The 55,627-nt window shown below is 67.9% G+C and carries 51 protein-coding genes and 4 pseudogenes (2 of these 55 cut by a window edge); 31 read left to right on the top strand and 24 right to left on the bottom strand.

The window, feature by feature from the left end; genetic code table 11:
* The 3 genes from ACGFZW_RS00575 to ACGFZW_RS00565 all read right to left on the bottom strand — a co-directional run.
* Nucleotides 1–1,414, bottom strand: partial view of a PucR family transcriptional regulator gene (locus ACGFZW_RS00575; protein ID WP_393890773.1) — the 5' portion only. 230 nt of this gene lie to the left of the window's left edge; the window shows 1,414 of its 1,644 coding nt (coding positions 1–1,414); it begins with the start codon at nt 1,412–1,414; its stop codon lies beyond the left edge, outside the window.
* A 438-nt stretch (nt 1,415–1,852) separates the two neighbouring features.
* Nucleotides 1,853–2,110 (bottom strand): hypothetical protein, encoded by a 258-nt coding sequence (locus ACGFZW_RS00570; RefSeq protein WP_393890772.1) that lies wholly within the window; start codon nt 2,108–2,110, stop codon nt 1,853–1,855.
* Nucleotides 2,107–4,059: an MFS transporter gene (locus tag ACGFZW_RS00565; RefSeq protein WP_393890771.1), complete on the bottom strand. Its 1,953-nt coding sequence runs from the start codon at nt 4,057–4,059 to the stop codon at nt 2,107–2,109. Before ACGFZW_RS00565 ends, ACGFZW_RS00570 begins: the two co-directional genes overlap by 4 nt.
* A gap of 1,244 nt (nt 4,060–5,303) precedes the next feature.
* Here ACGFZW_RS00565 and dnaK point away from each other — a divergent pair.
* The 11 genes from dnaK to ACGFZW_RS00510 all read left to right on the top strand — a co-directional run bounded on the left by dnaK (nt 5,304) and on the right by ACGFZW_RS00510 (nt 16,681).
* Nucleotides 5,304–7,196, top strand: a complete 1,893-nt coding sequence (gene dnaK / locus ACGFZW_RS00560; RefSeq protein ID WP_393891267.1) for a molecular chaperone DnaK — start codon at nt 5,304–5,306, stop codon at nt 7,194–7,196.
* A gap of 8 nt (nt 7,197–7,204) precedes the next feature.
* On the top strand, nt 7,205–7,768 hold the full coding sequence (locus ACGFZW_RS00555; RefSeq protein ID WP_393890770.1) for a nucleotide exchange factor GrpE: 564 nt from the start codon (nt 7,205–7,207) through the stop codon (nt 7,766–7,768).
* A 5-nt stretch (nt 7,769–7,773) separates the two neighbouring features.
* Nucleotides 7,774–8,697 carry a DnaJ C-terminal domain-containing protein gene (locus tag ACGFZW_RS00550; protein ID WP_393890769.1) on the top strand — a complete coding sequence of 308 codons (924 nt, stop codon included), beginning with the start codon at nt 7,774–7,776 and terminating at the stop codon, nt 8,695–8,697.
* Nucleotides 8,694–9,047 (top strand): chaperone modulator CbpM, encoded by a 354-nt coding sequence (locus ACGFZW_RS00545; RefSeq protein ID WP_393890768.1) that lies wholly within the window; start codon nt 8,694–8,696, stop codon nt 9,045–9,047. The genes ACGFZW_RS00550 and ACGFZW_RS00545 overlap by 4 nt, the downstream gene beginning before the upstream one ends.
* Nucleotides 9,038–11,674, top strand: a complete 2,637-nt coding sequence (clpB, locus tag ACGFZW_RS00540) for an ATP-dependent chaperone ClpB (protein WP_393890767.1) — start codon at nt 9,038–9,040, stop codon at nt 11,672–11,674. Before ACGFZW_RS00545 ends, clpB begins: the two co-directional genes overlap by 10 nt.
* A 5-nt stretch (nt 11,675–11,679) precedes the next feature.
* Nucleotides 11,680–12,135, top strand: coding sequence for a thioredoxin (gene trxA / locus ACGFZW_RS00535; protein ID WP_393891266.1), 456 nt, complete (start codon nt 11,680–11,682; stop codon nt 12,133–12,135).
* Nucleotides 12,132–12,395: a UBP-type zinc finger domain-containing protein gene (locus tag ACGFZW_RS00530; protein ID WP_393890766.1), complete on the top strand. Its 264-nt coding sequence runs from the start codon at nt 12,132–12,134 to the stop codon at nt 12,393–12,395. The genes trxA and ACGFZW_RS00530 overlap by 4 nt, the downstream gene beginning before the upstream one ends.
* On the top strand, nt 12,396–14,111 hold the full coding sequence (locus ACGFZW_RS00525) for an FAD-dependent oxidoreductase (protein ID WP_393890765.1): 1,716 nt from the start codon (nt 12,396–12,398) through the stop codon (nt 14,109–14,111).
* Between the two features lie 340 nt (nt 14,112–14,451).
* Nucleotides 14,452–14,691 carry a hypothetical protein gene (locus tag ACGFZW_RS00520; RefSeq protein ID WP_393890764.1) on the top strand — a complete coding sequence of 80 codons (240 nt, stop codon included), beginning with the start codon at nt 14,452–14,454 and terminating at the stop codon, nt 14,689–14,691.
* A 535-nt stretch (nt 14,692–15,226) separates the two neighbouring features.
* Entirely contained in the window at nt 15,227–15,706 is a 480-nt protein-coding gene (locus ACGFZW_RS00515; protein ID WP_393890763.1) for a hypothetical protein, read from the top strand.
* A gap of 279 nt (nt 15,707–15,985) precedes the next feature.
* A complete protein-coding gene (locus ACGFZW_RS00510; protein WP_393890762.1) occupies nt 15,986–16,681 on the top strand; it encodes a DUF4232 domain-containing protein in 696 nt (231 codons plus the stop codon).
* Between the two features lie 290 nt (nt 16,682–16,971).
* Here the strand turns inward: ACGFZW_RS00510 and ACGFZW_RS00505 are convergent, their stop codons facing one another.
* Nucleotides 16,972–17,988 (bottom strand): helix-turn-helix transcriptional regulator, encoded by a 1,017-nt coding sequence (locus ACGFZW_RS00505; RefSeq protein ID WP_393890761.1) that lies wholly within the window; start codon nt 17,986–17,988, stop codon nt 16,972–16,974.
* 95 nt (nt 17,989–18,083) lie between these two features.
* On the opposite strand from ACGFZW_RS00505, the gene ACGFZW_RS00500 reads away from it, so the two are divergent.
* From ACGFZW_RS00500 to ACGFZW_RS00490, 3 genes and pseudogenes are all read left to right on the top strand, one after another.
* Nucleotides 18,084–19,373 carry an FAD-dependent oxidoreductase gene (locus tag ACGFZW_RS00500; protein WP_393890760.1) on the top strand — a complete coding sequence of 430 codons (1,290 nt, stop codon included), beginning with the start codon at nt 18,084–18,086 and terminating at the stop codon, nt 19,371–19,373.
* A gap of 471 nt (nt 19,374–19,844) precedes the next feature.
* A pseudogene (locus tag ACGFZW_RS00495) lies at nt 19,845–20,025 on the top strand (transposase); the annotation flags it as partial.
* A gap of 613 nt (nt 20,026–20,638) precedes the next feature.
* Nucleotides 20,639–20,812, top strand: coding sequence for a CsbD family protein (locus tag ACGFZW_RS00490; protein ID WP_393890759.1), 174 nt, complete (start codon nt 20,639–20,641; stop codon nt 20,810–20,812).
* Between the two features lie 377 nt (nt 20,813–21,189).
* Here the strand turns inward: ACGFZW_RS00490 and ACGFZW_RS00485 are convergent, their stop codons facing one another.
* Nucleotides 21,190–21,951 carry a hypothetical protein gene (locus ACGFZW_RS00485; RefSeq protein WP_393890758.1) on the bottom strand — a complete coding sequence of 254 codons (762 nt, stop codon included), beginning with the start codon at nt 21,949–21,951 and terminating at the stop codon, nt 21,190–21,192.
* Nucleotides 21,948–22,745 (bottom strand): hypothetical protein, encoded by a 798-nt coding sequence (locus tag ACGFZW_RS00480; protein WP_393890757.1) that lies wholly within the window; start codon nt 22,743–22,745, stop codon nt 21,948–21,950. The genes ACGFZW_RS00485 and ACGFZW_RS00480 overlap by 4 nt, the downstream gene beginning before the upstream one ends.
* A 652-nt stretch (nt 22,746–23,397) precedes the next feature.
* Here ACGFZW_RS00480 and ACGFZW_RS00475 point away from each other — a divergent pair.
* Nucleotides 23,398–23,934, top strand: a complete 537-nt coding sequence (locus ACGFZW_RS00475; RefSeq protein ID WP_393890756.1) for a GNAT family N-acetyltransferase — start codon at nt 23,398–23,400, stop codon at nt 23,932–23,934.
* Here ACGFZW_RS00475 and ACGFZW_RS00470 read toward each other — a convergent pair.
* Nucleotides 23,880–24,472 (bottom strand): annotated as a pseudogene (locus ACGFZW_RS00470) (ATP-binding protein); the annotation flags it as partial. The gene ACGFZW_RS00475 and the pseudogene ACGFZW_RS00470 sit on opposite strands and share 55 nt — an antisense overlap.
* The gene (locus ACGFZW_RS00465) at nt 24,471–25,367 is read right to left on the bottom strand and encodes a LysR family transcriptional regulator (RefSeq protein ID WP_393891265.1); all 897 of its coding nucleotides are present in this window, start codon (nt 25,365–25,367) and stop codon (nt 24,471–24,473) included. The gene ACGFZW_RS00465 and the pseudogene ACGFZW_RS00470, both read right to left, overlap by 2 nt.
* A gap of 153 nt (nt 25,368–25,520) precedes the next feature.
* Here ACGFZW_RS00465 and ACGFZW_RS00460 point away from each other — a divergent pair, with 153 nt between their 5' ends.
* The gene (locus tag ACGFZW_RS00460; protein WP_393890755.1) at nt 25,521–26,639 is read left to right on the top strand and encodes a PrpF domain-containing protein; all 1,119 of its coding nucleotides are present in this window, start codon (nt 25,521–25,523) and stop codon (nt 26,637–26,639) included.
* On the top strand, nt 26,636–28,069 hold the full coding sequence (gene dctA / locus ACGFZW_RS00455) for a C4-dicarboxylate transporter DctA (RefSeq protein WP_393890754.1): 1,434 nt from the start codon (nt 26,636–26,638) through the stop codon (nt 28,067–28,069). Before ACGFZW_RS00460 ends, dctA begins: the two co-directional genes overlap by 4 nt.
* Here dctA and ACGFZW_RS00450 read toward each other — a convergent pair.
* Nucleotides 28,045–28,362, bottom strand: a complete 318-nt coding sequence (locus ACGFZW_RS00450) for a DUF6207 family protein (protein WP_393891264.1) — start codon at nt 28,360–28,362, stop codon at nt 28,045–28,047. The two genes, dctA and ACGFZW_RS00450, sit on opposite strands and share 25 nt — an antisense overlap.
* Before the next feature lie 50 nt (nt 28,363–28,412).
* On the opposite strand from ACGFZW_RS00450, the pseudogene ACGFZW_RS00445 reads away from it, so the two are divergent.
* Nucleotides 28,413–28,601, top strand: a pseudogene (locus ACGFZW_RS00445) (DUF397 domain-containing protein); the annotation flags it as partial.
* A gap of 673 nt (nt 28,602–29,274) precedes the next feature.
* Here ACGFZW_RS00445 and sufU read toward each other — a convergent pair.
* From sufU to ACGFZW_RS00430, 3 genes are read right to left on the bottom strand one after another with little or no spacing between them, the layout of a single operon-like run.
* Entirely contained in the window at nt 29,275–29,712 is a 438-nt protein-coding gene (gene sufU / locus ACGFZW_RS00440; protein ID WP_393890753.1) for a Fe-S cluster assembly sulfur transfer protein SufU, read from the bottom strand.
* Nucleotides 29,703–31,043: a cysteine desulfurase gene (locus ACGFZW_RS00435; protein ID WP_393890752.1), complete on the bottom strand. Its 1,341-nt coding sequence runs from the start codon at nt 31,041–31,043 to the stop codon at nt 29,703–29,705. Before ACGFZW_RS00435 ends, sufU begins: the two co-directional genes overlap by 10 nt.
* Nucleotides 31,040–31,915: a hypothetical protein gene (locus ACGFZW_RS00430; RefSeq protein WP_393890751.1), complete on the bottom strand. Its 876-nt coding sequence runs from the start codon at nt 31,913–31,915 to the stop codon at nt 31,040–31,042. Before ACGFZW_RS00430 ends, ACGFZW_RS00435 begins: the two co-directional genes overlap by 4 nt.
* Before the next feature lie 254 nt (nt 31,916–32,169).
* On the opposite strand from ACGFZW_RS00430, the gene ACGFZW_RS00425 reads away from it, so the two are divergent.
* Nucleotides 32,170–32,781, top strand: coding sequence for an HD family hydrolase (locus ACGFZW_RS00425; RefSeq protein WP_393890750.1), 612 nt, complete (start codon nt 32,170–32,172; stop codon nt 32,779–32,781).
* A 754-nt stretch (nt 32,782–33,535) separates the two neighbouring features.
* Entirely contained in the window at nt 33,536–34,003 is a 468-nt protein-coding gene (locus tag ACGFZW_RS00420) for a hypothetical protein (protein ID WP_393890749.1), read from the top strand.
* Between the two features lie 14 nt (nt 34,004–34,017).
* On the opposite strand, the gene ACGFZW_RS00415 is transcribed toward ACGFZW_RS00420, so the two are convergent.
* On the bottom strand, nt 34,018–34,521 hold the full coding sequence (locus tag ACGFZW_RS00415; RefSeq protein WP_393890748.1) for an SRPBCC family protein: 504 nt from the start codon (nt 34,519–34,521) through the stop codon (nt 34,018–34,020).
* Nucleotides 34,522–35,026: 505 nt separating this feature from the next.
* Here ACGFZW_RS00415 and ACGFZW_RS00410 point away from each other — a divergent pair.
* The 3 genes from ACGFZW_RS00410 (at nt 35,027) to ACGFZW_RS00400 (ending at nt 37,497) form a co-directional block, all read left to right on the top strand.
* Entirely contained in the window at nt 35,027–35,227 is a 201-nt protein-coding gene (locus ACGFZW_RS00410) for a 3-keto-5-aminohexanoate cleavage protein (RefSeq protein WP_393890747.1), read from the top strand.
* 513 nt (nt 35,228–35,740) lie between these two features.
* Nucleotides 35,741–36,577: a GNAT family N-acetyltransferase gene (locus ACGFZW_RS00405; RefSeq protein ID WP_393890746.1), complete on the top strand. Its 837-nt coding sequence runs from the start codon at nt 35,741–35,743 to the stop codon at nt 36,575–36,577.
* A gap of 425 nt (nt 36,578–37,002) precedes the next feature.
* The gene (locus tag ACGFZW_RS00400; RefSeq protein WP_393890745.1) at nt 37,003–37,497 is read left to right on the top strand and encodes a GNAT family N-acetyltransferase; all 495 of its coding nucleotides are present in this window, start codon (nt 37,003–37,005) and stop codon (nt 37,495–37,497) included.
* Nucleotides 37,498–37,834: 337 nt separating this feature from the next.
* Here the strand turns inward: ACGFZW_RS00400 and ACGFZW_RS00395 are convergent, their stop codons facing one another.
* A complete protein-coding gene (locus tag ACGFZW_RS00395) occupies nt 37,835–38,206 on the bottom strand; it encodes a hypothetical protein (RefSeq protein ID WP_393890744.1) in 372 nt (123 codons plus the stop codon).
* A gap of 697 nt (nt 38,207–38,903) precedes the next feature.
* Nucleotides 38,904–39,200, bottom strand: coding sequence for an SDR family NAD(P)-dependent oxidoreductase (locus ACGFZW_RS00390; protein ID WP_393891263.1), 297 nt, complete (start codon nt 39,198–39,200; stop codon nt 38,904–38,906).
* 185 nt (nt 39,201–39,385) lie between these two features.
* On the opposite strand from ACGFZW_RS00390, the gene ACGFZW_RS00385 reads away from it, so the two are divergent.
* Nucleotides 39,386–39,793: an MmpS family transport accessory protein gene (locus tag ACGFZW_RS00385; protein WP_393890743.1), complete on the top strand. Its 408-nt coding sequence runs from the start codon at nt 39,386–39,388 to the stop codon at nt 39,791–39,793.
* Nucleotides 39,794–39,871: 78 nt separating this feature from the next.
* Here the strand turns inward: ACGFZW_RS00385 and ACGFZW_RS00380 are convergent, their stop codons facing one another.
* Nucleotides 39,872–40,078, bottom strand: coding sequence for a hypothetical protein (locus tag ACGFZW_RS00380; RefSeq protein ID WP_393890742.1), 207 nt, complete (start codon nt 40,076–40,078; stop codon nt 39,872–39,874).
* Nucleotides 40,079–40,313: 235 nt separating this feature from the next.
* Between ACGFZW_RS00380 and ACGFZW_RS00375 the strand changes: the two genes are divergently transcribed.
* Nucleotides 40,314–40,526, top strand: a complete 213-nt coding sequence (locus ACGFZW_RS00375; protein WP_393890741.1) for a hypothetical protein — start codon at nt 40,314–40,316, stop codon at nt 40,524–40,526.
* Between the two features lie 23 nt (nt 40,527–40,549).
* Here the strand turns inward: ACGFZW_RS00375 and ACGFZW_RS00370 are convergent, their stop codons facing one another.
* Nucleotides 40,550–41,767 (bottom strand): phosphatidylserine/phosphatidylglycerophosphate/cardiolipin synthase family protein, encoded by a 1,218-nt coding sequence (locus tag ACGFZW_RS00370; protein WP_393890740.1) that lies wholly within the window; start codon nt 41,765–41,767, stop codon nt 40,550–40,552.
* A 708-nt stretch (nt 41,768–42,475) separates the two neighbouring features.
* Here ACGFZW_RS00370 and ACGFZW_RS00365 point away from each other — a divergent pair.
* From ACGFZW_RS00365 to ACGFZW_RS00345, 5 genes are all read left to right on the top strand, one after another.
* Nucleotides 42,476–42,823 (top strand): PRC-barrel domain-containing protein, encoded by a 348-nt coding sequence (locus ACGFZW_RS00365; RefSeq protein WP_393890739.1) that lies wholly within the window; start codon nt 42,476–42,478, stop codon nt 42,821–42,823.
* Nucleotides 42,824–43,331: 508 nt separating this feature from the next.
* Nucleotides 43,332–43,592, top strand: coding sequence for a hypothetical protein (locus ACGFZW_RS00360; protein WP_393890738.1), 261 nt, complete (start codon nt 43,332–43,334; stop codon nt 43,590–43,592).
* A gap of 727 nt (nt 43,593–44,319) precedes the next feature.
* Nucleotides 44,320–46,722 carry an ATP-binding protein gene (locus ACGFZW_RS00355; RefSeq protein ID WP_393890737.1) on the top strand — a complete coding sequence of 801 codons (2,403 nt, stop codon included), beginning with the start codon at nt 44,320–44,322 and terminating at the stop codon, nt 46,720–46,722.
* A gap of 272 nt (nt 46,723–46,994) precedes the next feature.
* A complete protein-coding gene (locus ACGFZW_RS00350) occupies nt 46,995–47,750 on the top strand; it encodes a dioxygenase (protein ID WP_393890736.1) in 756 nt (251 codons plus the stop codon).
* An 80-nt stretch (nt 47,751–47,830) separates the two neighbouring features.
* Nucleotides 47,831–49,009 (top strand): hypothetical protein, encoded by a 1,179-nt coding sequence (locus ACGFZW_RS00345; protein WP_393890735.1) that lies wholly within the window; start codon nt 47,831–47,833, stop codon nt 49,007–49,009.
* Nucleotides 49,010–49,279: 270 nt separating this feature from the next.
* On the opposite strand, the gene ACGFZW_RS00340 is transcribed toward ACGFZW_RS00345, so the two are convergent.
* From ACGFZW_RS00340 to ACGFZW_RS00310, 7 genes are all read right to left on the bottom strand, one after another.
* Nucleotides 49,280–50,902 carry a peptide MFS transporter gene (locus ACGFZW_RS00340; protein WP_393890734.1) on the bottom strand — a complete coding sequence of 541 codons (1,623 nt, stop codon included), beginning with the start codon at nt 50,900–50,902 and terminating at the stop codon, nt 49,280–49,282.
* Nucleotides 50,903–51,218: 316 nt separating this feature from the next.
* A complete protein-coding gene (locus tag ACGFZW_RS00335) occupies nt 51,219–52,109 on the bottom strand; it encodes an SDR family oxidoreductase (RefSeq protein ID WP_393890733.1) in 891 nt (296 codons plus the stop codon).
* Nucleotides 52,110–52,228: 119 nt separating this feature from the next.
* Complete coding sequence (locus tag ACGFZW_RS00330; protein ID WP_393890732.1) at nt 52,229–52,831, bottom strand: flavodoxin family protein; 603 nt, start codon at nt 52,829–52,831, stop codon at nt 52,229–52,231.
* Between the two features lie 72 nt (nt 52,832–52,903).
* Nucleotides 52,904–54,088 (bottom strand): zinc-dependent alcohol dehydrogenase, encoded by a 1,185-nt coding sequence (locus tag ACGFZW_RS00325; protein ID WP_393890731.1) that lies wholly within the window; start codon nt 54,086–54,088, stop codon nt 52,904–52,906.
* A 153-nt stretch (nt 54,089–54,241) separates the two neighbouring features.
* Nucleotides 54,242–54,469, bottom strand: coding sequence for a DUF5133 domain-containing protein (locus ACGFZW_RS00320; RefSeq protein WP_393890730.1), 228 nt, complete (start codon nt 54,467–54,469; stop codon nt 54,242–54,244).
* Between the two features lie 192 nt (nt 54,470–54,661).
* Nucleotides 54,662–55,036, bottom strand: coding sequence for an alpha/beta hydrolase (locus ACGFZW_RS00315; protein ID WP_393890729.1), 375 nt, complete (start codon nt 55,034–55,036; stop codon nt 54,662–54,664).
* Nucleotides 54,976–55,374: an alpha/beta hydrolase fold domain-containing protein gene (locus tag ACGFZW_RS00310; protein WP_393891262.1), complete on the bottom strand. Its 399-nt coding sequence runs from the start codon at nt 55,372–55,374 to the stop codon at nt 54,976–54,978. Before ACGFZW_RS00310 ends, ACGFZW_RS00315 begins: the two co-directional genes overlap by 61 nt.
* Nucleotides 55,375–55,518: 144 nt before the next feature.
* Between ACGFZW_RS00310 and ACGFZW_RS00305 the strand changes: the two are divergent.
* Nucleotides 55,519–55,627: pseudogene (locus ACGFZW_RS00305) on the top strand (hypothetical protein) (it continues 582 nt past the right edge of the window).

Here is a 55,627-nt window from a genome sequence, read left to right as displayed (position 1 = left end):
AGTCGAGGAGCGGAGCCAGCCAATCGCGGACGAACTGATCCACCTCCTGGCCCTCCCCGTTCTTGGCGAGGATGCGGTAGAGCCCCAGTTGAGCGAATGAGGTGGCGCCGTACGGGGGCTGGGAGCGCAGGCGGACCCGCAGGGCCTGGATGGACTGATCGAAGGACCGGGGAAGGTCATCCGTGCCCTCGCACTGGCCGCCGATGCCCACTGCGCCCCGGTGAGACTCCAGCTCGTCGGCGACGGCCTCGTACAGTGCGGCGCCATTGGGCTCCCCCTTTGTGACCAGGACGGCCATCTCCGAGCGTCGGGCGAGCAGCGACCGCAGTCCCAGGCTCTGGGCGGCACGGCCGACCGCCATCATGAACCGGTCGTCGGGAGTCGGGTCCTGCCACTGGACGACCGCCACATGGTGCGGGCCGTGCAGATCGTGGCCCACGGCTTCCGCCCGCGAGTAGACAGCGTCGCCGCCCGGGCCGTTGGGGTCCCCGATGAGGTCGTCTACTAGCTCGCGTCGCAGACGAAGTTCGACTTCCGCCACGTGACGACGGTGGGCCAGCTCAAGAGCAAGCGCAGTACACGCGTGTTCGAGCACGAACTCCTCGGCCGGTCCTGCTGTGGATGCGGGGTCGATGAGGGCGATCGTTCCGAGGACCTCGCCGTGGTGCTGGGCCAGTGCGACGAGCTGGTTCCTGTCGCGGACGGGGCTCAGCTCCCGCACCGCCCTGTGGAGGAGCTGTTCCCGCTGAAGGGGCGCAGGCTTGCAGTCTGCCTCGTCCTGGCCTGGCCCCGCCTGGGCCAGCACGTTCCCGAAGGGATCCGCTACGCATGTCGGGAGTCCGGTCAGGTCATTCACCGCGTTGGCGATGCCCTCCACCCCCTCACCGATCACGCTCGAGCGGGTGAGGACCTCATGGACGGTGCGTTGCCACTCCAGTTCCGCCACGAGTGCGGTGAGGCGCTCATTGGTGGCTTCCCGCTCTTCGCTGGCCTTGGCGAGCTGCCAGGTGCGTTCACGTTCGCGGCGGCGCGAGGCGGCGTTGTCGAGGGCAGCTCCGATGGGCTGGGCGAGTGCGTAGATGAGGAAGCGTTCGTCGTCGGACAAGGGGCTCTCCGCGCTGACAACGAGGTAGCCCACCAGGCCGCCGTCGCACCGCAGTGCGGTTGCCCACCCCCATACGTCCTCGGGGAATTGGATGGGGCCGTCCTTGCCGCCGAGCTTGCTGAGTTGCTCCTCGGCTGCGGGTACTTCCAGCGGAACACGGCTGCTGCGGGTCTCCAGAGAGGGGACGGCCTCGAGGTGGAAGCGCCCGTTCTGGAGGCGATAGCAGGCTTCCGGGCGGCAGGGACCGAGTCGTGGCACGGCGGCCATGGCCAGTCGAAGGATCTCGCCCTCTCCCCGGCCCTCGAACATGACTACGGCCAATGCGTACAAGCCGTGGAGGTGTGCCAGCTGCTCCCGGCCCCATGACGCCGGAGCCGGCGCTTGGCCCTGGGCGGGGGGTGCTTCGCCGCTCGCACGAGCGCTTCGGTGGGCTTCACTGTCCCCACTCTGCATGGATCAAGCGTACCGTTGATCACGTTTCAGCGCGTTGTTCATAGGGTGCCGGTAATGCAGGGCTCTGTCGCTGTTGCCAGTGCTGTGGTCGGTGATCTTGATGTGCCGTGGTCTGGAGGCCTCAGCCTTGGGAATCGTGACGGTGAGTGCGCCTCGGACATGTGGGCCTCGACGTCATCGGTGTTCACCTTGTCCGGCAGCCTGACCTGGTCCTCGAAGCGACCGATGCGACGGGCGCCTCGTCGCAGGAGGCCCCGGCCTGTGCGTTCCTTGATCTCGCCGGACACAAGCGAATTACTGTCCGACGGCATCGGCCTCCACATCCTTGCTCTTGGCGCCGGACAGTTCCACTTCCACTCGGTAGGCGTTGTCGGTCTCGGTGAGGTCGGCCAGCGGCGTCCAGGCGGTCTCACTGACCGGGACAGCGCCACCGTCTCTGGTCTCGAGTAGTCCGTCCGTCTGGTTGATCAGTTCGTCGAACTCCGCCAGGGGGTTTCCGCCCATCGGGCAGGCCGGTCCGCTCATGCGTGCCCGCCTCGCGGGCGTGGTCATCGCTGTTCGTCTCCATCGTCATGCCTGCTGGTGGTGTCATTCCTGTCCCTTGTCGGGGGTGTCTGAGTGCGCACCCTGGCGGGAGCCCGGTAGGTATCGCCCGGCATATGTTCGGCGCGTGACTCACCGACTGCTGCGCGCAGAGCCTTGCGGAAGCGGCCGGGCCCCCAGGAGCGTCCTCTGACCGCCCGCTCGAGGTCCGCGCCCCTGGTCGGCCCGTGCTCGTCGAGGGCCTGCTCCACCTCGCCGATCTCGCGGTCGAGGGACTGGTCCGCGATGGCTGCGTTGCGGCTTGCGGTACTGGCGGTACCGACCATGCCGGGCGAGTAGAACGAGCTGTCCTTGCCGGGCCCGGGGAGGTAGCGCCACATGCCCGCTCGCTCGCGATCCCGCAGGAGGGAGTTGCGCCGCGCGATGCGCTGATCGCGTTCGTGGTCGGCCTGTCTGCTCGCGCCGGGTCGCGCCGCCTCGTAGGGGGAGGGCCTGTTGAGGTGATCTGCCTCGGCTTCCTCTGCGGTGAGCGGCTTCGCGATGTTTTCGAGGGATTGCTGCTCGGCTCGGACACCGAAGAACACTTCCGCGATTCCGCCGAGGAACATGGCGCCTGCCCCGATCAGGAAGCCGAGGGCCACCAGGTCCATGTTGCCGCTGTGGATGAAATTGCCGAACAGCAGGGGGCCCGTGACGCCGCCGACTGCCGTGCCGACGGCAAAGAAGAGGGATATGGACAGCGCGCGGGTCTCCATCGGGAAGACCTCGCTTACCGTCAGGTACGCCGAACTGGCTCCCGCGGAGGCCACGAAGAAGGTCACGGCGACCAGCGCGAAGAAGCCCGGCGCTCCCAGAGAGCCGTTGATCAGCAGAATCGCCAGCACGACGGCCACGGCTGCCGATCCGATGTAGGTGCCGGTAATCATCGGCTTCCGGCCGACCGTGTCGAACATACGGCCCAGGAGCAGTGGTCCCAGGAAGTTGGCGACGGCGAAGATGGCCAGGTAGTACGGCACCGAGCCTGACGAGACGCTGAAGTAGCCGCTCAGCATCGTTCCAAGGTCGAATACGATCGCGTTGTAGAGGAATGCCTGTCCGACAAACAGGGCCAGTCCCAGGATCGCCCGGCGCGGGTACCGCTGGAACGCGGTCCGTGCGATCTCCGTGAAGGGGATGGCGTCACGCTGGCGGATGGTGATGGCCCCGCCGGGCTCAGGCAGCGGCTGCTCGATCTCCTCCTGCACCTCGGCCTCGATCCTGTCGACAATGCGTTCCGCCTCCTCCTCACGCCCGTGGATGAACAGCCACCGTGGACTCTCCGGAACATGCCGGCGCACCAGCATGATCCCCAGGCCGAGGAAGCCGCCGACGCCGAAGGCCAGCCGCCAGCCCAGGTTCGCGTCGAAGAGGCTGGTGCTGAGGAAGGCCAGCGCGGCGAGGCTGCCGATCGCGGCGCCGACCCAGTAACTGCCATTGATCGCCAGGTCCACTTGGCCGCGGTTCCGGGCAGGGATCAGCTCGTCGATGGCCGAATTGATCGCGGCGTACTCGCCCCCGATGCCCATACCGGTGATGAACCGGACCAGGAAGAAGTACCAGGGTTCGTGGGAGAACGCGGTCGCGACCGTGGCCGCGATATAGAGCCCCAGCGTCACCATGAAGAGTTTCTTCCGCCCGAAGCGGTCCGTGAGTCGGCCGAAGAGCAGAGCGCCGATACATGCGCCCGCCACGTAGATCGCAGCGGCGGTTCCGATGTTTGCACTGGTGAGGGAGATGCCGCTGCCCGGCTCGGTCATGCGGGAGGCAACGGCTCCCACGATGGTGACCTCGAGCCCGTCGAGTATCCAGACGGTGCCGAGGCCGATCACGATTCTCCAGTGGAAGCGCGACCACGGCATCCGGTCGAGACGCGCCGGAATCCGAGTGGTGATGGTGCGCTGTTCCGTCGTCGTCGTCATGAGTCCAACCTCCTTCGCGCACAGCGGCGGTTGAGCAGGGACGTGCCGGACGGGAGGGCCGGGACATACGGCCTTGAACATGCCGGAGCCATCGCTTGCCGGTCGGGAGCGCGCAGTCCCGGATAGACTGGGGCGCCATGCTGCGCTGCCGCCTTCTCGGACACCGCTTTCGCTTCTTGAGCGAGGATGACACCTTGCGTTGGCAGTGCGTTCGTCGCTGCGGAGCGGAAGGCGCCAAACGCTATGCGTCCGCGGAAGATGCGCAGCGCTATGCTCGCGCGTTCGACCGCGAGGATCTTGACGATCTCGGTCGCCGGGCCCCGCTCGTGGGGCTCTTCCCTCTGCGGCTGTTCCGAGCCCTCCGCAAGCGCCGCGAGCGAACTGCCGGGCGGGGACGCTGAATCGTTCTGCGCTGGGGGGCCAGCTCGGAGAGTCTGATCGGATTCGAGGTGGGCTGTCGTTGACCGGGTACGGTGAGTGCGTGGCTGTCCCGGGCGTTCCGGTCCATGAGCATGGCCTCACCCCGCGTGCTGATCGACCGCTGGCAGAAGCGGTTTCAATTTCAGTGAGATGACGGCCTTTTCACATTTTAGGCATCTCGAGGGGTTGCAACAGCCCCCAGAAGCTGGAATTTCCATCAGCCCGCAGGCGAGGGCTCGGTAAGGCCGATCGGGTCGTCAGTTCCCGGGGCCGTGTCCCTGCACCCCCAGGGGGAGAAGGGGACAAATCTTGGCTCTGCAGGGGGCAGGCGTCGCAGCGCACGTGGTTGCAATCCTGTCGAGAGTGCGCTGCCTCGATCGGGTCGGCCGGCACCGTGACGGCCACGCTCCCCGCGCCCTTCGTGGGCGCGCGGGTGCGGGTGTTGGTGTCGTCCTGGTCAGGTGGCGTGCGCTAGTTCGACCTCGTCCCACCTGAGGGCGCGGCGCGGCGAGGCGAGGCCGCTTTCGAGAAGGCGGATTCGTGGACTTGTGTCCCCAGGTGGACCCGGGGCGCAGAATTTCGACCCCACGGGAGCAGGCGCCGGGGGCATCCCACGGACGACGCTGAGTTGGACGGTATGTGCACGCCAGGCCGACGCTCTTTCTGTGCGGGAGCGAAGGAGAACCGGTGATCGCTCAGCATCGCCGAAATTTTCGCGGCACGCGCCTCAGAGCGCCGTACTGGTAGCGGAGCCACCGCCTGACAAAGAATCGGTGCTGCCGGGCAGCGGAAATCGCGACGGCGGCCAGGCGAAGGAGTTTCTGATGGGAAGGGCAGTCGGAATCGACCTCGGTACCACCAATTCGGTGATCGCGGCCTGGGAGGGCGGCGAACCCACGGTGATGCCGAACGCCGAGGGGACCCGCACAACGCCGTCGGTCGTGGCGTTCACCGACGTCGGTGAACGGCTGGTGGGCCAGTTGGCCCGTCGCCAGGCGATCCTTAATCCCAAAGGCACCATCTACTCGGCCAAACGGTTCATCGGCCGGCACTACGACGAGATCTCCGACGAGGCCAAGGCGGTGGCCTATGACGTTGTGGAGGGGGAGGGCGGCGTTGCGCGGTTCAAGGTCGGGGACAAGCTGCACTCGCCCGAGGAGATCAGTGCGCAGATTCTGCGCAAGCTGGCCGACGACGCGGGGAAACAGCTGGGGGAGCGGGTCACGGAGGCGGTCATCACCGTTCCCGCCTACTTCAATGATGCCCAGCGCACGGCGACCAAGGACGCAGGCCGCATCGCGGGGCTCGAAGTGCTCCGCATCATCAACGAGCCGACCGCGGCGGCGCTGGCCTACGGGATGGACAAGAAGGGGCACGAGACCGTACTCGTGTTCGACCTCGGGGGCGGCACGTTCGACGTGAGCATCCTGGACGTCGGTGACGGTGTGGTTGAGGTGCGCTCCACCGCGGGTGACAGTCACCTCGGTGGTGACGACTTCGACCGGCGCCTCGTCGACCACCTGGCCGACACCTTCCAGCAGGAGAACGGAATCGACCTGCGCAAGGATCCGCAAGCGCTCCAGCGCCTCTTCGAGGCAGCGGAAAAGGCCAAGGTGGAGTTGAGCTCGGTGACTCAGACCCAGGTCAGCCTGCCGTTCATCACAGCCGACGCCTCCGGTCCCAAGCATCTGACGGTTTCCGTCATGCGGTCCACGTTCGAGCAGATCACCGCCGACCTCGTCGAACGGTCCATGGACCCGGTGAAGCAGGCCATGGAGGACGCCAAGGTCAGCAAGAACGACATCGACGAGGTCATCCTGGTCGGCGGCTCGACGCGCATCCCGGCTGTGCAGGCCATGGTGCGCAAGCTGACAGGGGGCAAGGACCCCAACATGAGCGTCAATCCGGACGAGGTTGTGGCCATGGGCGCCGCAATCCAGTCCGGGGTGCTCAAGGGTGAGGTCAAGGACGTTCTGCTTCTTGACGTGACGCCATTGTCGCTGGGCGTGGAGACCCGGGGCGGCCTGATGACGAAGCTCATCGAGCGCAACACGACCATCCCGGTCCGCCGCAGCGAAACCTTCACCACGGCTACGGACAACCAACCCGCTGTCGACGTCGTCGTCCTCCAGGGTGAGAGGGAGAGCGCTGCGGACAACCGTGTGCTCGGGCGTTTCCAGCTCACCGACATCAGGCCTGCGCCGCGCGGAGAACCGCAGGTTGAGGTTACGTTCGATATCGACGCGAACGGCATCCTGCATGTCACCGCACGGGACAAGGACACCGGCAAGGAGCAGGGCATCACCATCAGCGAGGGCTCGAATCTCGACTCGGGTGAGGTCGAGCGGATGGTGGCTGAGGCCGAGGCCAATCGCTCTGAGGACCAGGCGTTGCGCGAGGCGGTTGACGCCCGCAACGAGTTGGACGCGGCTGCCTATCAGATCGAACGTCGATTGGAGGATCTGGGCGACGCCGCCCCGGCTCATGAGAAGGCCCGGGCCGAAATGCTGGTCGCCGAGGCACGCGAGGCGGTCAAGGACGAAGCGGGGCCGGACAAGACCCGGCCGCTGACCTCCGAACTCCTGCAGATCCATTCCGGGCTGGCGGCGCACCAGGCGAGTGCGGAAACGGCTGCGGGCGCCGCGGAAGCCTCAGAGGCTCCTCCGGGAGGCTCTGAGGACGAAGACGTCATCGACGCTGAGTTCGACAAGAGCTGAGGCGGCCCATGTCCACGCACGACAGGGAGCCGGAGCCTGGGCCCGGTGGCCAATCGCTGGACCCCACGCCCCAGGGCGCCGAGACGAAGATACCCACCGAGCAGGAGCAGCCCCAGCCGGCGGATGCCAAGGACGAGCACGCGGCGGCCTTGGACGAGCTCCAGGACCGCTGGCGCCGGGCTCTTGCCGACATCGACAATCTGCGCAAGCGGCACGCCAGGGAGCTTGAGCGGGAACGGGCAGACGAGCGCGCTCGTACCGCCGCCGCGCTGCTTCCCGTAGTCGACAATCTTGAACTCGCGTTGGCTCACGCCGGGTCCGACCCCGGGGCTATCGTCGACGGGGTCAAGGCGGTACATGAACAGGCCGTCGACGCTCTGCGGCGGTTGGGCTTCGAACGGCACGCCGAGACCGGAGTGCCGTTCGACCCGGCCAATCACGAGGTGGTCGGAGTGGCGGAGGCTCCCGATGCGGAGCCCGGAACGGTGGTGCAGGTGATTCGTCCCGGCTACGGGGACGGGGGACACCAGCTGCGGCCGGCTGCGGTCACCGTCGGCAAGCGGCAGGAGTGACCACGATGGCACGGGACTTCTATGAGGTGCTGGGAGTGTCGCGGGACGCGGACGAGGAAGAGATCCAGCAGGCATATCGCAACCTGGCCCGTAAGCATCACCCCGATGTGAACAAGGCACCGGAGGCCGAGGAACGCTTCAAAGAACTCAACGAGGCGTACAGCGTGCTCTCGGACCCCAAGACCCGTGCGCGCTACGACCGCTTCGGTGAGGACTTCCGCCAGATCCCCGAGGACTACGACGAGCGGGTGGGCGCCGGGGTCGGTGCCGGCTTCGGGGGCGAGGGCGGGCCGAGAGTTCGGTACGTCCGGGGCGGCGGCTTCGGGGGTGGAGCCGACTTCGAGGACCTCTTCGGCGGACTCTTCGGCGCCGGCGGAGTTCGGGGCCCTGTACCCGGAGCCGACCAGGAGGCCGAACTTCCCCTCACTGTCGAGGATGCCTACCGCGGAGGCCACCGCAGCATCACTCTGGCCGGCCCCGACGGACAGCGCAGCTACGACGTCAACGTCCCGCGCGGCGTGGTCGACGGGCAACGCATCCGTCTGGCGGGGCAGGGCGGTCAGGGCGGCGGCGACGGCCGGTCCGGCGACCTGTACCTGCGTGTACGGGTCCAGCCACACCCTCAGTTCCGGCTGGAGGGCCGCGACATCCACGTCCGCCTGCCGGTCACCCCTTGGGAGGCGGCGCTCGGCGCAACCGTCCCCGTTCCCACTCCCGGCGGCACCGCCAAGGTCACCGTCCCCGAAAGCTCCTCCAGCGGACGACGGCTCCGGCTGCGCGGCGAGGGGATGCCCAACCCCCGGGGCAAGGACGGGGATCTCTATGCCGAGGTCCGCATCATGGTCCCGCCCAAGCTCACCGACCGCGAGCGTGAACTGTTCGAGGACCTCGCTGCCACCTCTTCCTTCGACCCGAGGACGCCCCGATGAGCACCCCGCAAGCCTCAGCAACCTCGCATACCACGTACGTCCGATACGCCCTGGTACCCGTCCCCACACTGGGACTGGACGCCGTCGCCCGCCGTTGCGGGCTCCACCCCGAACTCGTCCGCCGGTTCGTCGCCCTCGGCCTGGTCGACGCCAAACGCGACGCATCCGGGCAGCTGGTTTTTCAGCCGTCCGCCCCCGCGAAACTCGCCCGTGTCCAGCGGCTACGGGCCGGACTCAACCTCAATTACGCCTCCATCGGCCTGGTGCTCGACCTGCTCGACCGCATCAGCCTGCTGGAATCCACAATCCGGCGCAGCGGGGCGAGGAGCGATGACGTGTCATGGATATGAACCGCCTGACCCAGAAGTCCCAGGAAGCACTTCAGGAGGCCCAGGGCACAGCCGTACGCCTCGGGCAGACGGAAGTCGACGGCGAGCATCTGCTGATGGCTCTCATCGACCAGGAGGAGGGGCTGGTACCGCGGTTGCTCGAGCACGCCGGTGCCGACACCCCGGCCCTGCGCAGCGCGCTGGAGGCCGAGTTGGCCCGCAAGCCCAAGGTGACGGGGCCTGGAGCCACACCCGGACAGGTCTTCGTCACCCAGCGGCTGGCGCAGCTGCTGGACACCGCCGAGCAGGAGGCGAAGCGACTCAAGGATGAGTACGTATCGGTCGAACACCTCGTCCTCGCCCTGGTCGGCGAGGGGTCGGCTACCGCCGCTGGACGCGTCCTCAAGGAGCACGGCGTCACAAAGGATGCATTCCTCTCCGCTCTCACCCGGGTCCGCGGCAACCAGCGCGTCACCTCAGCCAACCCCGAGGTGGCCTACGAGGCCCTGGAGAAGTACGGCCGTGACCTCGTGGCCGAAGCCCGGGACGGCAAAGTCGACCCCGTTATCGGCCGCGACGCCGAAACCCGCCGGGTCACCCAGATCCTCAGCCGCAAGACGAAGAACAATCCGGTGCTCATCGGCGATCCGGGCGTCGGCAAGACCGCCATCGTCGAAGGTCTCGCGCAGCGCATCGTGCGGGGCGACGTGCCCGAAGGGCTGCGCGACAAGACGGTCTTCGCCCTCGACATGGGCTCGCTCGTCGCCGGAGCGAAGTACCGCGGGGAATTCGAGGAACGCCTCAAGGCCGTGCTCAGTGAGGTCAAGGCCGGCGGAGGCAAGATCCTGCTTTTCATCGACGAACTCCACACCGTCATCGGAGCCGGAGCCACCGAGGGCGCCATGGACGCCGGCAACATGCTCAAGCCCATGCTCGCCCGTGGCGAACTGCACATGATCGGCGCCACCACGCTCCAGGAGTACCGCAAGTACATCGAGGCGGACGCTGCGTTGGAGCGCCGCTTCCAGCAGGTCATGGTGGACGAGCCGACGGTCGAGGACACCGTCTCGATCCTGCGCGGCCTGCGGGAACGCCTGGAGGTCTTCCACGGCGTCAAGATCCAGGACACCGCCCTTGTCGCAGCCACAACCCTCAGCCACCGCTACATCACCGACCGCTTCCTACCCGACAAGGCCATCGACCTTGTCGACGAGGCGTGCGCACGGCTGCGCACCGAGATCGACTCCATGCCCGCCAAGCTGGACGAGATCACCCGCCGTGTCACCCGGCTCGAGATCGAGGAAGCGGCCCTCTCCCAGGAGAGCGACCCCGCCAGTAGGACCCGGCTCGAGGAGCTGCGCCGTGAACTCGCTGATCTGCGCGCCGAGGCCGACGCCATGCACGCACAGTGGGAATCCGAACGCCAAGGCATCCGCCGTGTCCAGGACCTGCGCCAGGAACTGGAACAGGTCCGCCACGAAGCCGAGGAAGCCGAGCGCACCTACGACCTCAACCGTGCCGCCGAACTGCGGTATGGCAAGCTCCAGGAGCTGGAGCGCCGACTCACCGCCGAAGAGGACCAACTCGCGTCCAAGGCCGGAGAGCGGCTGCTGCACCAGGTCGTGACCGAGGACGAGATCGCCGAGATCGTCGCATCCTGGACGGGAATCCCCGTCGCCCGCCTTCAGGAAGGCGAACGCGAGAAGCTGCTGCGCCTGGACGAGATTCTCCAGGAGCGGGTGATCGGCCAGGACGAGGCCGTCAAGGTCGTCGCGGATGCGATCATCCGAGCCCGCTCCGGAATCCGGGATCCGCGCCGGCCCATCGGGTCGTTCATCTTCCTCGGCCCCACCGGAGTCGGCAAGACCGAGCTGGCGAAGACGCTGGCCGCGGCTCTCTTCGACTCCGAGGAAAGCATCGTCCGCCTCGACATGAGCGAGTACCAGGAGCGGCACACCGTCAGCAGGCTGGTCGGCGCGCCCCCCGGGTACGTGGGCTACGAGGAGGGCGGCCAGCTCACCGAGGCCGTACGGCGCAAGCCGTACTCCGTGGTGCTCTTCGACGAGATCGAGAAGGCCCATGCCGACGTCTTCAACACCCTGCTGCAGGTCCTCGACGACGGCCGCATCACCGACTCCCAGGGCCGCACCGTCGACTTCCGCAACACCGTGATCATCATGACGTCCAACATCGGTTCCGAGCACCTCCTCGACGGCGCCACTGCCGCCGGGGAGATCAAGCCGGACGCCCGGGCGCAGGTCATGGGCGAACTGCGCGGGCGCTTCCGCCCGGAGTTCCTCAACCGGGTCGACGACATCGTGCTGTTCAGGCCACTCGGCGAGGCCCAGATCGAGCTGATCGTAGAGCTGCAGTTCAACGAGCTCCGGAATCGGCTCGCCGACCGCCGTATCGCTGTCGAACTCACCGACTCCGCCCGCGAACACATCGCGAAACAAGGCTTCGACCCCGTCTACGGTGCACGGCCGCTGCGCCGCTACATCTCCCACGAGGTCGAGACGATGGTCGGACGGATGCTGCTGCGCGGCGAAGTCGAGGACGGGGTGACGATCCGGGTGGACGCCCAGCACGGTGAGCTGGTCGTCACCATCGAACAGCCGCAGCAGGCCCGCGTCACGAAAGCGGCGTGAGAACGATGGACAGTCGGACGGTCTCCTGTGAGAAGTGCGGGCGGAAGAATCGGGTGCCCGCGGCTGCGGAGGGCGTGCCCAAGTGCGGGAACTGCGGTGCGCCGCTGCCCTGGATCGCGGACGCGGGCGACGACAGCTTCTCCGCGGTCGCGGAGAAGGTCACCCCCTATGTGCTCGTTGACTTCTGGGCGACGTGGTGCGGCCCGTGCAGGATGGTCAGCCCCGCGCTCGAGCAGGTCGCCAAGGAGCTCGCGGGCACGATCAAACTGGTCAAGGTCGACATCGACCAGAACCCTCAGCTCGCGCAGCGATACCAGATCCAGGCGGTACCAACCCTGCTGCTCCTGAACAACGGAGTCGTAACCGCCCAGAAGTCCGGCGCCGCGCCCGCACCCGCCCTGCGCTCCTGGGTCGAACAGTACGTGACGGACGGCACCAGCACGGAAGGGGCACGATCATGACCATCGGCGTCGACCCCCACCTGTCACTCGTGCGCCCGGTTGTTCCCCGCACGCCCGAGGGCTGCGAGGACTGCCTGCGCATCGGATCGCCTTGGGTACACCTGCGGCTCTGTCTGACCTGTGGTCACGTCGGCTGCTGCGACTCCTCACCGCTCAAACACGCTCGTGCCCACGCCGGAACCTCAAGTCACCCCATCGTGGCCTCCATGGAACCGGGGGAGGACTGGCGTTGGGGCTTCGTCCACGAGGCGCTGGTCTGAATGGGCCCTGAACACAGCGCTCCGGACGCCGAGGCTCTACCGTTCGAAACGCCGGACATCAACGGAGCCTTCCCCCGGCTGACGCCCGAACAGATCGACTTCCTCGACGAGCACGGTGAGCGGCGCGCGGTCGCAGGGGGTGAACTCCTGTTCCGGGAAGGGGAACCGTTCGAGGAATTCCTGGTGATCCTCAGCGGATCCGTCACCATCCTGGAGGCATACGGTACCCCTGACGAACACATCATCAGAGCGCATGGCCCCGGCCGGTTCCTCGGTGAACTGGGCCTTCTGCAGGGCCAGCCCGCCTTCTACACCGCGCAGGTTCACCAGGCGGGAGAGGTGCTCGCGATGCCGGTGGACGGACTCCGCCGGCTCGTGGCCCAGGAGCCGGTTATAGGAGACCTCATTCTCCGTGCCTACCTGGCACGCCGGTCTCTGCTCGTCGGCCAGCGCGCGGGCTTCCGGATCCTCGGGTCGCGCTACTCGCCCGACACCCGCAGGTTGCGCGAGTTCGCCGCCCGCAATCGACTGCCGCACCGTTGGATCGATCTGGAGACCGACCAGGAGGCCGAGGAACTGCTACGCCGATTCGGCATCGCCCCCGAGGACACGCCGATCGTCATCTGGCGGGAGGAGCAGCTGCTGCGCAATCCCAGCGATGCCGAACTCGCCCGTCTCATCGGTTTGGGCGCCCCGGCTTTTCACGAGAGCGTGGGAGACCTGCTCATCATTGGCTCGGGGCCGGCAGGGCTGGCATCGGCCGTCTATGCCGCATCCGAGGGGCTGAACACCACCGCTGTCGACGCGATCGCCACCGGCGGTCAGGCAGGAACGTCCTCCCGGATCGAGAACTACCTCGGCTTCCCCTCGGGTATCTCGGGAGCCGAGCTTGCCGACCGTGCCGTGGTGCAGGCGCACAAGTTCGGCGCGCGGATTGTCGTTCCGACTGAAGGGGCCGGGCTGGAGCCTGTCGACGGCCACTACCGCGTCGCCTTCGCCGATGGAAGCGAAGCCGCCGGGCGAAGCGTCGTCCTCGCCACCGGAGCCCGCTACCGCAGGCTCCCCGTCCCTGGAATCGAACGGCTGGAGGGGGCAGGCGTCTACTATGCGGCGACCCTATACGAGGCCATGGAGTGCCGGATGGATCCGCTCGCCGTCGTGGGGGGCGGCAATTCGGCCGGCCAGGCCGTGCTGTTCCTCGCGGGCTATTCGCCCCGCGTGTTTCTGGTGATCCGTGGCGAGGCTCTCGGTGCGAACATGTCCCGCTACCTGGTCGATCAGATCGAACGTCATCCGCGCGTCAATGTGCTGACCAACGCCGAGGTCCGGGACGTGCTCGGCAAGGACACGCTCGAGGCGCTCGTGGTGGAGGACAGCCGCACGGGCGAGCGCCGTGAACTGGACGCGCGCGCCCTCTTTATCTTCATCGGAGCCCAGCCTTGTACAGCCTGGCTCCCGGCTTCGCTGGCTCTGGACTCACGGGGCTTCATCCTCACCGGACGGGAAGCGGAGGCTTGTGCGGTCGCCGAGCGGTGGGAAGGCCGTGGCAGGGGCTGCCTGCCCCTGGAGACCAGCCTGCCCGGTGTGTTCGCGTCGGGTGACGTCCGTAGCGGATCGGTGAAAAGGGTCGCATCGGCTGTCGGTGAGGGCGCGATGGCTGTTCAGCTCGTCCACCGCTACCTCGGTAGCCTCAGGGGTGCTGCCGGAACGAATTGACTGCCGAGCTAGTGGCCTGGGCGGCCCCTCGCCGTGACGGGCAACAATTGGCCTGGCCACCGCCGATCTGGACCTGCGCGAGCAGCTGGACGGCCTGAAGACTCCGGCCTTGGTCAGGGCTTGCGCGCAGTTCGACGATCGTGAGGATGAGGACGGCGTGAAGGATGCGTCGGGCAGGCCACTCGCATCGCCCTGTGTCTGTTGGCTCAGCGGATCGATCAGCTGACTGGGAAGATTCGTGACCTGGAGCGACACCTGGCTGGGCTGGTGCAGCGGCACTTTCCGCAGTTACTTGTCCCGGTGGGGATCGGGCCGGCGGGAGGCCGCCGACGCTTTGGCCTTGATCGAGAACTTGCCCGGCAGTGAACAACACCGCTGCGGCTTCTCCCCAGGTTGGAGTGTCCGGGCGTACGAGGAGTCTTTGGACCTGGCGCTGTTCGAGGCAGCGTTCTGCTTCAGGTGTCACAAGGTCCGCATGCACGGAACGGCAGTGCCACCCGCCTTGGCCTCGCAGTTCTTCGACGCGGACACCCCGCCGGCCCAGGACCTGCTGGCCCTCTTCCGCGCGGAGGCTCCGTAGCCGGCCGCCTGAGCGGGCTGACACAGGCGGGCGAATGTGGTGCTCTAGTTGGCCGGACGGGACAACTGCCCAGCCCCTACGACCTGGGGCTTTGCTGCCTTGGATGCCCAGCGAACCCCTGCCAGGACTGCCACTGGCCGTGGGAGAGCAGCCCCCTCGAGTTACGACCCGCTTGAAGAGGACGCACCGCCGGCCGACGGAGTGCACTGCGCGGGCTGCCGTATCCAACTGCCCGAACCCATCGGCCGCATCGGGCGGGTGCTCCGCCGCCTGGTGAACGGCGACGAGCGCTACCCCCGCCAATAGCGGCCCGCGAGGCCGAGCTGGATACCCAGACCCTCACTTGTGAACTGCGAGGAGGGGCGGTGGGTGAGGTGAGTGGTAAGCGGCAGTCGTCGGCTACCTGGCGGCCGACCTTGGTCCGCCCGGCTTCGACTGATGCTCGGCCTGCTGTGCGGCCTGGTCCTCACGACCTGGACGCGGCATCTCCAGCGCGGCCTGGGAATGAGTCCGCTGATGGCGGCGGCGGCCTTTTGTGCTGCTCGCTCTCGGCGAGCTGGCCGGTGCGACGGCCGCGGTGAAGACCACCGGGCGCTTCGGGCGTCTCCTGCCCCAGACCGGAGCTCTGATCGCACTCGCCTCAATGGTGGCCTACGGGCTCCAGGCCGGCAGCCGAGAGTCCGACCTGACCCTCCTCGCGATGACCGTCCCGGTCGTGCTGCTCGGCTTCGGACTCGGCATGGTCGGCGGCCCGCTCGCTGATATGTCGCTCGCCAAGGTGCCGCACGAGAAAGCCGGTTCCGCCTCGGGCTTGTTCAACACCGCAATGCACCCGGGCATCGCCCTCGGCACCGCGCTGACCGCCCTCGTGCTCTTCTCCGCCACTGGTGGCTCACCTGACGGCTGGTCAACCGCGATGCGTTCACCGGTGTCCTGGTGGGTCGGTGGCACCCTCCCTGTGATGTGGATCCTGATTTTGTGCCTGCCCAAGCAGGCGAACAGTCAGGTCGATTGAACCGTCCGCGGGCCCCGCCCAGCGCCCCCGCTTCAGCAACCCGCCCAACGCTGCCTCCGTCAGGTCTCCGGTCCAGGCTCCGCAGCCCGGGTGTCACGCCAGGGCTGCGGTTGAGGAACTCCATGCCACCCGCGGCTGAGGCCTCCTCCGTTCGCACGGCTTGTTTGCGGGACGTGTGTGAGGCGTTTCCAGGACGTCAGTGGCCCCGGGAAGAGTGGTGTTTACACCGCGGGAACGGCCCAAGGAAGCTCCCGCACGAAGCACAGGGGGAACCTGATCATGCGTACTTCCCGGATTCGTACCGCCACACTGGCCGCCGTCACCGCCGCGCTGGCGCTGGGCCTGACCGCCTGCGGTGGCTCCGACGGCGGCTCGAAGGCGGCGGGCGGCGACAACGCCGCCGGTAGCGCCCAGAGCCGGTCCGTGTCCAACGGGGACGGCAAGGGCGGCGCCGAGCAGGCCAACGGCAGCGGTGACACCAAGGAAGGTGCGGGCTCGACAACCGCCTCGGGCGGAACGGGCGACGTCGAGGGCAAGGGCACAACGTCCGGCGCCCAGCAGTGCCGCGGCGACGAGATGCTGCTCACCGCGGTGCACCGGTTCGCCGGGCAGCAGGGCGACCACCTGCTGGTCACCGCGTCGAACAAGGGCACCAAGCCCTGCTGGGTCACCTCGTACCCGACCGTGAAGCTCGGCGACGTCGACAGCGCCGCACTGCCGCACTCGAAGAAGGACAACCCCGGCGGCGACAACCACATCATGCTCCAGCCCGGCGGCAAGGCATACAGCGCGGTGAACCTCTTCGACTACGGCTCGAACAACCACACGGCGCAGTCGTTCGCCATCGCGCTGCGCGGCGCGGACGGCCAGGACGGCCCCTCCTACTCGGTCGACATCCAGGGCGAGAAGACGCAGTTCAGCTGGAACGAGGCGGACGTACTGAACTGGCGCGCCAAGAAGCCGTACGACTTCTGATGGGCCGTCGGCCAGGGGAGCGTCATCCGGGACGCGCCGCACCGCGCGTCCCGCACTCCGCCGGCACGGGTTAGGTGTGCTGGCGATCGTGTCCGCCTGGTCGGGGGAGGAGACGCCGAGCCTCCCCGCCGTGCGCGTCATGCGGTGCGATGGCAAACGGCGGGTACGGCGGTCTCGGGCTCGCCGTGCCGGGAGCCTCCTCCGAACCGCCTTTTGCGGGAGGTTTTGAGAATGAAGATCGGGGACGGACAGGACACGGTTCGCCCTGGGGCGTGATCTCTCAGAACTACTCATTCATGAGAAGGACCGAGGTTCTCGGTGTCAGCAACAGTGGCCCATCTTTGTGTGAGACGACGGCATGCGTGGACGAGTTCGGGTGGGTGGAGATCGGTGAGCTCGGTGTCGAAGGTGGCGAGGATGCCGGCGATGCCGGCCCAGGACCAGGCGCCGAGAGTGAGCCGGCAAGACTCGGTGTTTAGGTGTTCCACGACGGAGCCGCCTGGTGCCCAGCGGGCCACGATGTGAGCGGGCAGGTTGAGCCGGGCGGTGCCGGTGCACTGCCAGGCGGCAGGGGTGTCGCCGCGGTCGTGGGTGCTCATCACGAAGTGGGCGAGGTCGGGCTGGGGTAGCGCGCGGGCCGCGAAGTGCTGCGTGGTGGGGCGGGGGTGCAGTCGATCGACGCGGCGCACTCGCCATTCATTGTCGGTGAGGTCGTAGGCGACCAGATACCACCGGGCGGCCCAGACGACCAGGTGGTGTGGCTCGATGCGGTGGGCGGTCAGGTAGTCGGGGTCACTGGGTACGGGGCGTGTGCCGTCGGGACGCAGAGTCTCGGTGACGAGGAGGTGGCGGTGGCGTACCGCGGTGCCGACGGCGGTGAGGGCGGCGGGGTCGATAGGGGGCGCGGGGAACTCCCAATAGTTCTGCAGCCTGGTCAGGCGCAGGGATTCCATGGATGCCCGCAGCGCAGGGGGCATGACCTGGTGCAGCGCCGCCAGTGCCCGCGCGGCGTCGTCCCCGAGGCCGAACATCGTGCTTGGCGCGGTCTGCAGGGCCACCGCGATCGCGAGGGCCTGGTCGTGGTCGAACAGCAACGGCGGCAGGGTTCGCCCGGCTCCGAGCCGGTAGCCGCCATCGGGGCCGTGGATGGTAGCGATCGGGTAGTCGAGCGCGCGCAAAGTCTCGATGTCGCGGCGGACAGTGCGTTCGCTGGTCCCGAGCCGGGTGGCGAGCTCGCGCAGCGACCACTGCCGTCCTGTTCCGAGCAGAGACAACAGCCGCAGCGCCCGTTGTGAGGTGTTCGCCATCGTCCCATCATGACCGGTAGTGGCCACTCGGTGTCCACTACCGGTGTCAGGGTGGGCTCTGTTCAGTGAGCAGCGGCGGAAGGACGGTGTCGGGTATGCGGGTAGTCGTGGTGGGTGGCGGGATCGGCGGGCTTGCATTGGCGGCGGGGCTGCGTCGCCGGGGGATAGAGGTGGCGGTATTCGAACGAGACACCGATGTGGCGGCGACGGGCGGCTACCACATCACCCTGGATGAGCGGGCCCAGTCGGCGCTGAAGGATCTGGTGGAACCGAAGATCATGCAGCGGCTGCTGGCATCGGGGTCGGCGCTGCGACTGCGCGAGCGCGACGCGTTCTGGGATCGCCGCGGCCGGCTTCTGGGCCACGGGCCGGACCTCAGCGACAGTGCAAGTATCGATGTCGATCGGATCACCCTGCGGATGCTTCTGGCCGAAGCCGTCGGAGACGGCCTGCACTTGGGATGCAACGTGTCGGGCGTCGGCCACGATGACCACGGCGCGCCCCGAGTGCGGTTCACCGACGGCGCGCCCCGAGTGCGGTTCACCGACGGGGCGCCGGTCTCAGCGGATCTGGTGGTGGGCGCGGACGGCACCCACTCAGTAGTCGCCCGTCACTTGGCGGCAGGCCCGACCAACAGACCGGCGGGCATCATCGGGTTCTCCGGCCGAACCCTCCGGCAAGACCTCAGCCCCGGCGAGCATCAGCGACTTGGGCCACGATCGGGGCTGGCGATCGGCCCGCGCGGAGGAGCGCTCTACGTCGGCTTCCTTGACCCGGTCGGCAACACCGCGCTCGACGCTCCCGAGTTGCGGATGTCGGTCACCACCGGACCCACCTACATCTGGGGCGCCATGTTCCCCGAATCCACCAGCAGCGATTCCCTGCGCGACCTGCGCGGCGGCGAACTGCAGGCCGCGCTGCTCGACCGATTCCGCGAGCGGGGCTGGGCCGAGCACACACTCGAGGTCATCGCCCAAGCCGACCCGCACAGCGTGGCCGGCTTCCGCTTCAACGCCGCCTCCACCCGCGCGGAGGATCTCGCGCCCTGGCCTGCGGGTCGTATCACCGCGCTGGGCGACGCTGTCCACGCCACACCGCCCACCGCCGGAATGGGAGCGGGCGCGGCCATCCGCGACGCCGCCAGCCTGCTCACGCACGTCAGCGCCGCCGCCGACGGCACCGCCACCCTCACCGACGCCGTGGATCACTTCGAGGCCGGCATGCGCCGGCGCGGCAGCGAAGTCCTCACCCTGGCCATGAAGACCGTCCGGTGGATCCTGGCCACCGACACCACACTCGGCGCCGCAGCCACCGTCGTGAGCACCCCGATTCTGGCCGCAGCCGCCCGGCTGCGTAACCCTGCGCGAGGCTCAGCGGTAGGTTAGAGCAAGGTCGCTCGACTGCTTCATCGGGATGGCGTACTCCCATTCCCGACGGGCCCACGCTCCTCTCCGGCTGGGTGCGTCGAACCGAGCAGGAAGGAACCCCGCGGGCTCCGAAAGGCCGTGACCGACTGTGCCCCGAACGAGTGGGAGCCGGGTGCGGCGGCGAACGGCGGAGGCGTCTGGCCGCACCAACAGCAGTAGGGGCCACCACCGAAGGAACGGGCCAGAACGCGACGAGGCTAGTCGAATCAGGTCTACGGCGGCGTGCTGGAACTCCAGCACGCCGAGGACCCTTTCATGTCTCGCGCGTATGAGATGTTCGACGTGCTGTATCTCAGCCTCAAGGACAGGGCGAAAGCGTTCGTCGAAGCCGCCGGCGCGCATCTCAACGACTCCGTGGGTCATCAATAGCCCATCGCTGATTGATGGCCGTCGATCGAGCTCTGAAGCCCCAGGCGCCGTCAAACCCCGGCCTTCGTCATCACGCCCGGTAAGTCCGGGGACGCACCCTCATTCGCCCAGGTTATGGTCCGCATACGGGTGCCCCGGTCGGTCGGCCGGAACGACCCCGGATGCGGTCTTGGCCGACAAGGCGTACTCGTCCCGGGCGATCCGCCGCCAACTGAGGCGACGCGGGGTCCAGGCAGTGATCCGGCAGCCGTTGTACGCCTCCCGGCTGGCGCCGCCGGCGCGGACCATCGCGTCGTACGGCGCGAACGTCGTCGGCCAGTTGGGCCCCGGCTCCATCACCTCGGTCGGTAACTCGTGCCGGAATCAATGCCTTTCTGACGTTCTGGTACTCCAAGCCGACGACGATGGCCTGGCATGAATGCGCAGGTCAGGGAGAATTGTCAGTGGTGCGTTCTGCCGTGAAAGCGCAACCGGAAGTCAGCCAGGGGGATTTGTGGCGCACGGCGTGTGGCACTCCGAATTGAAGTGTCCTCGAACTCGATAAGCCGGACCTTGGACTCTCGAACAGCGCCATCGGCCCGCGCCCACACGCAACACCTCCTACACGCACCCAGGAGCACCAAGGCTTTTCGTCTTGTCCGGAAGGGGTGAGCTCCTGCACCGCGCCCGCGTCGCGCGCCAGCGGAGGCGGTCGGCAATGGTGCCTCACTGCCCGCCCGTGGGCACGGTGACCAGTGGCGTAGGCCGTTCAGGCGAAGACGGGATCTGTTGCCACCGGCCCTGTTTGCGCCGCAAGGCGAGGGGCAGGTGATCTTGCGTCAGGGAAACACACCGACGCGAGGAGGAGTGTCACCATGACCGCCACCGACAAGATGACCGCGAAGACCGAGCAGCTGATAGGTGCTGCGAAGGAGACTGCGGTCCGTGTCGTGGACAGGGAGCGGAAGGTCGGCAACGGCCACTCCGAGTGGGCCAAGCGCGACCTGCATCGGGCCGCGGAGAGCGCCAAGGACACGGACTCCAGATAGCGGTTAGGGGCAGCCTGCCAGGGCCTTCCCCTTTTCGCAGAGTTGGCAGGGCGGTGGCCCGGAGGAGGCATCTCCGGGCCACCGCCCTGTTGCACGTGATCGGACGAAGGTTCGGAGCAGTCCGGGTGCAGGCCAGGGGGCGAGGGAGCCGAGGGCGACGTGGTCGAACCGCGGCGCTGGGGGAGGAGGAGCTCAAGACCGGGGTGGGGCGGGGCGGTTCTCGGAGGCGTGCAACGGCAAATGCCTGTGGGCAGCATGACGAAGCATCTGGCGGTGGCTGGGGGAGGGAAGCCGGGTTGGAGTGGGGATCCTGTGGTGTTGGCCTTGGTGGCGGGTCGTGTGTATTGGGTGGGAACTGGGGTGCTGCGGGCAGTCGTCTACGTCAGCAGATCCACGAGCCGTTCGCTGACGTTGTCCTTGCGCGACTCAGGGTCCGGCACCAGCTTCTCCCGGTCGCCGGGATCCCGAGCAAGGACGTGCAGCCGTCCGCCACTGCGGGCCAGCACCAGATCCCTGCTGCTGCCCGCGGTCTCGGCGGATCCCTGCGCCGTGTATTCGGTGACGGTGATCAGCGCGGAGCGTTCCGCGGCGGCGAGCACGGCCTCGGTGTCCGCTGCCTCTCCTGGGGCCGCCGACGGGCCTCGCGGCAGCCACTCGGTGAGCGTCTTCAAGGCTTCGTCGAGCTTGTACAACCCCATCTGGTGGATGCCGAGCGCGTCGATGCGGACCATGAGACAGATCCGCTCGGGTTGGGGGAGCAGCAGAATCCGCCACGGCTCACCCGGACTCGACCCGGTCGTGCGGGCATCGAGCACCTTGCGGGCCCTTTGCTGGAACGCCACGGCGATGCCCAGGTCTCCCTGTACCTGAACCTGCTCGCCCGTGTCACCCGCCAGCAGCAGTTGTCGGGCAGCCAGCGAGCGCACGGCCTCGGCGATCACCTCGTCCGACGGCCTGGCCTCCAGGAAGTCCACGATCGCGTCCACGGCGGTGAGCTCCGCGATGGTGTACGCACCGAGCAGCACCGGTCCTGTGTTCACCAGGTTCACCACGGCCGAAACCAGTCCCGAAGGGGCGGACGCCGCACCCGTGTCCGACGGCGCCACAGGGGGGCCATCGCGCTGATCGTCGTCGCTCATGACGGTCCTCCCGGCTGCAACGGTTCCACCGCAGGCGGCACGCGACTCTCACGGAGCACCGCGGCGGCGCTGCGTGAGAGGGCCTCGGTCACCCACACCTCGGAATTGCCGAACAGCCCACGCCCCGCCCTGCCGGACAACGACTGTCCCAGCTCGCCGGCCAGGTCCTCCCGGTCCGGGGGTGGGAACCGAGCCGCCAGGTCCGTAGAGACGGCAGTGACGTCGTCGGCCTCCTCGATCCGGCGCAGTGCCTGGGTCAGCACCCGCGCGACCGCAGGTGTCAGGGACGTCGGCATGGCAAGGAACGGCGCCAAGTACAGCGGCCGCCGTTCGGTCATCCTGGACAGCCCCCAGGGCCCGACATTGCTGCGCGTGATCCGGTAGACCACGTAGTCCATGAGGTGGCGGAGGTCGCTCACACTGGGCAGCTTCCGCCCGCCGAACGCGGCCGGTGTCTTCTCCAACTGCACCCAGGTGCCCTGGGCGGTGCGTCCGTGCAGCTTCTCCCGCACCACGTCCCCGCGCATCCCGATGTCGGGATAGAGAGCCTTGTCGATGTCACGGTGGTGGCTGGAAAGTCGCTCGTGACTCACATTGGCGAACCGCCAGTTCTCGTACAGCTGCGGTTCATCAACCAGTACATGGCCGCCGCACAGCACGTCGTGCAATTGGGGCACCTGCAGTCCGTGGCGCTCCAAATCCGAGAGGATCGCCGCTTCCTCCGGGCTGAGGCGGCGAACGGCCTCGACCAGCCCTTTTCGGTACGCCCCTACCCGCGCCGTGATCTCGATCATGAGCCGAACCCGGGTGCGCACGTGCTCGGCCCGCCGGTCACTCACACTGTCCGAAGTTGCGCCGCCGGGTAGCCTCCGGTGGGTGACCGATGCCAGTGCGTGCTTCCGCTCCACCTCGCCAGTACAGCACGGCAGGCCCTTGCACGCACGAGCTCAGCGCCCGGGCCGGGGGTGTACGGCACGAAGGAGTGCGGTGCCGTACACGGCCGCATCGACGTCCCCTCTACCTGCCCGCCATGTTCCGCACCCACGCGACGGCACCCGCGCGTCGGCCCCGGGCCTGTTTCGCTCCTCGGGCAGAGTTAGGCAGTTTCGTTTGGATCGAGATGGGGGCGAGTGACCGGCAGGCGCTTCCGGGGGCGCCCTGGGGCGATGCGGTCATGGACCCCATCCACCGAGAACGACCGGCGGCATCTGCTCAATGAGCCAAGCAGCAGCGTTTGTTTTTCGGTTCGGGCGCTGACGGGCGGTCGGCTGGGCCGTGGATGTTCGCGAGAAACGACGTCAGAATCCATCCTCAAACCCGCAGGACGAAGCCGTGCGGCTGTGGCTCGTTGGAGGGGAAGTAAGAGAGGAAGGACGGGCCCGGGCAGGTGAGTTGATTGGTCCGCGAGTCTTGAACGCTACCGAGCCTGCTGATTGGTTGGTTGGCATGACTGATCTTGGACCCGTCGCTTGGCCGCCTGCCCCGATCAGGACCGAGAGGCTCGTGCTCCGTGAGCCCGAGGCTCGGGACCGTGCGGCGGTCATCGAGCTGCTGGCCTCGCCTGAGGTGAGCACCTACCTCGGTGGCTCTCGCCCGCGTGACGAGCTAGAGCGCACGATTCCCGGGGCTCCCAGCCGGCGCCCCGGCCTCTTCATAGTCGATCTCGGCGGAGCGATGATCGGCCAGATCACGCTCACCAAAGACACGGGGCACCTCCGTCAGGCTGCTGGGAAAGCCGAGCTCGGCTACCTGTTCCTGTCGCAGGCGTGGGGACGCGGGTACGCCGCTGAGGCGTGCACCGCGGCACTCGACTGGTTCACCGGCGCGCTTCCCGGCGAACCAGTGGTGCTCGCCACCCAGACCGCCAACGTCCGCTCGATGCACCTCGCGGCGAAGCTGGGGTTCATCGAGGTAGAGCGGTTTGAGGCTTACGGCGCCGAGCAGTGGTTCGGCATGTGGTCCCCGGTCGCGCTGTCCGACTGAGGTCGTGCTCGGCGGTGTCCGCACTCACCGCGATGAAGCCGGGCGAGCGCGAGCCGGGGGTCGGTGAAGGTCTTCGTCCAGCCGCCGAGCGACTCGTTGGAGGCGACGGCGACGCTGTTCTTCTCCTCGCGCTCGGTCAGGACCTGGAACAGCAACTCGGCGCCGTGCCGGCCCGGTGTATCCCAACTCGTCGATGCTCAATAGATCTACGCGGCCTTAGCGGGCGATGGTCGTGGTGAGTTGCTTTTCGTCGGCGGCCTCGACCAGATCGTTCACCACGTTCGTGGCCAGCGTGTATCGGACCCGGCAGCCCTTCATGGCGGCCTCGGTGCCCAGGGCGATCAGCATGTGCGACTTGCCGGTGCCGCAGTCGCCGGTCAGGCAGAGCGGCTCCCCTTTCTTGATCCACTCGCAGCTGGCGAGCGTGTAGTTGGTGGCGGCGGGGGTTGGCGCCGAAGTCGAAAGTCCGCAGCGACTTCTCCCGCGGGAAGCTGACCGCCTAGATCCGCCCTTCTGAGCCGCGGCACTCCCGGTCGTCACGGCGGCGTTGCGCGCACGCCGGCCGCGGCGCTGTCGCGAAGGAAGCCCGCGAAGGCCTCGGCGGCAGGGGTGAGAGCGTGGTCGCTCATGCGGACGAGGAGGATCCGACGTACCGGGGCGGGGGACTGCAGCGGCAGGACGCTGACGCCACCCCGGATGCCTTCCAAGGCCAGGGTGGGGGCGAGGGCGACGCCGATGCCGGCGGCGACCATGGCCTGGGCCTCCTGGTAGTCGTGGGCCTCGTAGGCGATCTGCGGCTCGAACCCGGCTGCGTGGCAGCTGCGGGCGAGAGCTTCGGCCACCGGGTGGTTCTCGGCACGGGTGATCCAGGGAGCGTCCGCGAAGTCGGCGAGGGCGGCCGAAGGCCGGCCGGCGAGCGGGTGGTCGTTGCTGACGAGGAGGGCCGGGGGGTCGTCGACGAGCGAGGTCACGACGATGTCCTCGCGTTCGATGCGGTTCCAGTCGTAGTCCCACATCAGGGACATCTCGACCTCACGGTTCTCCAGCATCGCCCACAGGCCCGCGATACGGGCGCTGCGCACCGCCAGCCGTACGTCTGGATGCGCTTCCCGGAAGGCGATCACGGCCCGCGGAAGGAGGGAGGCGCCGACGGTGGGGAAGGTTCCGACGCGGAGAGTGCCCGCGCGCAGTCCCGCGAAGTCGGCGAGCTCGTTCTCCGCGGCCGTCAGCTCGCGCTCGATCCGCTCCCCGCGCTCGGCCAGTGCGCGTCCCGCGTCGGTGAGCGTGACGCCCCGCGCATGGCGCTCCAACAGGGGCTGTCCGGCCTCCGCCTCCAGTCGGCTGACCTGCTGGGATACCGCTGATGGCGTGTAGTTGAGAGCCCGTGCGGTGGCGGTGACCGAGCCCCGGCGGGCGACCTCGGTGAAGAGCATGATGCGTCGGACGTCGAGTGTCACGCCACCTCCAGCGTTAATTCCAGCTTAATACCCATGAAGATTTCCGAGATTGTACTTCACGCTCTACGCGCCCAGTGTGGATCGCATCCCGCACGGAAACGCCGTCGGGTTTTCCATGAGGAGTCTGTTGTGTTGCGTCTGCAGGGCGAGATGATCCGCGGAGGGACCAGCAAGTGCTGGATTTTCGACCACCACGACGTGGTGGCCACCGGCGTGGACACCGACACCCTGCTGCTCGCCGCCTACAACGCCGCCGACCCCCGCCAGATCGACGGCATCGGCGGTGCCTCCTCGACCACCTCCAAGGCCGCGATCGTCCGGACGTCGGCCGAGCCGGGCATCGACGTCGAGTACGCCTTCGCGCAGGTCGGGATCGGCGACGAGCGCGTGGAGTGGGTCAGCAACTGCGGCAATTGCGCCACCGCCGTCGCCCTGTACGCCGTCCACAACGACCTGGTGCCGATCACGTCGGAGTCGACCAGGGTGCGGATGCTCAACGTCAACACCGGAGCCCGCCTGACCGGCACCATTCCCACCCCTGGCTCCACGGCCCCGGACGAGGGCACGGCCGCGGTGCCGGGCACCGTCGCGCTCGGTGTGCCGGTACTGCTCGGCTTCGAGGACCCGGCGGGTTCGACGACGGGCCGCGCCCTGCCGACGGGCCGTTCCGTGGACACCCTGACCGGGCCCGCGGGTCGGGTCGAGGCGTCCCTGGTCGACGCCGGTGCCCCGACCGCGCTGTTCGAGGCCAAGGCGTTCGGTCTCCAAGGCACCGAGTCACCGGCCGAGTTTGCCTCGGCGGTGCCTGCTCTCACCGTGCTGCGCCGTCAGGCGGCCCTGGCCATGGGCCTGGTCAAGGAGAACGATCCCGTGGGCCATGCCGTGCCGAAGGTCGGCCTCGTCGCCCGCCCGGCCGCCTACCGCACCACCAACTGCACCCCGGTCGGACCGGACGAGTACGACCTGGCCGTCCGCATGGTCTCCATGCATGCGCCCCACCCGGCGATCGGTCTCACCGCGGCCGTGGCCCTGGCCACCGCAGCCGCCACACCCGGGACCCTCGCCCACCGTGCCGCCCGGCAGTCCGCCGACGGCACGCTGCGACTGGGCACCCCGGCCGGTGTGATCACCGCCCAAGCCGTACCCGCGCCAGGCGGCGCGTCCCCCACGGTGCTGCTGCACCGCGCCGCCCGCCGCATCGCCCGAGCCGAACTTCTCGTCCCCGTCCTGGAAGGACGCCCCGCATGAGCCGCAACGACGCCGCCCCGGGCACCGTCACCGCTCCATCCGGCCGCATTCGCCGACTGCTGTCCCTGCTGTACGTCCAGTGCCTGATCGGTGTCCTCGCCGGGGCCGCCGTCGGCTGGCTGGGGCCGTCGTTCGGCGCCGACCTGAAGCCCTTGGGCGACGGCTTCATCGCGCTCGTACGCATGATGATCGCGCCGGTCATCTTCTGTACCGTCGTTCACGGCATTGCCTCCATGGGCAACGCCCGCGCCGTCGGGCGGGTCAGCCTCAAGGCGCTGCTCTACTTCGAGGTCCTGACCACCGTCGCCATGGTGATCGGCCTGGTCGTCGTCAACATGATCAAGCCCGGCAGCGGACTGCACGTCGACCCCTCCGCCCTCTCCACCGAGGGCCTGCCGCCGGAGGCGACCCAGAGCCACGAGAGTGTCGCCGCCTTCACGCTGTCCAACATTCCGGATACGCTGCTCAGCGCGCTGACCGGCCACGAGATCCTGCCGGTGCTCCTGGTCTCGGTTCTGTTCGGCTTCGGCCTGAACGCCGCCGGCGAGGCGGGGACGGGGATCACCCAGGGCATCGAGAAGCTGTCGAAGGTCCTCTTCACACTCATCCGCTGGATCATGCGGCTGGCCCCGATCGGCGCCTTCGGCTCCATGGCCTTCACCATCGGCAACTACGGCCTTGACACCCTGCGTCACCTCTTCCTGCTGGTCGGCTCCTTCTGGCTCACCGCCCTGTTCTTCGTCCTGGTCGTCCTCGGCACGGTCATGCGCATCAACGGCCTGCGTCTGCTCCCCTTCCTTCGCTACATCAAGGAGGAGCTGCTGATCGTCCTGGGCACCTCATCAAGCGAACCGGTTCTGCCGCGCATGATGGCCAAACTGCAGCACGTGGGCGCCTCCAAGCCTGTCGTGGGCATCACGCTCCCCGCCGGCTACTCCTTCAACCTCGACGGCACCGCGATCTACCTGACCATGGGCTCGGTCTTCCTCGCCCAGGCCCTCGGCATCGACCTCAGCCTGACCCAGCAACTGTCGATGCTCGCCGTCATGCTGCTCACCTCCAAGGGCGCCGCCGGGGTCACCGGCTCCGGCTTCATCGCCCTGGCCGCCACCCTCAGCGCCGTCCCGCACGTCCCCGTCGCCGCCCTGGCGCTCATCTTCGGCATCGACCGCTTCATGTCCGAGGCCCGCGCCCTGACCAGTGTGATCGGCAACGGCGTCGCCACCCTGGCGGTGGCCAAATGGGAGGGGCAACTCGACGAGGACCGAGCCAAGGCCGTCCTCCGAGGCGAGATCCCCTACACGCCCTCTCCCGAGGCAAACCACGCCCCCGAGCCGCGGGTCGCCCCCGCACCAGGTGAAGAGCCCGCGAAGGCCGACCCAGAGGAATCGGCTGAAGCGGACCGTCACCCGGTGCCTGCCGCCGGCTGACGAACACTCAACACGCAGCCGGTCCGGAGCCTGCGCTCCGGACCGGCCCCCTCTTGCGCCACCGCGGATCCGGCGGAAGGTGCGGTCGGGGGCGGACACCCGCCCTGATGCTGCACCGGCCCGCTGTTGGTCCCCATTTCGCCGTAGGGAGCCGGGCGATGATGCCGTTCAGACCGCGGAGGATCGTCACCGGCTGCGCTGACCATGGCTGCGGCCTGGGTGGCGGTCTCTTCGTCGGCCGCGGTGACGTCGATGACGACCAGGCCCGGCTCGCGGAGGTGCTCTTCATGGATCTTTACGGTCTGACAGACGTGGTCTTCCTCCCTCGTGCTGGTCCAAGAGCACCCACTGCGACGACTTCGACAGGGCCTGTGTGGAGGTGTACGCGGGCGTCTCGCCCGGGGTCGGTGTACGGGACTCGAAACAGGCTGAGGGGCCACAGCTGGCGTTCAGCGACACGTCGTGGTCAGCGTTCCTGCAACTGGTCGCGGCCCGCGACAGCGGAGCGTCGGGTAGGCGTGCGCCCACGTAGGGGCATGACCAGATTGACGACGCGTCCGGCGACCGTCGCCCCGGGGCGGCAGTGGAGGCGCACTCCTGCTCGCGCGGCCAGCAGTTCACCTCAGGTCACAGGGCCGCTGAATATGGCGGATGCGTTAGACGCCCGTACGGCCGGTGGCGCGGCCAGGCGCACCATCAACTTCGAAGAACGTCGCCCTCGTGCGCCCGACATCCGACGGGCGGCAGGCTGGCGGCCAAAAGGGGTACCCGGCCACGACGGTTCACATCTCCGGTTTCGCTATCGGGCACGGCTGCCGGTACCGGCGCCCGAGCGCCGGCCACCTGGCACAGCCGGGGCCTGGCGCCCCGCGCACGTGTGCCGCCCGAGTTACGCGGAGACAACCGGCCATTCACTTCGGCCATTCACTTCGGTCTTTCGCTTCGGCCGTCGCTGCGTAGCCCCCGAGCGCCGGGTCGTTCTTTCTCGGCCTGGTGGTGAGCACCTCGCCCAACCGGCGTATGGCGGCGACCAAAACGGAGCGAAAACAATAGGTACGCCGCCGTCATGTGGTCCAAGTCGTCCTTATGAAACAGCCAAGACGCGCTTATGGGTGCGTGTCCCGGGCTATTCGTGTCACGAGTGGGGGCACCGGTCCAAGCACCGCTACCCCCGCCCGCGATAAAACGCCGTGCTGCCCGCCCGCTTACGACAGGGCGCTGCGGAGCGCCATCCAGCCCAGCAGTGCGCATTTGATCCGCGCGGGATGCCGGGCCACCTCCCGGAATGCCACGGCATCACCCAGCCGGGCAGGCCAAGCAGACGCCTCCGTCGCGCGTTCACGCAAGAGCGAGGCGAATTCTGTATGCAGGGATTCGGCCTCCGCTACGGGATGCCCCAGGACGAGCCCGGCCATCACCGAGGCCGACGCCTGGCTGATCGAGCAGCCCTGAACCTCGTACGAGAGGTCGGCCACGACCGCCTCGGCGCCCGAACCGGTCAGCCGGACGCGCAGGGTGAGTTCGTCGCCGCACGTCGGGTTGGTGTGCTGCACCTCCGTGTCGTACGGCTCGCGCAGCCCGATGTGCCGGGGGGCACGGTAGTGCGCGAGGATGACCGCTTGGTTCTCTGCCGTCAGCTGCATACCACGGCCTCCGTGTCGTCCCCCGTAGCGAAAAGCGCCTGGGCCGCCTCGATGCCCGCCGCCAACGCCGCGATCTCCTCGGGACCGTTGTACAGGTAGAAACTCGCGCGCACGCTGGCGGGCACGCCCAGCCGGCGATGCAGCGGCCAGGCGCAGTGGTGCCCCACGCGTACCGCGATGCCGCGGGCGTCCAGGACCTGGCTGACGTCGTGCGGATGCACCCCGTCGACGACGAAGGACACCGCGCCACCGCGGTCTTCCGTGGTGGACGGCCCCAGGACCCGCACTCCCGGCATGGCCGTGAGGGTGCGCAGCGCCAACTCGGTGAGCCGGTGCTCGTGCGCGGTGATCCGGTCCATGCCGACGTCGGTCAGATAGCGGATCGCGGCCGCCAGCCCGACCGCCTGCGACACCATCGGCACGCCCGCCTCGAAACGCTGGGGCGGCGGCGCATAGGTCGCCTCCGTCATCCGGACGACCTCGATCATCGAGCCACCGGTGAGGAAGGGCGGCATGATCTCCAGCAGTTCGCGCCGTCCGTAGAGGACGCCCACGCCGAACGGGCCGAGCATCTTGTGCCCGCTGAAGACCGCGAAGTCCACGCCGAGGGCGTGCAGGTCGACCGCAGCGTGCGGTACCGACTGGCACGCATCCAGGAGTGTGAACGCGCCGACCTCGGCCGCGCGGGCCACGATGCGGCGCACGGGATTGATCGTGCCCAGCACGTTCGACTGGTGGGTGAAGGCGACCAGCCGGGTCCGCGCGGTGATCACCTCGTCCAGGTCGGCCGGCTCCAGTCGCCCGTCGTCGGTGACCCCCAGCCAGCGCAGCGTGGCGCCGGTGCGCCGGCACAGCTCCTGCCAGGGCACCAGATTGGCGTGATGCTCCATCTCGGTCACCACGATCTCGTCACCGGGCCCGAGGCGAAAACGGGCGGACTCCGGTCCGGCGGTCGTGGCGTTGTTCATGGCGTAGGCGACGAGGTTGATGCCCTCGGTGGCGTTCTTGGTGAAGACCACCTCGCCGGGGGCGGCCCCGACGAACGCCGCTACCCGGGCGCGGGCGTCCTCGTACGCCTCGGTCGCCTCCTCCGAGAGCTGGTGCGCCCCGCGGTGGACGGCGGCGTTGGAGGTCTCGGTGAAGGCTCGTTCGGCGTCCAGGACGGTGGCGGGACGCTGGGCGGTCGCGCCGGAGTCCAGGTAGATCAGCGGCCGACCGTCGGAGACGCTGCGGGCCAGGATCGGGAAGTCCTTGCGGATCAGGGCCGGGTCCAGTGGAGTCGCGTCCCGGTCCTGGCCGGGCCGGATCGCGCCGGTTGTCGACGCCGTCATGCCCGGGCACCGGGGGCGGCCTCGTGGGTGGCGGCGGTCTCGCCGCCCTGGGTCGGGCCGAGGCCCGCGAGCACCTTGTGGGTGGTCTGCAGGCACAGGCCCCGGGCGCACACGGTCACCGTGTCGCTGTCGGCCTCGTCGGCCAGGTCCAGGAACTTCGGGTTGAAACTCTCGATGCGCTTGGTGCGCACGCCCTCGGCGTAGTCCGTCGGCGACGTCCAGCAAAGGTCCTTGTACGAGGAGGTGTTCTCGGGGATGAGGGCCGGGTCGTCCAGTTCGAGGACCGCGCCGAACATCAGCAGCGGTTCGAAGAGCGGTTCGGGCGACTCTGGGTCGGCCGTGGGGCGGTCGGCGACGTAGCTGAATCCGGCCCCGATCATGGAGAACCGGCAGGTACCCAGCGGCTTTTCCCGGGAGGCTGCCTCCATGGCGGCCTCGCAGCCGAGCTTACGGGCGAGCAGATCGCCCACCAGGAACGAGAGGGCGGAGGACGGGTCGGGGACCACGTTGCGCTGCCCCTCCTCGGGGAATCGGGCCACGGTCCGCAGGTCGTCCGCCCTCAGCTCGGTGAGATGGACCGGGGCGAGCTCGGCTGCCGACGAGGCCATGCCGTCGGCGTAACATCGGGCGAATTCGAGCGGCAGCATGCTGGTCGGCGTGCTGATCACGTTGGGGTGGGTGGGGTTGCTGTCCGCCCGGCGGGTGCCCGTTAAGACGCTCATGCCGTCACCGGTGTTCGCCATGATGGTGCACTGGAATACCGGCTGCCAGAGCGTGCCGGAGGCGAGGCATTCGGTGAGTGTCGCCGGGCCGCGGGATCGGAATCCGGTCAATGTTCCATCCAGTTCCGACGCGGCGTAGAACTTTGCCATACGAGGTCATTCCTTTGCTGTTGCTTGTTGACAATAGGTTTCACAGGAACGTAATAACTTGCCTGGAAAACTGTCAACGATGATTTCTGGACACGGAATGGCAATGTGCCGGGGCGGAGATGGTGTGATGGCCCGGCGGGCGCACGGATGATCCGTCAACTGTCCTGAAGCGAACGGCCGGTGCGCCGGTGCTAGAGTCCCGCTCGGCGATCATGCGGTCGCATCAACAATATGTAGAAGATTGGGGAAACGGCATGCCGGGAGATCTCCGGGCGGTATTCGACTTCATCGCTTTCAGCGCTCGCTTACGGGAAGTTGAACGCCACAACAACGCCACCGTCGACCGCAAGGAAAGCGTGGCGGAGCACTCCTGGCACCTGGCGATGGTCAGCTGGCTGCTCCACCAGCAGTTCGAGCGGGAATTCGGCCACGCGCTGGAGCTTGAGCGGATGCTCAAGATGTGCCTGATGCACGATCTCGTGGAGATCGAGGCGGGAGACCCCTCGGCGTGGGCCACCCAGCACAGCGCCGAACACACCCACGACAAGGCCCGCATCGAGGAAGAGGTCGCCCAGCGCCGCTTCACTCCTCTCCCGAGCCCGCTCGGCACGGAATTCCTGGACCTGTGGCACGAGTACGAGGAAGGCGTCACACCGGAGGCGCAGCTGGTGCGCGGCGTGGACCGCCTCAACCCCGCGCTGATGCGACTCCTCACCGGACAGGGCTGGCAGGACGTTGACGCGGACGCCACCGCGCTCGACCGCCTGCAACTCCCGCGGGTCCAGGTCAGCGAGACCCTCACCGCTCTGTACGCAGAAGTACGGGACGCGGCGGTGGAGCGGGGGCTCTTGCCAGCGGCGTCCTGACCGTCGCGCACTCTGCCTTGCACCGCGGGCCCGACCACCAAGAGGAACCGATTCCCGAAACCCCGAGGCATACGGCAGTCGAAGTCACCGCACGAGCAGGCGCGCTCGATTCCAGAGGGCCAGGAAGCTGAGGCCGGTGTCGACGCACGGATCGACACGCGTGCCCTGTTCCTCAGCACATAGTCCCCAGACCAATTCAGCACCCACGAACGGGTGGGGGGAGGAGGGGGGATGAAGGCTTGGGAGTTAGCCGCAGCGGCGGTGCAGGTGCTGACCGGAGGCGCGCCGGTCTGGGCGAACAGAGGTCAGTAGTACACGTATTGGCCTGGGGACGACTTGAACGAAGCACTCTGAGGACCTCTGCGTCAGCCCGCCTGCACGAGCAGCCGGCGAGGATCAGCGAGCATCGTCGGCTCCGTGCTCGCCGACGAATTGCGGGCGGACCCGGACTTCGCTGATCTGCTACTCAGGGCCCTTCGCCCACCCGCCGGCGCACACCATCACTCCCGAGGGCGCTACTGAAGGGGGCTGCAAACGGTGGCGCCCTCACCTCCCGGATGATCTTTTTCAACCGCGCTGATCCAGCTCGCCCAGGACATGCCGCCCGCCGTCCTCGCCCCGCTCCTGGGCATGCACGTCATCACCGCACAAGCCTGGCGCCACCGACGGGCACCGGCTGGACCACCTATCTCCAGGCCCGCCGACGAGCCCTCGGTACGGGGCGCACACAACCCGTGCAGTGATCGTTTCTCCGGTGAAAGGCACCACCCGCCCGGGTGATCCGGGCCGGGGGCGCCTGGGGCACGCCGCACCTCAGGCGGCTACCGCCGCGGCCGTTCCGCTCCCGGGCGCCGCGCCCGCCCAAGAGGTGCTGCCGCTGTTCGAAGCCATCGATCGGCGGTACTTCAAGCCGTCCGCCGAGGTGACGAGTCTGCTCGCGTCTGGAGACAACTCGCCGCTGAACCAGGTCTGGGCCATCGCTTGGTGGCTCGTGGCCCCGAGGCGGGCTGAACTACAGCGGCCGGTCCGGCCGGATGCGCCAGGCCCGGATCGCCAGCCACTCCGGACGGATGCCTGGATGGCTGCAGAGCGTTTCGCGCGCCGCAGCGTCGGCCTCGCCGCCTTCGGCAACGGTCGTCTCCAGACAGCGCCGGTGGAGCTTGCCCCAGCGGTCATCTACGAACGAAGGGATGACCAACACGCCACGCCGTCAGACGCCTGACCGGTTAAGGCACATCAGTCCGTCGCCTCGCGGACGTCCTTTCCCTGCTCGGCGAACGCCTTGAAGTCCTGCATGTGCTGTTGCGACTGCTTGCGGAAGGCGCCGGGCATCACAAGTCCCACCAGCTTCATCAGATAGCCGTTGAACCGGTATTCGTTCTCGCTCTCCCAGAGCGTCGTTTCCGGGCCAGCTTCGGTCAGGCGGTCGCGCACGGCGCTCCACATGCCCTCACCGACGATCTCGCGGTCGAAGTGAACGACGCTCGCTTTCGGGACCTCGCCCAGGTCTGCCGGTTCCCGGCGTGTGATGGTCTCGGTGCACTCGATCTTCCGCTGGCCCATCTGCATCACGACCCGCGACTTGGTGCCGAGCTGCCCGTGCTCCCCGCTCAGCGGCTCGTGCAGCACCAGGCCCCGCAGCCATTTCGGCAGGTGTGCCGGGTCGGCGAGCAGCTGGACCACCCTCTCCTGCGGCAGGGCGATCTCGATGGAGACGGTGTATTTCATGGTGCGCCTCATTCTTCCTCTGGGACAACGTGCTTTTGTACTGCTCGTCGTGCTCCTCGGCGGAGGGCACTGCATTCTGTGTCCGTAAATTAAAGGTAACGAGGTACGGGGCGAGTCTCTCCAGTGCCTCTGCCTGTCGGCCCGGTTCGCCGAGCAGCCGTGCCCACTCCCGCGCGCAGAACCACTCCCCATGGCTGGCCCAGAACTCGCGCCGCGGACCCCCGTACGGAGTTGACTGAAGCGTCTGCGCGGCCGCTGATCGAGACGCCGTTCCAAGGCCAGCGGCCAGCGGAGCCTGGTGGGGGGCAGCGAGTGAGGTGCAGCGGGCATGGACCCCGGCGACCACCGGCCACATCGCGATGGACTCGACAGAGACCAGTGCCAAAAAGCACGTACCACCTCTCCTGGAGGAAGTGCCATTAATAGGCTGTTTTCCCGGACCGGTTGAGGCGTGCGCGCACCCCTCAACCGGCCTTCGGCCATGTGATGTGATCCCAAGTTGCGTTGCCTTGGGTGAATGTCAGACCTAGCTGTCACCATCGGATTCATGTTGCAGGTGTGTCTGAACGGTTCCCGGTTGCGGGAACATTGCCCGAACCTTCCCTCGACTGCTTCCGAGCTCGCCGAGGCGGCCTGGGCAGCGGTCGCTGCCGGAGCCGAAGACATCCATCTGCATCCCAAGGGACCTGACGGCTCCGATACTCTCGCCCCCGACTGAGATGCCTGTCCACCGCGAGATCGGCCTGATCGCATTCGACTGTCTCGCGTTTGTGCGCTCCAACCTGGCGCCCGGCCGGGTCGAGTCTTGAGCTTGGCTCCGATCGGAATCACCCCGGCCACCGACCGACGCACACTGGCCCGGCTCCGCGGCGAACGCAGCGTTCAGGTCTCAGTCGGCAGCCGGCGTGCCACGCTTCCGGCCGGGGACGATCCAGGTGGCCGTGGTGGTCGCTGGCGCCGGCTACCTGCTGCCGTTGCTGCGGAAAGGCAAGGGAGACCGGACTGGTCCTTGATCGTCGGGAGTGTCGCCGGAGCGTTCGCCTCGCCTGCGGCGCACCTCCGTGGTGCGATGGAAAGGAGGGTCGGAGGGAGAGCGATGGTCTCACCAGCAGCGGAGCGCGAGAGTGGCGCGGCCCCGGTATCAGTCCGCCCTCTGGGTGAGGCGGACCTGGATCGGGCTGATGAGATCTGCAGGGTCGCCTTCGGGAGTTTCCTGGGGGTACCTGATCCGTTGGGGACCGTTGACTACGTCCGCACCCGCTGGGCGGCCGACCCACAGGCGGCGTTCGCGGCGACGGTCGAGGGCGAAGTAGTGGGATCGAACTTCGCCGCCAACTGGGGCAGCGTGGGGTTCTTCGGACCACTGACCGTACGTCCGGATCTGTGGGACCAGGGCATCGGCAGGCGTCTGATGGAGCCGGTCATCGACTGCTTCGACGCCTGGGGGAACCGCCACCTCGGCCTGTTCACCTTCGCGCACAGTCCCAAGCATCTTGAGCTCTACCGCCGGTACGGTTTCTGGCCTCGATTCCTCACAGCCATCATGAAGAAGCAGGTCACAGACGGTGCCGCAGTCCCCGGCCGGGTGCTCTACGGCGAACTGCCCGCCGCCGAGCGGCCCGACGTACTGAGCCTCTGTCGCGCACTGACCGGAGCCGTGTACGAGGGCCTGAGCCTGGAACGCGAGATCGTGGCCACGCACACGCAGGGACTCGGTGACACCATCCTGCTCCATGGCGCCGGCTCCGAGCTCGACGGCCTGGCCGTCTGCCACTGCGGAGCCGGGTCGGAGGCCGGCGAGGACGTGTGCTTCGTCAAATTCGGTGCCGTACGTCCTGGCCCGGAGGCCGCCGACCGGTTCGAGCGACTGCTCGACGCATGCGAGCGGCTGGCCGCCGAGCGGGGGCTGGGGCAACTGGACGCCGGCATGAACCTGGGTCGCCCGGATGCCTACCGGCGCATGATCGACCGCGGCTTCCGCACCTGGTTGCAGGGCGTGACCATGCACAGGCCCAACGAACCCGGGTACAGCCACCCCGACGCGTATGTGATCGACGACTGGCGTTGACCACCGCCGCGCTCGGCCGGCTGGGAAGGCCCGGTGCTGTCAGAACCCGCGAATATTCCGAGCCGGACCCGACGGCAAGACACCTCCTGGACCACTGTCGAAGTGCTGTGGTGGCGGGTTGTGAGTGTCGATGGCTGCTGCTGGGGTGCTGCTGGAGAGCGATGACACTCGCTGGTCGGCCGGGGCCGCTTCCCGCCTGACGGGCACTGGACAAGAAAGTTCGGCAGCATCGCACTGCGTGGGACGACTGGCCACCCGTGAGGGCGAAAGTGGCGCTGAGCAACACCGGCAGCACGAGGCGGGCGCCGCTCACGGCAGCCTGTTGGCACTCCAGCCGTAGAACGTTATGTGCCCTGGTCTTGAGGCTGTGTGCCACTGTCGGAAACTCAGGTGGTCTCAGCGCACGATCTCAGTAGAGTCGGGCGATGCCCGAGCTGAAGCGGCTGCATGTCGGCCACGCCCCGGCGGTCCTGGCCTTCGAGCTGGCGAACCGCACCTACTTCGCTGCCTCGATCTCCGACCGCGGCGACGACTTCTTCGACCAGTTCACCGACCGGTACACAGCCTCGCTGGCCGAGCAGGAGGCCGGCATCTGCGCCTTCTACGTGCTCGTCGCCGAGGACGGCTCGGTACTCGGCAGGTTCAACCTGTACGACTTGGAGGACGGCACTGCCAGACTCGGCTACCGGGTCGCGGAGCGGGCCGCCGGCCGCGGCGTGGCGACCGCGACCGTCCGGGAGCTGTGCCGGACGGCGAGAGCGATGCACGGCCTGCTCACACTGCGGGCGGCCACCTCCCACGACAACGCCGCGTCCCAGAGAGTCTTGGCCAAGGCCGGGTTCGTCCCGGTTGGCCCTGCCACCCCGGCCGATCTCGGCGGCAAGTCAGGCACTTGGTACCAGCGCAACCTTCAGCCATAGACCTTGATCTGTTCGTGGGTCGGCTGCGGGAAGGAAATTACACATGGGGAACGTGCTGCCGCCCGTGCGTGGGTGGATGCGTGTGCCTGAGCCACGACGAGGGTCCGAATGTTCCTTAAGCCCCGTGGTGGCCAGGATCGGCGGGCCGGTGTGGGGCAGTTGGGCTGACCGCTGATCACCCGCGCACCGGAGGCGCCGGGCCTCCGGCGCGGGGCTCGTTCCTACTCGGTCCCCGGTCTTGGTGCCCGTCCCGCGTTGTCGAGGTTGTGTTCGATGAGGCCGGGTGGTCGTTGGTGGCGGTGCGGCGCAGAGCCGCGCCGACGGACAGCCCGACACCTCATCTCGACGCGGATCGACGGCCCGGCTGCAGCATGTGCATCAACACCAGGACGCTTCCCGTCGCTGCCCCTACCGCTCCCATGGCCAGGAAGCCTCGAGAGGAGCGCCAGGACAGCACTGACCAACGCGACTGCGCCGAGAACAAGGATCCCGTACTCAGCCATGACCCGGTCGAGATCAATGACAGGGACGAGCCGATCGAGCCGACCGAAAGGGCGCTTCCGATCGAACCGACAGACAGGGCCGATCCGACGGACCCAAGGGACAGCACCGAACCTACTGAGCCGATCGACAACACAGAGTCCTGCGACCACAAGGACAGCACTGAATCCGATGAGGGACGGACCGACCGTACCGGCAGCTTTGGCATGAGTTCATTCTGCGCGCCGGATGCTCGGTCCGGCCCTCTTGGGGCCACGCAAAAGGGTGATCGCCGATTGAAGGCTGTCCTGTGGGTGGGGCGAAGGAGGGAGCGCGCTGGCCAGTGTTGAGGTGTTGCGGCCGGAAGTGCCGGCGGATGCCGCCTGTGTCTTTGGCCTACCGCGAGACGGCTGGATGCAAGGTCCAAGGTTGAGTCGTCAGTCGCTCACGCCGGGTGCGACCTGCGCTGCCGGTCAAGGCTCTACGCGAGGGTATCCGTTCTGGAGTAGTGAAGGTCTTCGTGTCTGTTCGCCGAGGCCTGGAATTACCGAGAGGTATCGCACCTCACAGCCGGGCTGATCGAAACGACGACCGCGACCGCTGATTGACACCAGCTTGTCGTACGACGCGACGGACCGGGCCGGGGTCCGGCTCCGCTCCCAGGAGGCCCACGGAAGCATCGTCCTGGTCGTTCCGTGGGCTGTGAGTCCCGGAGTCGAATGGGGCGTAAGACCTGAGCAGTCGGGAGACAGGAGTTACGCCGAAAAGCCGGTGGCGCGGCTTGTCGGCTCCCAGGTGTCCAGCTCCGCACGGCGGAAGCCGTCGACGGCGTTGTCTCCCAGGAGAAGCATGGACGGCGGTTCGGGGGTTCGACGGTGTAGATGATGACCCGAGCAGCCTTCGCCGGGTCACCGGGCTGGGTGCCGTCAGTGGTGTCGTTCTCCTTGCGGCGCTTGCCGGCGGTTTCCGCGTATCGGCGAGCGCCTCCGGTGCCTGCGGAGCCGGCGTCCCGCGAAGTCCGTCCGGAAGGCGCCGGGTTCCACGACCACGGCAGTGATGCCAAGAGGTGTCACCTCGCCGCGCAGTGAGGCGGTGACCGATTCCAGGGCGGCCTTGGCGGCGGAGTAGTAATCGGACGGGCGTCGGCTGCTGTCCACCGGGTGAACCGCAGCCCGAGAGCTGGAGATGCTCCGCGATGTCGAAAACTTCCGCCAGCGGGACATCGGGCTCGCCATGTGACGTCACCCTCGCTGCTTCGCAAGCGACGTGTCAGACGCGTGACTTGGCTACGGACGCACAACGCCGTCGCAACCGGCCGGATCGGCTCAGGCGGGCTTCATAACGGTTGACTTTACCTTCCCTTTGCGATTTGCTGCGGACTAGACTTTCACGATCCGGGGGGATCTCCATGAACCGCACCATTCGCGCCGCCGTCTGCTCCGTCGCCGTCACGGGCCTGGCACTCGGCCTCAGCTCCTGTTCCGAGGCGGTCGACCAGGTCGACAAGGCAGTGAACGAGACGTACGAAGTCACCTACGAGGTCACGGGGAAGAACGTCGACTCGATCGACTTCCACGGCGGCGGCGGCAAGGCCATGGAGCCGAAGATCGAGTCGGTGTCGAAGCCCAAGCTGCCCTGGAGGAAGACGGTCACGCTGCGCGGCATCATGCCCGCGGCGGTCATGCCGGTCGCCGCGGACCTCGAAGGCGCCCAGGTCGCGTGCAAGATCACCTACAAGGGCAAGGTGCTCGAGGAACAGAGCGCTAATGGCCTGGTGACGGCCGGCGGCTGCACCGCAGAGTCCCCGATCACGTAGTAACCCCAGGGCGGCCCCGACCGGTTGACGCAGCCCGGAATCTGCGCCGACCAACTGTCGGACAGCTGACCGCGATAGCTATGGCGTGGCGTTGGCACCCTCGCGGCCTCCCTCCTCGGCGCGCTCTACGGCGCCACCCTCCTCCTGGGGGGCGCGCAGACCGGCGAGCGGTGTCGCTTGGTTGGTCGTCGCGATGGCGGCGATCAGCAGGGCCGACGAGATCTCGCCGAAGCCCCGGGCTGCGCGGCCGTGTGCCACCAGGAACAGTTCGAAGGCGAAGGCCACGCGGGCTCTGAGCGCCCCCGACGCGGCCGGGCAGGTCCTGAACCGCCCGGGGCGCCCCTTCATTCGGCGGCGTCGGGTGGAACCGTGGAATGTGGAGCAGGCTGCGCCGGTACTGCAGTTCGTCCACCCGAGCGAGCTTTTCGACCGACATCCGCGGCAGAGCCGTGGGAGCTGCCGCCTCGCTCAGCAGTTCACGCGCAGGCGCGGGGTCGGTCGCGGGGGCCAGCCACAATGCGTGGCCCGCGATCCCGAAGCTGATGTTCTCGCCGAACTGCTTCTTACGCTCACCATCTACCGGAGCGAGTACGGCGTCGTCAAAAGCGGCGCTGCCTTCGATGTCGCGTACCTGGACGGCAATGTGATCCAACCTGCACTACCACAGTGGAGTTGTCGCGCAGTTTCCATTCAGACACTCCCCGGCCAAGCACAGCAGCACACGCCTGTGTAGCGAACCCATCGGACACGCTCTGGTCAGAGGTATCGACGAATGGGTGCGACGGCCGCCTCCCGCAGGCGCTGGAGACCGGGGCGTCTCTTCCAGCGGCCCTTCTTGATCCGCTCGCTGGCCTGTAGGTCCTCGTCGAAGTGCCCATCCAGGCTCGCAGTGAAGTCTTCGTCGAGGACGACGAGCATGACTTCTTCGTCGTGGTCGAGGCTGCGACGGTTGAAGTTGGTGGAGCCGATCAGGGTGGCGATCCGGTCGACGGTGATGATCTTGGCGTGCATCATCGTCGGCTGGTAGTGGTAGATCCTCACTCCGCAGGCAAGCAGGTCTTCGTAGTAGTTCTGGCCCGCCAGTTGGCAGACCCGCTTGTCGTTGTGGGGGCCGGGCAGCAGGATCTCCACCTCGACACCGCGTCGGGCTGCCGCACACAGCAGCTCGACGAAGTAGGCGTCCGGGGCGAAGTACGCGGTTGCCAGGCGGAACCGTTCCTCGGCGGACTCGATGGTGACCCGCAGGAGGGTCTGCATGTCCTGCCACCCGAAGCTGGCCGATCCGCGGACGACCTGCACAACGGCGTCGCCCTGTGGCTCATGGCCAGTGAAGCGGTCCCGCACGTCGAAGAGGGTGTCATGGCATTCGGCCCAGTTCTGCGCGAAGGCGGCAGCGATGCCGTCCACCGCGGGCCCTCGGACCTGGACATGGGTGTCGCGCCACTCCTTCTCGTTGCGTGCGTTGCCGCACCACTCCTCAGCAATTCCGACCCCGCCGGTGTAGGCGACGTGTTCGTCCACAACCAGCCCTTTGCGGTGGCAGCGGTGATTCTGCTTGAGCAGGGAGAGATACAGGGGCTTGCGGAACCATGCCACCTCGACGCCTGCCCGGCCCATCAGGTCGAGCAGGTCCTGTTCGATGAGCCTGCTGCCGAAGCCATCAAGCAGCAACCGCACCCGTACCCCATTGCGGGCACGATCAGCCAGCGCCTGGGCGAATCGGCCGGCTATGTCGCCGCGCCAGTACACGAACGTCATCATGTCCACGGTGTGCTGGGCGCCACGGATGCTCTCCAGCATCGCAGCAAAGATCTCGTCCCCGTTGCGTAGCGGCAGCAGAGCGTTGCCTTCCGTGGCGGCGATTCCGATCAGCCGCTCCAGACGGCGCCGCATCCGTTGCTTGCGCTCTGCCAAAAATTCGGGCTGCTCGATGGGCTCAGCGGTCGGTTCGGGTTCACTGCATGTGCTCGTCATGACTCCACCTGGCCGGGAAGGGTAAACCTCCGCGCTTCCGGCAACCGCCGAGGCGAGCCGACTGTACACACCCGCACCGGCAACACGCCCCCGCGGGGAGCAGCTCGGAAGTGCCTAGCTGAGGCCACCCGAAAACATTCCGACTCACCGTTGACGCGGTCGGCAAACCTGATGGGCGGTCACGTACCCCGATAATTCCCGGCGGTCGGCGTACACCGCTCGCACGTCCGGAAACGGAGATTAGGTCATGAATTCGGACGAATGACGGACTAATTCAGGGCATACGGCTTCCCGGAGGCTGATAACAGTGGCTCCTTCGCTACTTGTTCCGCTCGCCCAGGTGTCTTTCGGTGCTGACTTCACGCTCAAACTCTGCGATGGATCGCGACCATCGTTCTCGTCGCATGGCTCCTCCGTTTCATCCGGTTCTAGTTCCTGTGGCGGCAAGGGAGGCGGCTGGGCCGCTGGTAGGTCCCAGATGACCGTTATGGGCGCCTCGTGGCCAGGGTGCGCGAGACAAAAGTCGGGAACCGGGCCTTCATCACCGCCGGCGCCTCTGCTCGCCGATCTTCATGTGAGGCACTCACCGTTCCATGAATATGGCAGGGAACGGTGGGCACTCGAAGCCTGGACAGTCTGAACAACACACGGAACTTGGGTCGCGAATGTTGATTCCGGCCTCTAAAACATTGACGAAGGAGATATCTCATGAGTGCCAACATGTGGGGATACCAGCCGGCGATCGGTTACACCGGCAGCAGCCTGATCGGTTACAAGGTAGAGGCAACCGATGGAAGTATTGGCAAGGTCGACAAGCACTCCGATGATGTCGGCGCCTCACACCTCGTGGTCGACACCGGTGTATGGATCTTCGGCAAGCACGTCCTGGTGCCCGCCGGCCTTGTCAGCGGCATCGACACAACAGAAGAGACGATCTACGTCAGCCGGACCAAGGAACAGATCAAAAATGCCCCCGACTTCGACAAGAGCAAGCACACTGGAGACCCGGGCTACCACGAGAAGGTCGGCGGCTACTACGGAAGCCACCAGCGCTGAGACCGATGCACGGCTCGGGGCCCGGGCAGGCGCTCGGGCCCCGAGCCGTGCGCGCTACGGGCCCGTCCGGCGGTGGATCCTCGGCCGTGTCCGGCAGGGTTGCCCAGGGCGCGGCATGCCCGCGAGGGAGGTTGCTCCAGCTCGGCTAGTACTTTCGCCGGCTCCCGCTCCTCGGCCCCGCCGTACTTCTCCCGCTGCGGCACAGCGAGGCCGCGGGCGGTGAGGTCATCAGGATGTCCTTTCGCCAGGACGGTGCGGAGTCCTCTCCAGCGACGGAATCGATGGACGGTCTTCGGCGCCGGCGGATGAAAGTAGGCAGTGGGCCGATATCGGAGTGATAACCCCTTCAGTTCTCCGTCTGGTGGCGAGGGCTTGATGCAGCTGTCCTCGGCGCGCGGGCCCGTGGCGCTCATCGTTGCGGCGCCGGCCTTGAGCTGAGGCTGCGCTGGCTCCTCCGGCAACTCGCGGAGTGGCACTCCCGTCATTCCGGCGGTCGCCTCGACAAACGTTGGGGACATCGTGGAGCAGATCGTGGGCGACCACGCACGGGTTCATCTCGATCATCAGCGATCCAGCTCAGAATCCCCACTCGCGCGAGGCCAGTACGCAATACCGGCTGAAGCTATCCAAGGCGAAGGTCGTCTTCCTGAACGGCGGCGGCTACGACGACTGCGTCGGCACGATGCTGGCAGACGGTTTTTCCGGCGGCGGGCGGCAGCGCGTCCGCGTCGCGCAGGTGCCGGCCACTGACCCACGGGTTCTGCTCTGAGCCCCTGCTCCCTCGACGTGCACCACCACCCGCCTGATGGAAGAGCGGCGTCGCGCCGCCGGCACCGCCGTCGGCTTCGCGACGCATGAGAACAACCCTCTCCTCGGCCTGGTGGACCGCGTCGCCTGGCCGCGTCAGGCGAGTCACACGTCCGCTGCCCACTCGGCCGGGCCATCGTCGGCCACACGTAAGAACAGCACTTGCACGCCCCCACCCATCAGGCATGCATGGTCGTGCTCGGCATGGGGGTGCGCGCCGAACTCGACGGCACACGCTGAATTGGGTCGACGGACTCCGTAGTGGCCATGGCAGAGCCGTTCCAGAAGGCGACGCAAAGGCTCGTCAAGGGAATGTTTTGCGGTGCGTCGGTCGGGCGGCTGACGCGGCCGAGCCGGCTCAGTGGACAGGGTCGAGCGGCGTGGACCGCCCGGGCCAAGCCGTCTCGCTCACCCTGACCCGTGAGGTTCGATCCTGTTCCGGAAGAGCGAGCGGCTCGAGAACCTGCTTAGGGCGCAGGGGCCGCTGGTGCGGGTGCGGACGGTGGGGGAGGATGCGACGGGTGACCACGACGCGGAAGTGCGAGGCGTGCGGCATCGATCTGCGCTCCCTCACCCGGGACACGCGAGAGGGCAAGGCGCGGGGTGGGCGGCCGGCCCGCTACTGTTCCGGCGCCTGCCGGCAGCGCGCTTTCCGACAACGCGCCGGGCGACGGGACACTGTGGAGCCGGTGGCGGCTGCCCCAGTGCAACTGAGCCCGGGGCTCCCGATGCTGCTCGACGAGTTCATCGGCCGTGAAACCGAACTGGCACGACTGCGCGCCTTGTTGAGGTCCACCCGGTTGCTGACTCTGATCGGCCCCGGAGGAGTCGGCAAGACACGGCTCGCGCTGGAGCTCGCGTGCCAGGTGAGCCATCGCCGCCAGGGAGAGGCTCACCTGGTCGAACTTGCCTCAGTCCGTGACGGTGAACTGCTTCCGCAGGCCGTCGCGGCAGCGCTGGGGGTCGGCGAGCGCGGCGGCCGGGCGGGAATTGACTCTCTCGTCCACGCGCTGGGGCCCCGGAGCATGCTGCTTGTGCTGGACAGTGGTGAGTATGTGATCGAGGCCTGTGCACAGTTGGCGGCGACCTTGCTCAGCGCCTGCCCCGGCCTGAGGATTCTCGCCACGAGCCGGGAAATCCTGCGGGTACCCGGCGAGGTGGTCTTCCGGGTGGGTGTGCTCGCGCTCCCTCCCGAGGGCGAGGAACCCGATGCGGGCCTGCTGCGACCGGCAGAGGCCGTGCGACTTTTCGTCGCGCGGGCCCGGGCCTGCGCGCCGGACTTCGCGCTGAGCCCCGGCAACGTCCCTACCGTGGCCGAGATCTGCCGACGGCTGGACGGCCTGCCGCTCGCCGTCGAGCTCGCGGCCCGCCGGGCCGGGGCCTTGCCGCCCGCGGACATTCTGCGCGGACTGGACGACAGGCTAGGCCTTCTCACCGACGGAAGTCGGGCCGGCCCCGGCCGGCACCGCGAACTCGGTGCCGCGATCGATTGGAGCCATCGCCTGCTGGATCCCGTGGAGCGGATTGTCTTTCGGCGCCTGTCGGTGCTCGAAGGCGGTTTCGATGCCGCCGAGGCAACCGCGGTGTGTGTCGGCGGTGTTGATCTGCCAACGGAGGCGGGCGCGGGCGAGGGCGCGCCGTCGGTCTCCGCGGTGTCGTCCGAGCACGTGCTGCGTGTGCTCTGCTCACTGGAGGCCAAGTCCCTGATCGTGCGGGTGTCCGCGGACGAACCGGAGGCGGCACGGTTCCGGCAGCTGAGCACCATCCGTGCCTACGGGATGAATCGGCTCACCGAAGAGGGAGAACTGCACGCCACCTGGCACCGCGCGCTCGACCGGCTGGCAAGCTGCACTGAAAATTCCGGCTCGGTGTTCGCCGACGCCGTTGTACGACCGCTCGAAACGGAACAGGAGAACCTCGCGGCAGCGGTCGCGTACGCCATCGACCCGCCCGACGCGCGCTACGTCCCGCTCGCCCTCGCTCTGGCTCGACTGCACTACCAGCAGGAGCAGTTGACGCTTGCCCGCGCCCTGTTGACCGAGGTCCTCTCGCAGGCTCGGGACGGCGGGGACCGGGGAGCGGCCCTGGCGCTGGCCGCCCGTGCGGCCTGTCTTCAGGCAGACCACAAAGCCGCGCTCGCCTTCGCTGAAGAGGCAGTCGCAGTGGGCCGCGCGCAGCGTCGGCCCGCCGCGACCGCCAACGCGCTGGACGCGCTGGGCGCAGCCCGGCTCTCGCGCGGTGAGTTCGTGGAGGCTGTCACGGCCTTCGCCGAGTGTCTGGATGTGGTGCGTCCGCTCGGCCGTCCGCTGGATACCGCGCTGTGCCGACATCACCTGGCCTGGGCGCTGCTCCAGACAGGCCGGGCAGCCGCGGCCGGCGAGCTGATGGGGGAGTGCCTGCCCACCTTGCGCGTCGAAGCCCCGCCGAGCCAGTTGACGGCCGCATTGCACACCGCGGGGGCCATCCGCCTGGCCCAGGGAGACGTCGGCGGAGCGGAGGGAATGTTCGAGGAGGTGCTCCGCCAGGCGCCCGATGAGAGCTACCACTCGCTCTACCCGTTGGAGGGCCTCGCCATGACAGCGGCCGAGCGTGGCGACGCGGAACGGGCTCTTCGGCTATGCGCCGCGGCCGGCGAGATGCGCCGCCGGATCGACACGGAGCCCGAGGCACACTGGCAGCGGCAGGTGGCGACGACCGCCGCACAGGCGCGGAAGCGACTGCGCGCCACCACTGCGGAAGCGGCTCTGACCGCAGGCCGCCAGATGCGTGGGGAGCAGCTGACCCGGTACGCCCTACGGGGCGTGGGGAGCAACGCCTCCCCACGCCCCACAACGAGGAACCACACACCTGACGCCACCGCTGGAACAGCACACGCCGTATACCCGGATCCCTGGGGCGAGTTGACGGCCCGTGAGGCCGGGGTGGCCCGTCTGGTCGCGAAAGGTCTGACCAATCGACAGATTGCCGCGCATCTGGGCCTTTCCCCGAGCACTGTGGCAGGACATCTCGACCGGGTCCGTGACAAAACCGGGCTTCGCTCACGTACGCAGATCGCCCTCTGGATCGCCGTTCAGGAGCCTGACCCACGCTGAGGCGCCGCCGGCCCGCCTCTTCCCATAGGCACGAGCTCGGCCGGTTCAACCTCTTACGCGTTGCGCGGTGCAGCCGTGCGGCGGGTCCGGTGGTTTCGTCACGCGCACAAGTCACCAGTCATCCGACCCATGTACTGCGCGGCGAGGCCCCGGAAACTTTGCGGAACAGGGCGCTCCGGGGGCTGCCGTTCGCGCAGCCTCTTTGCCACCGGGGCGCTTTCACCGGGTTGACGCCGTCGCGCGACCCGAGACCACCTACACCGGGAGATGCGATGGGGAACGATGAAGCGCAACCAGATGCCCGCGGCGCCGTGAACCGCACGGACAGCGACCGGCGTAACTCCCGGCGGGCGTTCCTGCGGACCACGTCCGCGGGCGTCACCTCCGTCGCCCTTGCGGGGACCGTCACCGCTTCGGCCGCCTCGGCACAGCAAGCAGCTCCCGCTGCCGCGCCCCAGGGCGCGCCGCCGGCCAGTGCTGCGGCGCTCGCCTGGGCAGTCACCCCCGCCTGCTCGGGTCAGGAGACCCCGGATTCGATCGAGGGCCCCCTTTTCAAGCCTGCCTCCCCCGAGCGCGGTGACGTCGTCACCCCGGGCACCCAGGGCGTCCGGATCGATCTCGCGGGAGTCGTTTACGACACCGCCTGCACTCCGCTGCCGGACACCCTCATAGAGTTCTGGCAGTGCGACCAGAACGGTGATTACGACACCTCGGGTTTCGGGCTGCGCGGTCACCAGTACACGAACAACAGGGGCGCGTTCCTGCTGCGGACAATCATCCCGCGTGACTACTGGGGCCGTTGGGGGCAACGGGCACCGCACATCCACACCCGGGTGCAGGCCCCCGGGAGCCCCCTCCTGGTCACCCAGCTGTACTTTCCCGACGACACCAAGGCATACGGCCGGGACTTCGCCGCCCTCAACGCCGCGGACCGACTGCTCAACCGCGCCTGCACCATCGCCCTCACCACCCGGCCCGGCGGGGCGTACTCCGGCACGTTCGACTTCGTCCTCAAGACCACCTCCTGAGCACCTCCCGCACCGGCCAGGTGCCCCGCCGCCACGGCCAGGCGCCCTTCACCCCTTGCGCACCACCCACGGAGGAATCCATGGCACCATCGCCCTCGTCGCCGTCACCCACCACCCCGCTCAGGGAGCCCGCACGCCGCCGAGCGCGCCTGCTGCCGGCGCTCGCTGCCGCCGTCGCAACCGCATCGCTCGCCGTGATATCCCTGACGGGCGACCCGGCCGCGTCGGCGCAGCCCGCACCGGCCGCCGCCGCGCACACCGGCACCTGGCAGCGCACGCAGGTCCCCCTGGAGAAGGGCGACCTGACCGCTGTCTCCGCGCTGAGCGACACACAAGCCTGGGCCGTCGGCTACCAGCTGAAGAGCGCCACCTCCCTCGACGCGGTCGCACTGCGCTGGGACGGCACGGCCTGGACCCAGGAATCCACGCTCCCCAAGAACAGCTTTCCGCAGGCTCTCGCCGTGCGGTCGGCCGAGGACATCTGGGTCGTCGGGTCCGCGACGGAGCACTGGGACGGCAAGAGCTGGACCACCCGTGCTCTGGACCGGGATCCGGCCGGCCGCGTCGTCCCGGACGCCGTGGCGACGGCCCCCGGCGGACAGGCGTGGGCGGTAGGCAGGGCGATGGCCCGGTCGGTCAAGGACGGGGTGCCGGCCATACAACTGTGGGACGGAAAGGCGTGGAAACGGCAGACGCTGCCCGACGTGGGCGCCGGTGAACTGAACGGAGTGGCGGTCGTCGCCCCGGACGATGTCTGGGCTGTGGGCGCGGTATACGGCGACGACGAGAAGCCGCCTCAGACGTCTCTGCTCCTGCACTGGAACGGCACAGCCTGGAAGCGGATCGCCGCTCCCGACCCGGCCGACGCCGCTCACTGGCTGAGCGGGATCACCCCCCTGGGCGCCGATGACATCTGGGCGGTCGGCGGCAGCGCTGTGGGCAGCTCCGAGCGTCCCTACGCGGTTCACTGGGACGGCACGAAGTGGGCTGCCACCACTACCCCCGACGTCGCGGATGGCCGTCTGCGCTCCGTCGGAAGGTCCGCGGACGGCACGATCCGGGCCGTTGGTGGCAAGGGGTCGGCTCCCGTGACCCTGCGATGGAACGCACCGGACAAGCGGTGGGACATGGCACCCGGCCCGGGGGTGGTGGTGCGCGGATTCGCCACTGTCCCGAACAGTTCCCGACTCTGGGTCGCAGGCATCGCCACTCACGGCGACCTCGTCCCGGCCGTCACCCGCTACACGGACGCGCGCTGACGGCCAGAGCTCACGCGCGGCCCCCGGTACGCACAGGCCCAACGACCCCTGACGTTCGCATCGCTCTCGCATCAAGCGGCCATTCTCTGGCGCGGGCGGTAGACCTCGCCCTATACCGACCCCGTGAGCGATGCGAAGTCGTGAGCTTCGAGTCGGCGGGTCCCAGGGGGGTCCCGACGTCGTCACAGGCGAGGGCCGGACCCCTTTCGGCGGGTGTCCGGTCCTCGTGCTTTCGTGCACTGATGGCAGAAGACTCGCCTGGTCCCGCCGCTACACTCCGCGGCGGGTTACCTCCCGCCCCGGGGCGGGGGAGGGGACCCCGGTCGCGGTTCGAATGCGACTTTGTACGGCGGGGAGAGCGGCCAGCAAAGCCAGGCCCACCGCGACGCTCGCACCGCCGATCACCCCGAAGTACATGGCCGCGTGGTCACGGTCGTAGAGCCGTACGACCTGGGCCGAAATGCCCTGTGCCGCGGCGTTCGAGGCGAGCCACAGGCCCATTGTCTGGGTGACGAAGGCCGCGGGGGCGAGTTGTGTGGTCACGGAGAGACCGACCGGTGACAGCAGGATCTCGCCGACGGTGACGACCGCGAAACTCGCGAACAGCCACAGCGGGTTGCTCCTGCCGGACTGGAGCGCCGGATAGACCAACAGGACGTAGCTGATTCCGGCGAAGATCAGCCCCAGGCCGAACTTGGCGGGCGCAGGCGGCTGGTGACTCCCGAGCCGGACCCACAGCACGGCGAAGATTGGAGTGAGGCAGATCAGTACCAGGGAGCCGGTCGACTGGAACCATGATGACGGCACGGTGAAGCCCAGCGCCCCGAGGTCGGTGCTGCGGTCCGCGTACAGCGCGAGGACGCTGGCGCCCTGCTCCTGGATGAACCAGAAGAAGACGGCCGCGACGAAGAGCGGGATGTAGGCGCGGACTCCGGCGCGTTCGCGGGGTGTCGTACGGCTGCTGCGCAGCATCACCGTGAAGTAGCCCACGGGGAGGGCGACGGCCAGCACACTGATGCCGCCCACGACAGCGTCGGCGGTGAGGGTGCCGGTGAGCGCTGCCACAACCAGCAGGGCTGTCAGGGTCGTCGGGAGGGCCGCTATGGCGAGGGCAGGCGCGAGCTTGATGTCCGAACGGTGCAGCGGGTTGCTGGGGCGCAGGTCCGCGGCGCTGAGCCGGCGTCCGCCCCGGATGTAGACGATCAGCCCGGCGGCCATGCCGATGGCGGCGAGTCCGAAGCCGAGATGGTAGTCGTAGCGTTGGCCGAGGGTGCCCACCAGCAGCGGGGCCAGCACAGCACCGACGCTGATGCCCATGTAGTAGATGCTGAATCCGGCGTCGCGGCGGGGGTCGTTCTTGGCATAGAGGCTGCCCACCGATGTGGAGATATTCGGTTTCAGCAACCCGGTGCCCAAGACGATGAGCGCCATGGAGGCGTAGAGGGCGCCCCGTCCCGCAGGCAGCGCCAGACAGATGTGGCCGAGCATGATGAGCGTGCCCCCGTACAGCGTGGCCCGGCGGGCGCCGAGGAGCCGGTCGCTGAACCAGCCGCCGCCTATCGCGGCCAGATAGATCGACGCGCCGTACACGGCAATCAGTGAACTCGCCGTGGCGGGAGCGATTCCCAGCCCGCCTTCGGTGGCCCGGTCGTACATGTAGTAGAGCAGGATCGCTTTCATGCCGTAGTACGAGAAGCGTTCCCACGCCTCCGTCGCGAAGAGGGTGGCCAGCCCCCGCGGGTGCCCGAAAAACCCTCGATCTTTGGCCCGCCAGACGGCGCCTTCAGTGTCGGCCGGCGGGCTGGCCGGGGGTACGAGGTCGCTCTCACCCGGAGCCCTCGGCCCTTCCCCCGGCCCGGCTCCTTCTGGCCGATCCTTCGATGCCGCACTCATACTCGCTGCCTCCGGGTAGGTCGACTGACCCATCGGCTGCCCCGGCGCACTGTCCTCACCCTCCCGCGTACGGAAGCCCGTTGCAGCGGCTCGAAGTGATCACGAGGTGGCGGCCTGGGGAGGAAGAGGCTCAGGGGCCCTGACGCCGTCGTCCTAGAGGCGGTGCACGCCGGTGGGGCTTCAAGCTGCGGTGGGGGAGTGGTGCAGCACCTGGAATGTGCCAGGCTCAAGCCCGCCCACCCCTGCGGGCGGGAGCACCGCTCGCTGCGCATGAATTCGCGGCACCGCCGTTTGCTGGGGTGGGCCGTGCGGCTGCCTAGGGGAGCGGTGTGCCTCCGGTGGCATTGAGGACTTCAGCGGTGATGTAGCTGGCCTGTGGTGAGGCGAGGAAGACGTAGGCGGGTGCCATCTCCGCAGGCTGGGCGGGCCGGCCCAGGGGGGACTGCTTGCCGAAGGTAGTGGTGTCCGGCAGCGTCGCTGGGATCAAAGGGGTCCACACCGGCCCGGGGGCGACCGCGTTGACGCGAATGCCGTCGGAGGCAAGCATCTGCGCAAGCCCCTGGGTAAAGGTGACGATGGCCCCCTTGGTCATCGCGTAGTCCAGCAGGTGCGGGCTGGGCTTGTAGGCCTGCACGGAAGCGGAGTTGATGATCGATCCGCCTTGAGGAATGTGCGGCACGGCCATCTTCGAGAGCCAGAACATGCCGTAGAGATTGGTGCGGACCACGCGGTCGAACTGTTCGGTGGTGATGGCACCGATGCCGTCCGGCTGTGACATCTGGTAGGCGGCGTTGTTGACGAGGATGTCGATCCTGCCGAACTCCGTCACCGCGCGTTCGATAAGACGCGCGCACTGCTCTTCCTCACGGATGTCGCAGGGCACCGCCACCGGGGTGCGGCCGGCTTCCTCGATGTGGTGGGAGGTCTCACCGGCTTCCTTGCCCTCTTCCGGGAGGTAGGTGAACAGGACGTCGGCGCCCTCGCGTGCGAAGGCCAAGCAGACGGCCCGCCCGATGCCGGAGTCCCCGCCGGTTACCACTGCCTTGCGTCCTTCCAGGAGGCCGCTGCCCCGGTAGGACTCTTCCCCGTGGTCAGGCGGAGGGTCCATGGGCCCCGTCCAGCCTGGGTGGGTCTGCTCTTGCTGCTCGAACTCCGGCTGAGGGTGCTTGGTGACGGGGTTCTGTTCGGCTCGGTTGTCGCCTGCCACGTCAGGTCTCCTTCCTTGCGTGACAAAGGTAATTCGCCCCTGACCGGAGCGAGGGCGGGCGGGCCTGGGCGGCGCCCTTCGACCCTGGGTCCTGTGCTGCTCCTCGAGGCAACGCTGAGTCAGCTAGGCGGGTAAGGGCTCTCGCTCAACAGGCGGGCCAAATGCACCGCGTTGGCCGCGAGAGTCCGGGTCGTTGAGGTAACGGATTCCGGAGTCTGTTCGAGGTCCTGGTAATCCGTGCCCTGTTGAGCCTCACCCACCCAGTAGGCAACGGCGCCCGGCGCGAGGGAGAATCCGAGGTCGTTGAGACCTTGGAAGAGGTCGGCGCTCACCTTGTGCGCGCCGTCTTCGTTGCCGACCACGGCCGCGAGGCCTACCTTGCCGTAGGTCAGCTGCCGGCCCTGCTCGTCGGTTTCCGAGATGTCGGCGTTGAGCCGCTCCAGCACGCGTTGGCACAGGCTTGAGGGATGACCAAGCCAGATTGGGGTGGAGACAAGGACGATGTCGGCCTCCATGACCTTCTCCCGCAGGGTGGGCCAGGCGTCTCCGTCGCCCATGTCACGCGCGACGCCCGGCCGGACCTCGTGGTCGGCGACGCGGATCGTCTCGCCCTTGACGCCGAGGCCGGCGAGCTCGGCCATGATCTGGTCCGCGAGAAGTTGACTGCTGGAGGGGGCGGGTGAGGCGTTGAGCGTACAGACGAGCGCGACAGCGCGAGTCATCAGGGGACTCCTCAAGCATTGATACGCCATGGGGGAATGGCGTGGCTTCCGTGCCGGCTGGCACCTGGCAGTTCAGGGGGTGAGGACGGTCTTGATCATGCCGTCTTCCTTCGCCTGGAAGGTCTTGTAGGCGCGCGGCCCTTCTTCGAGGGGCAGAGTGTGGGTGGCGAAGTCGTCGACGCCGAGGACGTCGACATCGTTGAGGAGCGGGAGGATGTCGGGCACCCAGTGCTTGACGTTGGCCTGGCCCATGCGCAGCTGGATCTGCTTGTCGAACATGGTCAGCATCGGCATGGGGTCGATGGCGCCGCCGTAGACTCCGATGACGGAGATGGTGCCACCTCGGCGCACGGCATCGACGGCTGTGTTGAAGGCAGCCATGCTGTCCACGCCGGCGCGGCCCATCATCTTCTCGCCCAGTGCGTCGGGCAGTAGGCCGGCGAACTGCTGGGCCGCCCTGGCCAGGGTGCCGCCGTGGGCCTCCATGCCCACCGCGTCGATGACGGCGTCAGTGCCGCGGCCTCCGGTAAGGCTGCGGATTTCGTCGCCGACGTTCTTTCCGTGGTCGTTCAAGTCCAGGGTGTGCACGCCCCGGGCGCGTGCCCGTGCCAGGCGTTCGGGGACGAGGTCCACGCCGATAACCTTGCTGGCGCCCTGGTGCAGGGCGATGCGGGCGGCCATGTCGCCGATCGGGCCCAGCCCCAGGACAGTGACGGTCCCGCCCTGCGGGATGTCGGCGTAAGCGACAGACTGCCACGCCGTCGGGAGAACGTCGGAGAGGTAGACGTAGCGCTGGTCCGGCGGACCGTGCGGCACCTTCACAGGGAGAGTGTTGCCAAAGGGAACGCGTAGCAACTCCGCTTGCCCACCGGGCACTTGCCCGTAGAGCTTGGAGAAGCCGAAGAGAGAGGCTCCCATGCCTCGTTCGGTGACTTGGGTCGTCTCGCACTGTGAGTGGAGCCCTTGGCCACACATCCAGCAGGTGCCGCAGGAGATGTTGAAGGGCACGACGACCCGGTCCCCGACTGCCACGTCGGTGACCTCCGGCCCGACCTCCTCGACGATGCCCATCGGCTCATGGCCGAGAATGTCGCCCGGATCCAGGAAGGGTCCGAGCACTTCGTATAGATGCAGGTCGGACCCGCAAATCCCCGTCGACGTGATGCGGACGATGATGTCGGTCGCATCCACGATCTTGGGGTCGGGGACCGTATCGATGCGGACATCGCGCCTACCGTGCCACGTCAAAGCCCTCATGGCATCTCCCTTCGAGTTGTCGCGCTTGCAAGAGCGTTTTACCCAGTTTGCCCCTAATTGGCGTCGACGGGCATGGGAGCACGCCAGCGACACTGGCCCGGGTCGACCGCGCTACCTGCGATTGGGCCCACCGCGAAAGGCGCTCATGTGCGCTCAGAGGGCGAGGAGGGAGTCGTCATACACCTGAGCTCCGGGAAGCTGGTGGCGTGCGGCGATCAGAGCAGCATCCACGTCGGAAGTTCCGGTGGATATGCACAGGGCGCACGCGACCTCGAGCATGCGCCCGTATGGGTCAGCGGTGCCGCGTTCTGCATGTACGGCCTGCAGGGCCTCGTACTCGTCCACGAGCTTGCGCAGTACTGCAGGGTGGGCCATCAGCATGTCGAACTCCTCAGCCTTGTGGCCCAACGATCTCGGTGGGCTCTGACGCCAGTACCCGGCATCCGAACGCTTATGTTCCGTGGCCTCGTGCCATGAGGAGGCGCCTGTTCCTCGAGTCCAGCTGGGGCCCACATTTGCGGGCCCCTTGCGAGGGTGGTGGCCGTCGTGGGTGTCGATCTGCTGGGTGCCGAGTCAGGTCGCCCTGGTGGAGACAAGGGCTTGCACGATCTGCTGGCGGGCGCGCTTGGCCTCGGCAGTGGGCGACAGCGGATAGGCGTGGACATCGCCTGCCGCCTCGTGGAACTCCACCTCGACACCAGCTGCCGTGGCGAGATCACGGAAGCGATGAGTTTCCGCGGAGAGGATGTCCCGGGTGCCGATGAAGACGCTGGTGCTGGGAAGGCCTGCCATCTTGCCGTTCACTGGGCTGACCAGGGGGCCTCGAGGCTCGATGTTCGGTACAGCCTGATCCCCCAGCGTGATGTCCAGCCCTGGAGTAATGAGCCTCAGCCGTTCCGGCGGCCTGGCGCCGATGTCTCGCAGGCGCTGTGCCGTCGCGCGGGCCATCCCGCCCCGGCGGAATCACCCATGAAGAAAGTGGGGTCTGCGGCGCGCTCCGTCAGCGTGCCGGCCAAGGCGGTGATCTTCGGGAGGACACGGGCCGCTGCGCCGCGCGGCGCGAGAGGGTAGATGGGCACGGTGACACGCGCCGGCACGTCCCGGGCCAGCTGCTCGATCAGGCTCTGGTGATTGGACCCGATTTCCTCGATGTAGGCACCGCTATGGAGATAGCGAACCTCTGCCTGCGGACCACTCGTACCCCTGTTGCTCTGGAAGCCCTTAGCGCTGGTGTGGCGGGCGCTGACCTCGTAGCACGGCCATCCGCTACGGAAGCCGAGAGAGATCTCGAACGCTCAGGCCGCCATGTGGCGTGCCTTCTGCGTTCCAGGCACTACCGGAGCAAGTCTCTGGCGAGGGCGGGACGGTACCCCTTGACTGCGGAGCTGGCTGCGTTATCGGCGGTTCGAAGGGTGCCCACACCGCAGGCCATGCACGAAAGAGGAGAACCGGTGAGTGAGAAGAACACTTTTGTGATTGGCCTGGACGAAGCCAATCTGCCGGCCTTGCAGAGGGTGCCCGGGGCGGAGAATTACCGTT

It is taken from the genome of Streptomyces sp. NPDC048248 (assembly GCF_043201875.1).
Lineage (GTDB): Bacteria > Actinomycetota > Actinomycetes > Streptomycetales > Streptomycetaceae > Streptomyces.
The sequence above is the reverse complement of the archived record's forward strand: the minus strand, read 5'-3'. Positions and strand labels throughout refer to the sequence as shown.

Bases quoted from the DNA above. Each gene is read 5' to 3' on its own strand.
- ACGFZW_RS00435 (WP_393890752.1), bottom strand. From the start codon at position 31,043: ATGACGGCGTCGACAACCGGCGCGATCCGGCCCGGCCAGGACCGGGAC.
- trxA (WP_393891266.1), top strand. From the start codon at position 11,680: ATGGACAGTCGGACGGTCTCCTGTGAGAAGTGCGGGCGGAAGAATCGG.
- ACGFZW_RS00430 (WP_393890751.1), bottom strand. From the start codon at position 31,915: ATGGCAAAGTTCTACGCCGCGTCGGAACTGGATGGAACATTGACCGGA.
- ACGFZW_RS00505 (WP_393890761.1), bottom strand. From the start codon at position 17,988: ATGGCGAACACCTCACAACGGGCGCTGCGGCTGTTGTCTCTGCTCGGA.
- dctA (WP_393890754.1), top strand. From the start codon at position 26,636: ATGAGCCGCAACGACGCCGCCCCGGGCACCGTCACCGCTCCATCCGGC.
- ACGFZW_RS00490 (WP_393890759.1), top strand. From the start codon at position 20,639: ATGACCGCCACCGACAAGATGACCGCGAAGACCGAGCAGCTGATAGGT.
- ACGFZW_RS00315 (WP_393890729.1), bottom strand. From the start codon at position 55,036: ATGGCCCGCGCGACGGCACAGCGCCTGCGAGACATCGGCGCCAGGCCG.
- ACGFZW_RS00480 (WP_393890757.1), bottom strand. From the start codon at position 22,745: ATGATCGAGATCACGGCGCGGGTAGGGGCGTACCGAAAAGGGCTGGTC.
- sufU (WP_393890753.1), bottom strand. From the start codon at position 29,712: ATGCAGCTGACGGCAGAGAACCAAGCGGTCATCCTCGCGCACTACCGT.
- ACGFZW_RS00465 (WP_393891265.1), bottom strand. From the start codon at position 25,367: ATGCTCTTCACCGAGGTCGCCCGCCGGGGCTCGGTCACCGCCACCGCA.
- ACGFZW_RS00530 (WP_393890766.1), top strand. From the start codon at position 12,132: ATGACCATCGGCGTCGACCCCCACCTGTCACTCGTGCGCCCGGTTGTT.
- ACGFZW_RS00370 (WP_393890740.1), bottom strand. From the start codon at position 41,767: ATGACGAGCACATGCAGTGAACCCGAACCGACCGCTGAGCCCATCGAG.
- ACGFZW_RS00485 (WP_393890758.1), bottom strand. From the start codon at position 21,951: ATGAGCGACGACGATCAGCGCGATGGCCCCCCTGTGGCGCCGTCGGAC.
- ACGFZW_RS00325 (WP_393890731.1), bottom strand. From the start codon at position 54,088: ATGAGGGCTTTGACGTGGCACGGTAGGCGCGATGTCCGCATCGATACG.
- ACGFZW_RS00550 (WP_393890769.1), top strand. From the start codon at position 7,774: ATGGCACGGGACTTCTATGAGGTGCTGGGAGTGTCGCGGGACGCGGAC.
- ACGFZW_RS00395 (WP_393890744.1), bottom strand. From the start codon at position 38,206: ATGCCAAAGCTGCCGGTACGGTCGGTCCGTCCCTCATCGGATTCAGTG.
- ACGFZW_RS00345 (WP_393890735.1), top strand. From the start codon at position 47,831: ATGGCACCATCGCCCTCGTCGCCGTCACCCACCACCCCGCTCAGGGAG.
- ACGFZW_RS00320 (WP_393890730.1), bottom strand. From the start codon at position 54,469: ATGCTGATGGCCCACCCTGCAGTACTGCGCAAGCTCGTGGACGAGTAC.
- ACGFZW_RS00525 (WP_393890765.1), top strand. From the start codon at position 12,396: ATGGGCCCTGAACACAGCGCTCCGGACGCCGAGGCTCTACCGTTCGAA.
- ACGFZW_RS00555 (WP_393890770.1), top strand. From the start codon at position 7,205: ATGTCCACGCACGACAGGGAGCCGGAGCCTGGGCCCGGTGGCCAATCG.
- ACGFZW_RS00570 (WP_393890772.1), bottom strand. From the start codon at position 2,110: ATGACCACGCCCGCGAGGCGGGCACGCATGAGCGGACCGGCCTGCCCG.
- ACGFZW_RS00545 (WP_393890768.1), top strand. From the start codon at position 8,694: ATGAGCACCCCGCAAGCCTCAGCAACCTCGCATACCACGTACGTCCGA.
- ACGFZW_RS00415 (WP_393890748.1), bottom strand. From the start codon at position 34,521: ATGAGGCGCACCATGAAATACACCGTCTCCATCGAGATCGCCCTGCCG.
- ACGFZW_RS00365 (WP_393890739.1), top strand. From the start codon at position 42,476: ATGAGTGCCAACATGTGGGGATACCAGCCGGCGATCGGTTACACCGGC.
- ACGFZW_RS00340 (WP_393890734.1), bottom strand. From the start codon at position 50,902: ATGAGTGCGGCATCGAAGGATCGGCCAGAAGGAGCCGGGCCGGGGGAA.
- ACGFZW_RS00500 (WP_393890760.1), top strand. From the start codon at position 18,084: ATGCGGGTAGTCGTGGTGGGTGGCGGGATCGGCGGGCTTGCATTGGCG.
- ACGFZW_RS00510 (WP_393890762.1), top strand. From the start codon at position 15,986: ATGCGTACTTCCCGGATTCGTACCGCCACACTGGCCGCCGTCACCGCC.
- ACGFZW_RS00390 (WP_393891263.1), bottom strand. From the start codon at position 39,200: ATGTCCCGCTGGCGGAAGTTTTCGACATCGCGGAGCATCTCCAGCTCT.
- ACGFZW_RS00350 (WP_393890736.1), top strand. From the start codon at position 46,995: ATGGGGAACGATGAAGCGCAACCAGATGCCCGCGGCGCCGTGAACCGC.
- ACGFZW_RS00330 (WP_393890732.1), bottom strand. From the start codon at position 52,831: ATGACTCGCGCTGTCGCGCTCGTCTGTACGCTCAACGCCTCACCCGCC.
- clpB (WP_393890767.1), top strand. From the start codon at position 9,038: ATGGATATGAACCGCCTGACCCAGAAGTCCCAGGAAGCACTTCAGGAG.
- ACGFZW_RS00565 (WP_393890771.1), bottom strand. From the start codon at position 4,059: ATGACGACGACGACGGAACAGCGCACCATCACCACTCGGATTCCGGCG.
- dnaK (WP_393891267.1), top strand. From the start codon at position 5,304: ATGGGAAGGGCAGTCGGAATCGACCTCGGTACCACCAATTCGGTGATC.
- ACGFZW_RS00385 (WP_393890743.1), top strand. From the start codon at position 39,386: ATGAACCGCACCATTCGCGCCGCCGTCTGCTCCGTCGCCGTCACGGGC.
- ACGFZW_RS00475 (WP_393890756.1), top strand. From the start codon at position 23,398: ATGACTGATCTTGGACCCGTCGCTTGGCCGCCTGCCCCGATCAGGACC.
- ACGFZW_RS00400 (WP_393890745.1), top strand. From the start codon at position 37,003: ATGCCCGAGCTGAAGCGGCTGCATGTCGGCCACGCCCCGGCGGTCCTG.
- ACGFZW_RS00425 (WP_393890750.1), top strand. From the start codon at position 32,170: ATGCCGGGAGATCTCCGGGCGGTATTCGACTTCATCGCTTTCAGCGCT.
- ACGFZW_RS00410 (WP_393890747.1), top strand. From the start codon at position 35,027: ATGTCAGACCTAGCTGTCACCATCGGATTCATGTTGCAGGTGTGTCTG.